The following is a 55,868-nucleotide window of genomic DNA, read 5'->3' as shown; positions in this document are numbered from 1 at the left end:
AGCAGTTCGGCGCGCTGTTCGACGAGGGATCGTTGCCGCTGCCGACAGATTTGATCGAGGTCTCGCTGCAGCATGGGCTGGCGAGTTATGCAGAGGTGAATCAGGGCAGCACGGACAAGGTGATTCTGCTGCCTTGATCGACATGAACGGCGCGGGCGTCCTCGTCGTATCACATACCTGTAGGAGTGAGCTTGCTCGCGATGGCGTCTGTTCTGACACCCCTGGGTGACTGGTCTGACGCTGTCGCGGGCAAGCGCGCTCCTACAGGACCGGGTGCGCTGTTCAGCGCACCGGCAAGCCTTTCGTGTACTGCGCTTCGACCCTGTCTATCGTCCCGTCTTTCTCCAGCGTATCAATCGCGGCCCTGAGCCGGCTGACCATCTGCGGATCGCAATCCTTCGAACACGCCAGATACAGGTTGGCAGTCATCACCACGCGGCTCATGACCAGCGGGCGATCAGTCAGCTGTTGCCAGATATAACGGCTCTCCGGCACCCCGTTGAACCACGCATCGACCCTTCCCTTGAGCAGCATCTGCGCGGGGTTCTCGCCGATTTTCAGCGGGTAGATCTGCGAGTCGGCGAAGCCTTCCTCGCGCAACCGGGTTTCCTGCGCGGTGCCGATGCCCACCGCGATCAGCCTGAAAGTCTTCCTGGCCTCATCGAAGCTCTCCACCCGACGATCCAGGCTGAAAAAGGCTCGGTCCATCGTCAGAATCGGCGCGATCCAGGTGTAGTTGGCTTCCCGGCTCTGATTGCGGGTCAGCGGGGCGATCAGCAGGTCCTTGCCCTGGCTGACTTCCCGTTGCGCGCGGGGCCAGGGAGGTGAAAGCGCATTGGCCGAGTACCCTGCCGATGCCATGGCTTTAAGGGCGATATCGCCGACGATGCCATGTTTATCGCCCACGGTCAGCATGGTCAGGGGAGGGGCTTCAGGGACATACAGGTCAACCGATGGCGCGGCACAGGTAATCGACGACCACGCCAGGAGCGCCCGAATCGCGACGCGGGTACAGCAGGAAATCCGTTTCATGGCAGCCAGGCAAAGTGGTATCAGGTCTTGTTGTGTTCATTAGTGTAGCGCCCGCTCATTTCCCAGCCGCATTCGAGCAGCATGTCGATCCAGTCCTCGTAGGAATCGTCGACATCGAGCAGGTTCATGAACTGATCCTCGATATGGCAGCGGAACGTCTGTTCCTCGACGTTCCACTCCACATCGCGGATACGCCAGGCGCGCTGGTCCGGCAACTGAATGTTCAGGCCGTGGAACGGGACGAACGGCAACTCGACCTCATACAGAAGCTTGGACCACTCTGAGGAGATCTCGGGGGTCTGGTGGGTCCAGACATATTTGATCAATCGGACGTTATGCACGGTAGGGCCTTCTCTCGTGTTGCGGGTTGCGGGTCGGATCGCCGGCTCAAGATGGCGAAACCCCGTCAGACATGCCTATACGTTACTCGATGGTGACGTACTCGGGGAGGGGGCGTGGCCCCCAATCTGTCGGCATCGCTGCAAACACAGGCGATGCGCGCTGCCCAAGACTCAGACAAGCCTGCCTTGCAAGGTTCCCTGCGACGGTTTGCGTGTATTCTTGGCCCCGCGTTGTCAGCCAGCTTCGTTATCGAGAGTGCCTGCATGCTGCACAAAAACCTCATTCGCCGCCTCGACCTGATTACCCTGAAACTCTTCGTTGCGGTGTATGAAGAAGGCACGCTCACCCGCGCCGCAGCCCGCGAGGCCATTGCCGTGTCGGCGGCGAGCAAGCGCCTGATGGAGCTGGAAGAGGTGTTGGGCATCGGCCTGTTCCTGCGCAACGCCAAGGGCATGACCCTGACGGCTGCCGGCGAGACGTTGCTGCACCACGCCCGGCGCATGCTCTCGGACCTCGAGAAAATGGGGCTTGAGCTCGACGAGCACCTGCAAGGCATGCGCGGCTACGTGCGCATGTTGGCGAACCTTTCGGCGATCATCCAGTTCCTGCCCGAAGACCTGCACGATTTCACCACCCACCACGAACGGGTCAAGGTTGACCTCGAAGAGCGGCCCAGCACCGGCGTGGTCCAGGGCCTGATCGACGGCGTGGCCGACATCGGCATCTGTTCCGAAGACACCGACGTGCAAGGCCTGTACAGCGTGCCCTACCGCCGGGACCAACTGGTGGTGGTGATGCGGGCCGACCATCCGCTGGCGAGCCTGAAACAGGTGGCCTTCGAAGACACCCTGGGCAGCGACTACATCGGCTTGCACGCCGCCAGCTCGATCAACATGCGCACCCATACCGCCGCCCGATCTCACGGCAGGCCGTTGCGCGTGCGTATCCATGTGCCGGGATTCGACGCCATGTGCCGGATGGTCCAGGCCAATATGGGCATCGGCGTGCTGCCGCGCAAGGCGTTCGAATTGCTGGGCGTGCCACTGGGTCTGACGGCCGTGTCCCTGAGCGACTCGTGGGCGCAACGCACGTTGATTCTAGTGGTGCGGGACAAGGATGCGCTTTCACCGGTCAGCACCCTGCTGTTCGAGCATCTCCAGCGCCACGCGACCTAGCGTTCGCGTTTCGCGAACGACACTTGCCAACAAACGGTTGGATTTGCCGAACGCCGGTCCTCTAGTCTTGGTTCAAATTCCAAGAAACACTTGAGGTATCCGCTATGACAGGCCCCCTGAACGGTGTGCGCGTGATTGAAATCGGCACACTGATCGCCGCGCCCTTCGCTGCACGCCTGATGGGCGAGTTCGGCGCCGAGGTGATCAAGATCGAATCGATGGGGCAGGGCGATCCTCTTCGTAAATGGCGAAAGCTGCATGAAGGCACTTCGCTGTGGTGGTACCTGCAGTCGCGCAACAAGAAATCCCTTTCGCTGAACCTCAAGTCACCTGAAGGCATCGCCATCGTCAAACGCCTGGCCGAGAGCGCTGACGTGCTGATTGAAAACCTGCGTCCGGGCGCTCTTGAAAAGCTGGGCCTGGGCTGGGATGTCCTGCATGCCCTGAATCCAAAACTGACGCTGGTACGTATCTCCGGCTACGGCCAGTCCGGCCCTTATCGCGACCGTCCCGGCTTTGGCGCCATCGGCGAGGCCATGGGCGGCATTCGCTACACCACCGGCACCCCCGGTTCGCCACCGGCGCGAGTGGGCGTCAGCCTGGGTGACTCGCTGGCGTCGATGCACGCAGTCATGGGTGCGCTGATGTCGCTGCTGCGGGTGAAAACCGGGCAGGGCGACGGGCAGATCGTCGATGTATCGCTGGTCGAAAGCGTGTTCAACCTGATGGAAAGCCTGGTGCCGGAGTACGACATGCTCGGCCACGTTCGCGAGCGCACCGGTGGCGCCCTGCCGGGCATCGCGCCGTCAAACACCTACCCGACTGGCGACGGTGCCTATGTGGTGATCGCCGGCAACAGCGACCCGATCTTCAAGCGCCTGATGCACGCCATCGGCCGCCCTGACCTGGCCGAAGCGCCGGAATTCGCGCAGAACGATGGCCGCGCCGCACAGAGCGACATGCTCGATGCCACCATCAGCGCCTGGTCGTCCAGCCTGCCGATCGATGAAGTGTTGCAGGTGCTGGAGCAGGCCGAAGTGCCGTCCGGGCGCATCTATAACGTGGCCGACATAGTGGCGGACCCGCACTATCAGGCCCGCGAGATGATTCTGGATGCGCAGCTGCCGGGCGGCGCCAGCGTCAAGATGCCGGGCATCGTGCCCAAACTCTCAGAAACGCCGGGCTCGGTGAACTGGCAAGGGCCCGCACTGGGCCAGCACACCGACAGCGTACTGGGCGATCTGGGGCTGACCGGCGCCGATATCGCGCAACTCAAATCCCAAGGGGTGGTGCAATGATTACCGATTTTTCCGAACGCCTGATCGTTCAGGAAGTTTCCCCCAGGGACGGCTTGCAGATCGAGCCGACCTGGGTCGAGACCGCTGACAAGATCGCGTTGATCGATGAGCTTTCTCTGGCCGGTTTCAGCCGCATCGAGGCCGGTTCTTTTGTTTCGCCCAAGGCCATTCCGGCCCTGCGCGACGGTGACGAAGTGTTCCGTGGCATCCGTCGCCATCCGGGCGTGATCTACGTGGCGCTGATTCCCAACCTGCGCGGCGCGCAGCGGGCCATCGAGGCCGCTGCAGACGAACTGAACCTGGTGATGTCGGCCAGCCAGACTCATAACCTTGCGAACATGCGCATGCGTTGCGAGCAGTCGCTGGCAGCCTTTGCCGACGTGGTGTCGTTTGCGGCGGGCTCGTCGGTCAGCCTCAACGGTTCGATTGCCACCACCTTCGGCTGCCCCTTCGAAGGCAAGATCGACGAAGACCGCGTGCTGCAGATCGTCGATGCGTATCTGGAGCTGGGCATGCAGGGCATTTCCCTGGCGGACACCACCGGCATGGCCAACCCGCGTCAGGTCCATCGCCTGGTGCAGCGCGTGTTGACGCGCATTCCGGCCTCGGCGCTGACCCTGCATTTCCACAACACCCGAGGCCTTGGGCTGAGCAACGTGCTGGCTGCTTATGAGGCTGGCGCACGGCGTTTCGATGCGTCCTTGGGTGGCCTGGGTGGCTGTCCGTTCGCGCCGGGGGCTTCGGGGAATATCTGCACCGAGGACCTGGTGAACATGTGCGAGGAGATGGGCATCGAGACCGGCATCGACTTGCCGCACCTGTTGAACATGTCCCGGCGCCTGCCAGCGCTGCTGGGCCATGAAATGCCAGGGCAAGTGGCCAAGGCCGGGCGCAACTGCGACCTGCATCCCACCCCCGAGAATCTGCCGGTTTGAACCCGTAGCAGCACGGCTTGCCGGCGGGAGCGGTGTGTCAGTCGAAACATGTGTCACAGACACACCGCCCCGCCGGCAAGCCGTGCTGCTACGGGGGCCAGTGTTTAACAAAAACGAACGAACACGCCTTGCTGCGCGTTCGTCCAGACAACAAAAACAATCGGGCTCCCCCTGGGAAGTCCAACTGGAGTCACCGTTATGTCTATCTCTGTTCTGAACCCGAACAGCAGCCTCGCCGAGGTTGTGAGTGCCGAAAAGGCGTTGATCCGCAAGGTCGCGTGGCGCCTGATGCCGCTGATCATGGTCTGCTACCTGTTTGCGTTCTTCGATCGCATCAACATCAGCTTCGCCAAATTCCAGTTGCAGACCGACCTGAGCCTGAGCGACACCGCCTACGGACTAGGCGCGAGTCTGTTCGTGATCGGCTACGTGCTGTTCGAAGTGCCCAGCAACATCATGCTGTACAAGGTCGGCGCCCGGCGCTGGATCGCGCGCATCATGATTTCCTGGGGCGTGGCGACGGCCCTGATGGTGTTCGTCAACGCCGAATGGCAGTTCTATGCCCTGCGCTTCATCATCGGCGCCATGGAAGCCGGTTTCGCACCGGGCGTGCTGTTTTATCTGACACTCTGGTTCCCGCAAACCTACCGTGGCCGTATCACCTCGATTCTGTTCCTGGCCTCGGCGTTCGCCGGCCTGCTGGGCGCGCCGATCTCCGGCCTGGTACTAGGGCACATGGATGGCGTCATGCAGATGCGCGGCTGGCACTGGCTGTTCCTGCTGGGCGGCCTGCCGTGCATCGCCCTGGGTTTCGCCGTGCTGACCATCCTCAAGGACCGCATCAGCGATGCGCACTGGCTGAGCGAGTCCGAGAAGACTTATCTGGCCAGCCGCATCGCCCAACATGAACCCAACCAGCACGGCTCGCTGCTGACCGCGCTGAAAATGCCAGGCTTCCTGATGCTCGGCCTGATCTACTTCCTGATCCAGGTGGCGTCCTACGGCCTGAACTTCTGGGCTCCGCAGCTGATTCGCAGCGCCGGCGTCGAAAGCCCGGTCATGATCGGCCTGCTCACCGCCATCCCGTACATCTGCGGCGCCATCAGCATGGTTGTCATCGGCCGTCTGTCCGACGCCAGCGGCGAACGTCGCAAGTTCGTCTGCGGCCTGACCATCCTCGGCGCCATCGGGTTCTTCTGCGCCGGCATCTTCGCCCAGCACACCAGCATGCTGATCCTGTCCCTGGCCATGCTCGGTGGCGGCATCGTTGCCTCCATCCCGGCATTCTGGACCCTGCCGCCCAAATTGCTGGCCGGCGCAGGCGCAGGTGCTGCCGGGGGCATCGCCCTTATCAACACCCTGGGTCAGTTCGGCGGCATCGTCAGCCCGGTCATGGTCGGCCGCATCAAAGACATGACCGGCAGCACCACCCCGGCGCTCTACGTGATCGGTGTCACCACCGTCATCGCCGCCGCGTTGCTGCTGTGGGCCCTGCCGGAGAAGCTGCGCACGCTGGACAAGAACCAGCACTGAGTTTCGCCACAACCCACCCGCTGACGGAGCCACAGCATTCGTCGGCGGGTGGGTCGTGGCGTTTCTAACCCTCCACCAGCCGATTCGAATACATCCTGCACTCCGCCAGCAACGCCAGCAGGTTCGGGTCGCGTTCGCGGGCCTTGAGGAAGACCAGGCCGATGTGTTGCTGCATGTGGTAGCGGGCTTGCAGCGGGATCAGGCGGACGCGGTTTTCGTAGACGGCGGCGATGCGGCCGGGAAGCAGGGCGTAGCCTACGCCTGAGCTGACCATGCTCAGCAGGGTGAAGATGTCGTTGACCTGCATCGCCACCTTGGGCTCGAAGCCGGCCTGCTGGAACACCCGCATGCCGTCGCGGTGGGTGGCGAAGCCTTGGGTGAGGGTGATGAAGGTGGCTTCGCGCAGGTCGCTCAGGTCCACTTCGCTTTGCTGGGCGAACGGCGAGTCGGCGGGGGTGGCGAGAAATATGTCGTCGGAAAACAGCGGCAACTGCTCGCAATCCGGATCATTCACGCTCTCGTTGAGCGACACCAGGATCGCATCCACTTCCATGTTTTTCAGCTTGTAGAACAGATCGATGTTCGAGCCCAGGATCAGGTCGATGTTGAGTTCGCTGCGGCGGATCTTCAGGCCCATGATCAGCTGCGGCACGGTCTTGACCGTCAGCGAGTAGAGCGCCCCAAGCTTGAAGCGCGCTGCGGAGAAGCCCGCCGCCTGGCGCGTCTGTTCGACAGTGGCGAGCACTTCCTGGACGATTTTCTGCGCGCGCTCTTCCAGCACATAGGCACTTTCAAGGGGCGTCAGGTTGCGGCCTTCGTGCTTGAACAGCGGGCAGCGCAGGGCGCTCTCCAGCGAGTGGATGGCGCGGTGCACGCTCACGGTGCTGGTCTGCAACTCCGAAGCGGCCCGGGCCAGGTTGCCGGTGCGCATGAAGGCCAGGAAGATTTCCAGCTTCTTGAGGGTCAGCTCTTCGTCGATCTGCATCGTGTCTTCCGCTGCTGATTCTTGTTGTGCATGCGCTCGATTGTGCCGAAGTCGCAGGCGTCCGGCTGCATTAAATTCTCATCTTCACTGACACATGCGTTGCACTTTGGCGTCATAAGCTTGAGCCTTGAGCTTCTGAGGCGTCACTAGAGAGGTCCGTTACGGATGTATTACGGAGAAAAATTCAATGCCTGGACCCACCTGGTCGGTGCGGTGCTGGCGTCCGTCGGTGCGGTGTGGCTGCTGGTGATCGCGAGCCTTGCCGGTGACGTGTGGAAGATTGTCAGTGTGGCGGTGTATGGCGTGGCGCTGGTGCTGCTGTACAGCGCCTCGACGGTGTATCACAGCGTGCGCGGGCGGGCGAAGGTCATCATGCAAAAGGTCGATCACTTGTCGATCTATTTGCTGATTGCCGGCAGCTACACGCCGTTTTGCCTGGTCACCCTGCGCGGCCCGTGGGGCTGGACGCTGTTCGGGATTGTCTGGGGACTGGCGGTGATCGGCATGCTGCAGGAGATCAAGCCGCGTTCGGAGGCGCGGGTGATGTCGATTGTGATCTACGCAGTCATGGGCTGGATCGTGCTGGTGGCGGTCAAGCCGCTGATGGCAGCGCTGGGCACCGCCGGTTTTACCTGGCTGGCGCTGGGTGGGGTGCTGTACACGGTGGGGATTATTTTCTTTGCGTATGACAAGCGATTCCGGCATTGGCACGGGATCTGGCATCTGTTCGTGATCGCCGGGAGTCTGCTGCATTTTGTGGCGATCACGTGGTATGTGCTCTGAGCTACACAGCCACCCGTAGCAGCACGGCTTGCCGGCGGGGGCGGTGTGTCAGCCAATGATGAGTTGACTGACACACCGCTCCCGCCGGCAAGCCGTGCTGCTACGGGGCGAGGAGAATAGATAAAATTTTGGGTTGGTTCCGAAAGAAATTTTCCCTTAGAAATCCCCCCACAACTGCTGCGCGACGCTCAGGGCCACGACCGGAGCGGTTTCGGTGCGCAGCACCCGCGGGCCGAGGCGGGCGGCGTGGAAGCCGGCGTCCTGGGCCTGATCCACCTCGGCATCGTTCAAGCCGCCTTCGGGCCCGATCAAAAACGCCAGGCTTGCAGGTTTGGCATGACTGACCAACGGCTCGGCCACCGGATGCAGCACCAGTTTCAGGTCCGCTTCGGTGCTTTTGAGCCAGTCGGCAAGGGTGACCGGCGGGTTGACCACCGGCACCACCGAGCGCCCGCACTGCTCGCACGCGCTGATCGCGATCTGCTGCCAGTGGGCCTGACGCTTTTCCGCCCGCTCATCTTTTAACCGTACTTCGCAGCGTTCGCTGATGATCGGGGTGATCTGCGTGACGCCAAGTTCGGTGGCTTTCTGAATCGCCCAGTCCATGCGCTCGCCGCGAGACAGGCCCTGGCCCAGGTGGATCTGCAGGGGCGATTCCGCCATCCCCGCAAAGCTCTCGGTCACCTGCACGCGCACCTGTTTCTTGCCGACCTCGGTGAGCGTTGCGCGAAACTCCGTCCCGGAGCCGTCGAACAGCTGCACGGCATCGCCCACAGCCATGCGCAGCACCCGACCGATGTAGTGCGCCTGGGCTTCTGGCAGTTCGTGCTCGCCGATGCTCAGGGGGGCGTCGATGAAAAAGCGGGAGAGTCTCATGGTTGTTTCTCTGCAAAGGTGTTGTGTTCGGCGCAGCCCCTGTAGGAGTGAGCTTGCTCGCGATAGCGGTTGTTCAGTCAACACAACGTGGCTGACACGCCGCATCGCGAGCAAGCTCACTCCTACAGGATTAATTGATGGCCCCCAACGCGGAGCGTGGAAACCATCATCATTCGTGTGGGCTGTCAGCCCGGATCACGGAAGTCCGGGTGGAAATTCTCCCGCACCGCCACGCTGACGCTGCTGCGGGTCGCGATGTCGATGCCTTCGCTCGCCACTTCGGCCAGGAAGTCGATCTGCTCCGGGGTGATGACGTAGGGCGGCAGGAAGTACACCACGCTGCCCAGCGGACGCAGCAGCGCGCCACGGGTCAGGGCGTGTTCGAAGACTTTCAGGCCGCGTCGCTCCTGCCAGGGGTAAGCCGTCTTGCTGGCCTTGTCCTGGACCATCTCGATGGCAACGGCCATCCCGGTCTGCCGCACTTCGGCGACGTTGGGGTGATCGGCCAGGTGCGCCGTCGCGGTCTTCATGCGCTGGGCCAGCGCCTTGTTGTTCTCGATGACGTTGTCCTGCTCGAAGATGTCCAGCGTCGCCAGCGCCGCCGCACAGGCCAGCGGGTTGCCGGTGTAGCTGTGGGAGTGCAGGAAGGCGCGCAGGGTCGGGTATTCGTCGTAGAAGGCGTCGTAGACGTCATCGGTGGTGATGCACGCCGCAAGCGGCAGGTAGCCCCCGGTCAGCGCCTTGGACAGGCACAGGAAGTCAGGACGTATGCCGGCCTGCTCGCAGGCGAACATGGTGCCGGTGCGACCGAAGCCTACTGCGATTTCGTCGTGGATCAGGTGCACGCCATAGCGATCACAGGCCTCGCGCAGCAGCTTGAGGTAGATCGGATCGTACATGCGCATGCCGCCAGCGCCCTGGATCAGCGGCTCGATGATGACGGCGGCGATGGTGTCGTGATGCTCGGCCAGGGTCTGTTCCATCACCGCGAACATGGTGCTGGTGTGCTCTTCCCAGCTCACGCCTTCCGGGCGGTGATAGCAGTCGGGGCTCGGCACCTTGATGGTGTCCATCAGCAGCGCTTTGTAGGTTTCAGTGAACAGCGGTACATCGCCTACCGACATCGCCGCGACGGTTTCGCCGTGGTAGCTGTTGGTCAGGGTCACGAAGCGTTTCTTGGCCGGCTTGCCGCGATTGAGCCAGTAGTGAAAGCTCATTTTCAGCGCGACTTCGATGCAGGACGAACCGTTATCGGCGTAGAAGCACCGCGTCAGCCCTTCCGGCGTCATCGCCACCAGGCGCTCCGACAGCTCGATCACCGGCTGATGGCTGAAGCCTGCCAGGATCACGTGTTCCAGCTGATCGACCTGATCCTTGATGCGCTGGTTGATGCGCGGGTTGGCGTGGCCGAACACGTTGACCCACCAGGAACTGACCGCGTCCAGGTAACGCTTGCCCTCGAAATCTTCGAGCCACACGCCTTCGCCGCGCTTGATCGGGATCAGCGGCAGCTTTTCGTGGTCTTTCATCTGGGTGCAGGGGTGCCACAGGACTTTCAAGTCGCGTTGCATCCACTGATCGTTGAGGCCCATCTTTAATCTCCCGGTGACGACTCGCATGACGCGAGGGCAAACAATCGCGCAAGCCTATGCAATGCGCCGGACAGGGACAACCTTTAGCGTATTTTCAAACGCTTGGCTGACGCCAGAAATCGGCCCTGCGCGCAGTGCTGGCGGGCCTTTCACGGCTGGCGTATCCTTCGCGCTCTTTGAAGGCGCGAACAAGAAAATCCGCCCCTTCCCTCGTTTTATTCCGGAGTTCGCTAAATGCTTTCTGGTTGGCTGCGCGCCTGTGCGCTGGTGATGGTTGGGCTGGTCAGCGCGCACGCGCAGGCTGTGGATAAGCCGCATACGGCGATTGTCGTCGGGGGTGGCCTGGCAGGCCTGACGGCGGCTTATGAGCTGCAGAACAAGGGCTGGCAAGTCACCCTGCTGGAAGCCAAACCCGCGGTTGGCGGTCGTTCGGGCCTTGCGGGCAGCGAGTGGATCGGCAACACCAAGGCGCAACCGGTGCTCAACCAGTACCTGGAGCGCTTCAAGCTCAAACCCGTGCCTGCGCCAGAGTTCGTGCGCACACCGGGTTACCTGATCGAAGGCGAGTACTTCAGCGCCGCCGATCTTGCGACCAAACAACCAGCCACTGCCGAAGCCATCAAGCGCTACGAAGCTGCGCTGGACGACATGGCCCGTTCGATCACCGATCCCGAAAACCCGGCGGCCAACAGCACGCTGTTCGCGCTGGATCAGATCAACGTCGCCAACTGGCTGGATCGCCTGAACCTGCCGCCGACTGCGCGTCAGCTCATCAACCAGCAGATTCGTACCCGTTACGACGAGCCTTCGCGCCTCTCGCTGTTGTATTTCGCACAGCAGTCGCGGGTCAATCGCAACGTCGAGGATCGTGACCGCCGTGCAGCACGCCTGCCGGGCGGCAGTGCGGTGCTGGCTGAAGAGTTCGTCAAACAGCTGAAAGTCATCAAGACCAACTCGCCGGTATCGGCCATCAACCAGGACAAGGACGGCGTGACCGTCAAGGTCGGCGCGGTAGGCTATGAAGCCGAGTACGTGGTACTGGCCGTGCCATTGCGCGCGCTGAGCAAGATTCAGCTGACCCCGGCGCTGGACGCCCAGCATCAGGGCGCGATCAAGAGCACCAACTACGGCTGGCATGACCAGATCATGCTCAAGTTCAAGACGCCGGTGTGGGACAGCAAGGCGCGCATGTCCGGTGAAATCTACAGCAACACCGGCCTCGGCATGCTGTGGATCGAGCCTGCCCTGAAGGGCGGTGCCAACGCGGTCATCAACCTGTCCGGCGACAACGCCCGCATCATGCAGGCCTTTGGCGACAAGCAGATGGTGGACCAGGTGCTGATTCGCCTGCATGCGTTCTACCCGCAGGCCCGTGGCGCGTTTACCGGTTATGAAATCCGTCGCTCCAGCGTCGATCCTTCCACGGGCGGTGCCTACCTGGCGTTTGGTCCGGGGCAGATCAGCAAATACTGGCGCCTGTGGGAAAAGCCGCTGCAGCGCATTGCGTTCGCCGGTGAGCACACCGACGCCCTGTACCCAGGCACGCTGGAGGGCGCATTGCGCACCGGTCAGCGCGCTGCCGGGCAGGTTCAGGACCTAGCGGCCGGCAAGTCTTTCGAGCCTGTGAAAGTTGCGCCACCGAAAGCGCCTGACGCAGCACCGAAGGAAAGCGGCGGCGGCATTGGCGGCTTCTTCTCGAACATGTTTGGTGGTTCCAAGCCTGAAGCCAAACCGGCCGAGAAGGCACCAGAGCCTGCTCCAGCACCGGCCCCTGCGCCTGCACCAGCACCAGCACCAGCACCAGCACCAGTGACTCCGCCGCCTGCGCCTGCGGTCGAGCCGGCCAAGCCTGCGGTGGTTGAGCCTGCGAAAAAGGCCCCGGCCAAGAAAGAACCGGCCAAGAAGGAGCCTGTGAAAAAGGCTCCGGCCAAGCCTGCCACGACCCACAAGGCACCGGCCAAGACTGACGCCGCGAAAAAGGCGCCAGCCAAGGCTGCGACCGACAAGGCGGCTCCGGCAACGGACAGCAAGAACTGATCGCTGAGTGCTGGCAATGAGAAAGGCGCGGTTTGAGGCCGCGCCTTTTTTTTCGCCTGGCGAATAAGCCCAGCGTCTAGAGTGTTGTTATTGATGAGGTTCGGACCTGACGCCGAATCGTAGCAGCATGGCTTGCCAGCGGGGGCGGCAGTGAGATCGCTCCCGCCGGCAAGCCGTGCTGCTACGAGGGGAATGTTAGCTACGACCGTAACGTTGCGTTAATCGGCCATGGAGAAAAATATGACGGGATTTTCCCATCGTATTTTCTGATGTTTCAAAGCGAAATTTTGCGCTTTCTTTCGATAGGTAAACCGCTAGTCTTTCTCGCAGCTTCAAGGGCTGCTTTTACAGGATCTCTACCATGCAGTTACGCAACTCTTCTTCTCGCTATGGCTGGGTCAGCATTGTTCTGCACTGGGGCGTGGCGCTGACGGTTTTCGGGTTGTTCGCGCTGGGCTTGTGGATGGTCGGGCTCGGTTACTACGACACCTGGCGCAAGGCGGGTCCTGATCTGCACAAGAGCATCGGGATCACGCTGTTTCTGTTCATGCTGATCCGTGTGGTCTGGCGTTTCGTCAGCCCGCCACCGCCGCCTCCGGCCAACCATAGCCGGTTCGTGCGGGTCGCGGCGACACTGGGGCACGCGTTCCTGTATCTGGACCTGTTCCTGGTGATGTTTGCCGGATACCTGATTTCCACCGCAGAAGGTGTCGGTATCCCGGTGTTCGGACTGTTTGAAGTGCCTGCGCTGATCAGCGGACTGCCCGACCAGGCGGACGTTGCTGGCGAAGTGCACCTGTACCTGGCCTGGACCCTGGTGATCTTCGCTGTACTTCATGGCCTGGCCGCCCTCAAGCATCACTTCATCGACCGTGATGCGACGCTTATTCGTATGCTTGGCCGCAAGGCCTGACGCTTCTCAACTGAACCATAGGAAGACGACGTATGTTGAAAAAGACACTTGCTGCACTGGCCATCGGTTCCGCGCTGCTGTCGGCAGGCCAGGCAATGGCGGCTGACTACACCATCGATAAAGAAGGCCAGCACGCCTTCATCGACTTCACCATCAGCCACCTGGGCTACAGCTTCATCCACGGTACCTTCAAGGACTGGACCGGTAACTTCAGCTTCGATGCTGCCAAGCCTGAAGACAGCAAGATCAGCATCGACATCAAGACCGCCAGCGTCGACACCAACCACGCCGAGCGTAACAAGCACATCAGCAGCAAGGACTTCCTGGACGTCGCTACCTACCCTGACGCCAAGTTCGTCTCCACCAAGGTCACCAACGTTGGCAAGAACGCCGATGGCAAGACCACTGCTGACGTAGAAGGCGACCTGACCCTGCACGGCGTGACCAAGCCGGTCGTGATCAAGGCCACCTTCAACGGCGAAGGCAAGGACCCATGGGGCGGCTACCGCGCTGGCTTCAACGGCACCACTTCGATCAAGCGTTCGGATTTCGGCAAGATGATGGACCTGGGTCCAGCGTCTGACGTCGTCAACTTCGAAATCTCGTTCGAAGGCGTCAAAGCCAAGTAACACCGTTTTATACGGAAACAAAAACGCCCCGAACCAGTCGGGGCGTTTTCGTTTCTGCCTGAGGGCTTAGCCTTCGCGGTTACGCGTCAGCAAGGCCGGCTTTTCACCGCGCGGGCGGCTTGGCAGTTGGTCGAGCAGTTCGGCGGACGGGAAACGGTCAACCTTGGACTCTTTGTGCATGATCTTCGGACCAGGCTGGCCATCGCGAGGGCCGCGAACGGCTGGCTCTTGGCGCGCAGGCTGATCGTCACGGGCCGGGCGGCGGTTGCGTGGCTGATCTTCGCGACGGCCTTGGCCTGTGCGAGAACCGCCGCGTTTTTCGCCTGAACCGGTGCTGGCGCCACCACCCGAACGAGCACCACCCGAGGTGCTGCCGTTCGAAGCGCTGCCACCACGCGGGTTGCTGCGACCCTGGCCCTGACCCCGTGGAGCAGGCGCGGTGCCGGTGGCCGGAGCGCCCGGACGACGGCCGCGGCCTTGCTGGTTCTTGCCCTGGTAGGGGCTGACGTAGTCGGCGCGGTTGCCGAAGTTGTCGACTTCGTCGTCCAGGAACTCTTCCGGATCGCGATTGGCGCGTGGGGCCGGTTGTGGCTGGGCCTGACGCGCTTCGCCGGATGGCGTGCCCTGACGCGGCTTCTGCCGGCGCTGCTGGTTGCGTGCAGGACGCTCGCCTTCGGAGGCGGCTGCGGCAGCCGGTTTTTCCTTGTCCTTGCCCTTGTCTTTGCCTTTGTCCTTGCGACCGCCACCACCGCCGCCGCCGTTAGGACCGTCGCCACGCGGGCCACGACCGTTGCGCGGGTTGCGCACGTCCGGGCGTTCGCGCACTTCAGGCTTTTCCGCTTCGACCGAGTTGATGTCGAAGCCCATCAGATCGCCGTCGGCGATCTTCTGCCTGGTCATGCGCTCAATGCTCTTGAGCAGCTTCTCTTCGTCCGGCGCGACCAGCGAGATCGCCTCGCCGCTGCGGCCAGCACGGCCGGTACGACCGATGCGGTGCACGTAGTCTTCGTCGACGTTAGGCAGTTCGAAGTTGACCACGTGAGGCAGTTGGTCGATGTCCAGGCCACGGGCGGCGATGTCGGTCGCGACCATGATGCGCACGGTGCCGGCCTTGAAATCGGCCAGGGCCTTGGTGCGGGCGTTCTGGCTCTTGTTGCCGTGGATCGCGACGGCGCTCAGGCCGTGCTTGTCCAGGTACTCGGCCAGGCGGTTGGCGCCGTGCTTGGTGCGGGTGAAGACCAGCACCTGTTCCCACGCGCCCTGGGTGATCAGGTGCGCCAGCAGCGAACGCTTGTGGTTGGCCGGCAGGCGGAAGACGCGTTGTTCGATGCGCTCGACCGTGGTGTTCGGCGGCGTGACTTCGATGCGCTCCGGGTCATGCAGCAGCTTGCCTGCAAGAGCGGTGATGTCGGCCGAGAAAGTGGCCGAGAACAGCAGGTTCTGACGCTTGGCCGGGAGGCGCGCGAGGACTTTCTTCACATCGTGAACGAAGCCCATGTCGAGCATGCGGTCGGCTTCGTCCAGGACCAGGATTTCAACGTGGGACAGATCGACGCTGCCCTGGCCTGCCAGGTCCAGCAGGCGGCCGGGGCAGGCGACCAGAACGTCGACGCCACGGGACATGGCCTGCACCTGCGGGTTCATGCCGACGCCGCCGAAAATGCAGGCGCTGACGAACTTCAGGTTCTTGGCGTAGATCTTGAAGCTGTCGTGGACCTGGGCTGCAAGTTCACGGGTTGGGGTCAGGACCAGTACGCGCGGTTGGCGCGGGCCGTGACGCTGGGATTTGTCCGGGTGACCGTTGGGGAACAGGCGCTCCAGGATGGGGAGAGCGAAACCACCGGTTTTACCAGTACCTGTCTGTGCGGCGACCATCAGATCGCGGCCTTGCAACACGGCGGGGATAGCCCGCTGTTGCACTGGCGTAGGCTGGGAATAGCCAGCCGCCTCGATGGCGCTGACTAAAGCCTCGGAGAGACCGAGGGAAGCAAAGGACATGAGTAATCCTGTCTTAAGTTGGGGCAATGGGCCCGAATAGAAGTGAGGTGCTCGCGCGAAAAAGAGTTCGAAGGGCGCAGTCCCGGGGTCTGTAAGTTCAACTCGGGGCAGGGCGCGGGTGAAAGAAAATGCGCTGCTGACGTGTTCGAGAAGTCTTCTGTGAGACCGAGCATCCGGGCGTGAGCCTGGCGGGATCGCGGGAGTATAACAGAGCAATCACAACTCGCTGCGTTCGTGCTGCTCAACGGTTTTATCATGCCCGTCGGCCGTTTGCGTGGTTGCCGGGGCCGGCGGCAGCTCCCCGGTGTAACGCGCCACCAGCTCGGCATAGGCCGGCTCGCGCTTGAAACGCTTGAGTTCGGCGCCGAAGCGCTGCACCAGCAGATCCATGCCGACGTTGCGCCGCACCGCCAGGTACAGGTCCTGGCGGGCAATCACGTTGGGCACTTCGCTGATCTCGTCGCGCAGCTTGAGCTTGTCGATCATCTGTTGGCCAACCAGGCGCTCGGTCACCACCAGATCGACGCGGCCACGGGCCAGTTTGCCGAAGTTGGCCTCGTGGGTGGGCGCCGGCTCCCGGATGAACAGGGTCGAGGCGTCGAATTCCGGGCTGTACTGGTAGCCGGGGGATACCCCGACGGTCAACCCGGTCAGGTCCTCCATGCGCTCGAACCGGTGCGGACGGGCCTTGGCCTGGAACAGCACCCAGTTGATCTCGGACAGCGGCTCGTTCGGGTACAGCAGCAGGTTATCGCGTTCGGGCAGCTTGAGAATGTCCAGCACGCCGTCGGCTTCACCCTGCTCAAGCATCAACAGGCAACGCTTCCAGGGCAGGAACTGCCACTGCACGTCGATCCCCAGGCGCTTGAAGACGATGGTGGTCATCTCGTAGTCCAGCCCCGACGCCTCCTGGCCATCGACCATCACATAGGGCGCCCAGGGTTCGGTGACAAGACGCAGCCTTTCGCCCAGAGCGGTGAAGCTCAGGCAGACGAGAAGGGCGGCGCATAGCAGTCGCAGGTTCAGGGGCATGGCGCGAGAGTACGATGCTCGCCCGCCAAATAGAAGGGGCGGCGCAAGAGATCGCTCGCGCCGCCTGCGGTCGATCAGGCCGAGCGCTGCACCTTGACCAGATGCTGGTAGATGGCGGTACGCCGACGGCCAAGCAGCCTGCGCACTGCCCAGTGCTCCAGCCATTGCTGGAGCTGCGCTGGCGGGATGGGGCCCTGCATCCGTCGTTCGGCGTTGCTGAAGGCCTTTTCCCACCAGACGGCGGAGCAGGCGCGATCGAATTCGTTCGGGTACTCACAGCAGCCGTACAGCACCTCACGCACGAACTGGCGCTGCGGCTGTGGCACCGCGAGGGTCGCGCTCTTGTACACCAGGCGCTGCCAGGTACCGGGCCGCGGCAACTGTGCCGAGACATTGCCGGTGTCGTGCAGGGCCTGGGCGCTGAGCGGAGCGTGGCCATGCTTGCCCAGCCAGGCGCGAACCTTGGCGCGAAACAGCTGCTTGCGGCTCCAGTAATGGTGGATCAGGTCGGTGCACTGATCGACTTTCAGCGAGCGGTAGGCGGCAACGCCCAGGCAGAATTCCTCCAGCGTGTAGGCGCCGGGGGTGATGGGGAAGAACTCGTCCATCAATGCGATGGAGCTGTCGAGCAGCGCCATGTCCTGATGTGTGAGCCCGATCACGCCGGAGTTCACCAGCGACATTTCATCATCGGCCAGGCCACGCTGCGCCAGGGTTTCGGCCAGTGCGGTGTAGAGGATGGTGCCCTTGCAATCGGCATAGCGCAGTTGAAAGGCGTTGCACAGCAGCGTGCCTGGCTGAACCCGTTCGAACAGCGCCATGGGGCTTGCGTGGAAGAAGGTGTCGGTGTCGATCAGGATCGCTTTTTCCGACTCCTGCAGCACCATGCGCGCAACGACATGTTTGCAGCGGAAGTGATAATGGTGCGGCCCGCTCCACTGGCGGCGCATCTCGGCATCGATGGCGCGTACGCGCACCGGCAGATGACGATAGGGTTCTGGGTTGTCGCTGAAGACTTGAATGTCGAAGGGACGCTCGGTTGTATCACCGGCTTTTGCCAGGGCACTCGCAATGCTGAAGACTGCTTCCTGGTGGTAGGTGTCGGCACCGAATACCAGGTAGACCAGCTGCGGGCGGGAAGAGATGTTATTGAATGAAGTCAACTGCTTGGATATCCGTCTCGGTCAGGCACTGGCAGGCCATGTACTATCAGCCTGCCGTGCGAACATTACCCTATAGTGACCGGCATGTTCGAGACAGATTCAAACCGTTCAGCGGGGCAGTTTGAGATTGTTCCAGATCGACAGGCTAGGTTCAGTCTGGTTCATCGTATAGAAGTGCAGGCCCGGTGCGCCGCCTTGCAACAATTGCTCGCACATTTGCGTCACGACCTGTTCGCCAAACGCCTGGATGCTCGCCGAATCATCGCCGTAGGCTTCCAGTTGCTTGCGGATCCAGCGTGGGATCTCTGCGCCGCAGGCGTCGGAGAAACGTGCCAGCTTGCTGTAGTTGGTGATGGGCATGATGCCCGGCACGATCGGGATGTTCACGCCCATCTTCTGCACGCGCTCGACGAAGTAGAAGTAGCTGTCGGCGTTGAAGAAATACTGGGTGATCGCGCTGTTGGCACCGGCGTTGGCCTTACGCACGAAGTTCTTCAGGTCGTCTTCGAAGTTGCGTGCCTGTGGGTGCATTTCCGGGTAGGCGGCGACTTCGATTTCGAAATGGTTGCCGGTTTCTTCGCGGATGAACGTCACCAGATCACTGGCGTGAGGCAACTCACCGCCGGAAATGCCCATGCCCGAAGGCAGGTCGCCGCGCAGGGCGACGATGCGTTTGATGCCCGCATCCTTGTATTGCGTCAGCAGGCCGCGCAGGTCGGCCTTGCTGTCGCCGACGCACGACAAATGCGGCGCCGACGGGATATTCACTTCTTTTTCCAGCTGCAGCACGGTGTTGATCGTGCGCTCGCGCGTGGACCCACCGGCACCGTAGGTGCAGGAGAAGAAGTGTGGGTTGTAGCTGGCCAGCGTGCGGGCGACAGCCATCAGTTTTTCATGACCAGCGTCGGTCTTCGTCGGGAAGAACTCGAAGCTGTAGCGACGGTCTTGGGACATGGTCGTATCCTGGGATTTCAGAAGCCTGACGCAAAATCCTGTAGGAGTGAGCTTGCTCGCGATGGCATTCGTTCAGTCAATGCAGCATTGGCTGATAAATGGCAATCGCGAGCAAGCTCACTCCTACAGGGCTGCGTTCGTTCATGTGGGAGCGAGCTAACCTGCTCCCACATGCAAAGCGAACGTTCAGCGCTCGATCAGTAGCGGTAAGCGTGCGGCTTGAACGGACCTTCGACGCTCACGCCGATGTAGTCGGCCTGGGTCTTGGTCAGTTTGGTGACCACGCCGCCGAAGCCGCGCACCATTTCCAGGGCCACTTCTTCGTCCAGCTTTTTCGGCAGAACTTCAACGGTCAGGCGCTCGGCTTTCTGAGCCGGGCTCAGGTCAGCGTACTTCTGGTCGAACAGGAAGATCTGGGCCAGAACCTGGTTGGCGAACGAGCCGTCCATGATGCGGCTCGGGTGGCCGGTGGCGTTGCCCAGGTTCACCAGACGGCCTTCGGCCAGCAGGATCAGATAGTCGTCGTTCTGTGGGTCGAAATCGCCGCTGCCTGTGCGGTGGATCTTGTGCACTTGTGGCTTCACTTCTTCCCATGCCCAGTTCTTGCGCATGAAAGCGGTGTCGATTTCGTTGTCGAAGTGACCGATGTTGCAGACCACAGCGCGTTTTTTCAGCGCCTTGAGCATGTTCGCGTCGCAGACGTTGACGTTGCCGGTGGTGGTCACGATCAGGTCGATCTTGCCCAGCAGAGCCTTGTCGATAGTCGCTTCGGTGCCGTCGCTTTCACCGTTGATGAACGGCGAAACCAGCTCGAAACCGTCCATGCATGCCTGCATGGCGCAGATCGGGTCTACTTCGGTGACCTTCACGATCATGCCTTCCTGACGCAGGGACTGGGCCGAGCCCTTGCCCACGTCACCGTAACCGATGACCAGCGCTTGCTTGCCGGACAGCAGGTGGTCGGTGCCGCGCTTGATGGCGTCGTTCAGGCTGTGACGGCAGCCGTACTTGTTGTCGTTCTTGCTCTTGGTGACCGAGTCGTTGACGTTGATCGCAGGGATCTTCAGTTCGCCCTTGGCCAGCATGTCCAGCAGGCGGTGTACGCCAGTGGTGGTTTCTTCGGTGACGCCGTGGATCTTGTCCAGCATCGCCGGGTATTTCTTGTGCAGGATCTCGGTCAGGTCGCCGCCGTCGTCGAGGATCATGTTGGCGTCCCATGGCTGACCGTCCTTGAGGATGGTCTGCTCGATGCACCACTCGTACTCTTCTTCGGTCTCGCCTTTCCAGGCGAAGACAGGGATACCGGCAGCGGCGATGGCGGCAGCGGCCTGGTCCTGAGTCGAGAAAATGTTGCACGACGACCAGCGTACTTCGGCACCCAGGGCAACCAGGGTTTCGATCAGCACGGCAGTCTGGATGGTCATGTGGATGCAGCCGAGAATCTTCGCGCCCTTGAGCGGTTGCTCACCGGCGTATTTGCGACGCAGGCCCATCAGGGCAGGCATTTCGGACTCAGCGATGATGGTTTCGCGACGGCCCCATGCAGCCAGGGAAATGTCGGCAACCTTGAAATCGTTGAAATCGGCGGGCGTCTGTACAGCGCTCATAAGAGTCTCCATTCGTAGTGTGCGAATGGGCGCCGTTGTGCGTTTAAGGCTTGTCCGGTTCGAGACGAACCTGAACAAACAACGCCCCATCCGAGCCTGACAGGTCTGACCTGCTGCAGCGCCCCTCGGACAGGTGGCGGGAAAACGGTATCAAGTGGTGATGACCGTTTTTTGAAGCGGGGGCGATTATAACTTCTGAGCTATAAGCTGCAAGCTGCAAGCGACAAGTGAAAGCAGATCTGCTTTTACTTGCAGCTTGGGGCTTGAAGCTTGAAGCTTGGGGGCACAAACGCCACGATTTTCCAAACGCCCTGGAGCCCCCTATGAACTTCCACACTCGCAAGTGGGTGAAACCCGAAGACCTCAACCCCAACGGCACCTTGTTCGGGGGCAGCCTGCTGCGCTGGATCGACGAGGAAGCGGCGATCTACGCCATCGTTCAGTTGGGTAACCAGCGGGTGGTGACCAAGTACATTTCCGAGATCAACTTCGTCAGCGCCTCGCGCCAGGGCGACATCATCGAGTTGGGTATCACCGCGACGGAGTTTGGCCGCACCTCGATCACCCTGACCTGCCAGGTGCGCAACAAGATCACCCGCAAGAGCATCCTGACGGTGGAGAAGATGGTGTTCGTGAACCTGGGCGAAGACGGTTTGCCAGCGCCCCACGGCAAGACCGAGATCACGTACGTGAAGGACCAGTTCAAGGATGAGGCGGTGAACGAGTGATCGTCCGGTAACCCAACCGGTCCGTAGCAGCACGGCTTGCCGGCGGGGGCGTACTCAAGGTCGCTCCCGCCGGCAAGCCGTGCTGCTACGAAGAGAGTCGCATCAGGCCTTGTGTGCGGCCTTCCAGTCCCGCAGCCACTGCAAGCCTTCGCTGGTATCGCCTTTAGGGCGGTACTCGCAACCGATCCAGCCGGTGTAGCCCAGGCGGTCGATTTCTTCGAACAGCCACGGATAATTCACTTCGCCCAGATTCGGCTCATGACGGTCCGGCACGCCCGCGATCTGGATGTGGCCGACGCCTGCGAAATCACGGCGCAACTTGCTGATCACATCGCCTTCGACGATCTGGCAGTGATAGAAGTCGAACTGCACTTTCAGGTTGTCGGCACCGACTTCCTTGCACACGGCCTGGCCCTGGTCCTGGCGATTGAGGAAGAAGCCTGGCATGTCTCGGGTGTTGATCGGCTCGATCAGCACGGTCACGCCGACCTTGGCCGCTTCTTGCGCGGCATAACGCAGGTTCTCGATGTACACCGCGTGATGCTTCTGGCGCAGCTCTTCGCCTGGCAGCAGGCCGGCCATCACGTGGATGCGGTCGTTGCCCAGCACGGCAGCGTATTCCAGTGCCTTCTGGATGCCTGCGCGAAACTCTTCTTCACGACCCGGCAGCGAGGCAATCCCGCGCTCGCCCTTGGCCCAGTCACCCGGCGGTGCGTTGAACAGCGCCTGGGTCAGTTTGTTGTCGACCAGGCGTTGTTTGATCTCGGCAGCCGTGAAGTCGTACGGAAACAGGTACTCCACCGCCTCGAAACCGTCTGCCGCCGCAGCAGCGAAGCGGTCGAGGAACTCGTGTTGCGGGTACAGCATGCTGAGATTGGCAGCGAAACGAGGCATGTCTTACTCCTGTCTTCTAAGAGACAGGCGGCGTGCAATCAGGATTTGCACACCGCCTGGGGTATCAAACGAACGGCCAGAGCACCAGGGTCATCAGGAAGCCCAGCGTGCCGAGCACGGTGACCAGGAAGGTCCAGTTGCGCAGGCCGTCGCCAACGTTCAGGCCGGCCAGCTTGGTGAACATCCAGTAACCGGCGTCGTTGATGTGCGACATCGCCAGGCCGCCACCGCCCATGGCCAGGCACAGCAGGGCCATGTGGTTGGCGGAGAGGTTCATGCTGGCGATCAGCGGGCTGAGGATGCCGGCAGTGGTCACCAGTGCCACTGTGGTCGAGCCTTGCACGGCGCGCAACAGCAGCGTCAGGATAAAGCCCAGCGCCAGAACCGGCAGGCCGGTGTTACGCAACGCTTCGGAAACGACAGCACCGATGCCGGTGTCCACCAGGACCTTGCCGAACACGCCACCGGCGCCGGCAATCAGGATCACCATGGCAACGCCCGGCAGGGCCGAGCCGATCACGTCGGACACCTGGCTGCGGCTCCAGCCACGGCGCGAACCGAGGATCCAGGCACACAGCAGGGTGTCGATCAGCAGCGCAACCAGCGGCGCGCCCAGCACGGTCAGCACGCTGCGCAGGGTCGAATCCGCTGGCAGCATGGTGGTGGCCAGGGTGCCCAGCAGGATCAGGATGATCGGCAGCAGAATCAGCGCAACGATAATCCCGGCGCCCGGTGCCGGAGCCTTGGGCAATTTGGCTGCCAGGCTGCTGGCGCTTTCTTCCAGGCCCAACTCTTTGGTGTGGGTCGCTTCCTTGGTGTTGGAGTAGTCGTTGTTGGCCCACGCCACCAGGTCTTCGTTGGTGATGTGCGGACCGTAGACTTCGCTGCGGATGTCGTCGGTCATCGGGTAGGTCTTGCGGGTCATGCGACCGGCGATCACGTAACCGATCAGGCACAGCACCGCCACCATCGGGATACCGAACATCAGCACACGGCCAAGGTCAGCGCCCAGTTGCCCGGCAGCGGCGACAGCGCCCGGATGCGGCGGCAGGAACGCATGCACCGACAGCAGCGCGGCACACATCGGCAGGGCGAAGATCAGCAGCGGCTTGCGCGCCGCGCGAGCAACGCCATAGGCCAGTGGCATCAGGATGATCACGCCGACTTCGAAGAACACCGGAATGCCGACCATGAAACCGGCGACAGTCAGGGCCAGCGGCGTGCGCTTGTTGCCGAAGCGGTTGATCAGGGTCTTGGCCAGCGCCTCGGCGCCGCCGGACAGCTCGATGATTCGCCCGATCATGGCACCCAGCGCGATGATGATCGCGATGTGGCCCAGGGTCTTGCCCATGCCGCCTTCGATGGTTGCCACCAGGTCAGCCGGCTTAACGCCTGCGACCAGGGCGACGATGATGCTGACGAGCATCAGGGCCACGAACGGCTGGAATTTGTACTTGAGGACCAGCAGCAGCAACAGCGCGATGCCGGCACCTGCGATGGTCATTAGGATCAGAGGAGTCATGTTGAGTGTCGTGTCCTGTTGTTATTTTTGTCCGGCGAGCCGGGAGCCGGAGACCGCCGAAGCGGTCCCCAATCAAACGCTTTGTCAGCGGGTTACCAGTTCACACCGAACGCCTGGCGCAGATCTTCCAGCGCCGCTGCGTCCAGAGGCTCGGGTTTGGGGTTGCTCATCAGCCACAGGCGGGCGGTCTCTTCGAGCTCTTCCAGGGCAAAGGCTGCCTTGGCCACCGAGCTTTCCCAGACCACCGGCCCCAGCCGCTCGAGCATCACGCCGCGCACGCTGTTCGCCAGTTTCGCCACCTGTTCGGCGACTTTCGGCGAGCCCGGGCGCTCGTAGTTGATGAGCGGGATGTGGCCGACCTTCATCACCTGATACGGCGTGATGGGCGGAAGGATGTCGTTCTGCTGCCAGACGCCGGCCAGGGTCAGCGCCACCAGGTGCGTGGAGTGGGTGTGCACCACACCGCCAACCCTTGGGTTACGGTCGTAGACTTCGCGGTGCAGCATCAGGGTTTTCGACGGCTTGTCGCCCGACACCCATTCGCCCGCCAGGTTGACCTTGGCGATGGCTGCCGGGTCCAGGCGGCCCAGGCAGGCGTCGGTCGGGGTGATCAGCCAGCCGTCATCCAGGCGTGCACTGATGTTGCCCGCGCTGCCGACGGTATAGCCACGGCCGAACAGCAGGCGGCCGATGTCGCAGATTTCTTCGCGCAGTTTGTTTTCGGCACTCATGCAGCACCTCCGGCCAACTGCTTGAGGGCCTTGTCGAAGAAGTCACGGCCACCGAAGTTGCCGGACTTGAGCGCCAGTGCCAGCGGCTGGTCGCCACTGCTGATGGTCGCCGGAACGCCCGGATCGATCTGCGCGCCGATTTTCAGCAGGCTCACGCCCAGCGCTTGAACCACCGCGCCCGAGGTCTCGCCGCCTGCGACGACGAAGCGTTTTACGCCGGCCTTCAGCAGGCCGCTGGCGATCTTGCCCAGGGCCTCTTCAACCATCGCGCCTGCGCGCTCGACGCCCAGCTTCTGCTGCACGGCTTTGACTTCATCCGGGCTGCTGGTGGCGTAGATCAGAACCGTCTGACCGGCATCGCGGGCGAAGGCCAGGGCGTCTTCGACCACAGGCTTGCCGTCGGCCAGCGCCAGCGGATCGATCCGCAGGGCAGGGCGACCGGCTTCCAGCCAGGCAGCCACCTGGCCGTTGGTGGCGACCGATGCGCTACCGGCCAGGACCACTTCGCCGCCGTCAACCTGCGCAAGTTTTGCAGCGTCGATGTCGCGCAGCTTGCCAGCCTTGCGGAAGTTGCCCGGCAGGCCCAGCGCCAGACCCGAACCGCCAGTCAGCAGCGGCAGGTCGGCGCAGGCTTCGCCCAGGGTGTACAGGTCGGCATCGGACAGTGCGTCGGCGATGGCCATGACCACGCCGTTGGCACGCAGTTCGGCGATGCGCGCACGCACGCCTTCAACGCCCTTGGCGATGCTGTCGTAGCGCAGCAGGCCGACCTTCTTTTCGGTTTGCGATTGCAGCACGCGGACCAGGTTCGCGTCGCTCATCGGGGTCAGCGGGTGGTTCTGCATGCCGCATTCGTTGAGCAGTTGATCCTGCACGAACAGGTGGCCACGGAAGATCGTGCGACCGTTTTCCGGGAAGGCCGGGCAGGCCAGGGTGAAGTCGCTGTCCAGCGCCTGCAGCAGCGCCTCGCTGACCTGGCCGATGTTGCCTTTGGCGGTCGAGTCGAAGGTGGAGCAGTACTTGAAGAAGATCTGCTCGCAGCCGCGATCACGCAGCCACTGCAAGGCCTGCAGCGATTCCTCGACCGCTTCGGCAGCCGGGGTGGTGCGCGATTTCAGGGCGATGACGATGGCGTCGGCGTCCAGTTCGGCCAGGCTTTCAGCGCTTGGAATACCGATGCTTTGCACGGTGCGCATGCCGCCACGCACCAGCATGTTGGCAAGGTCGGTGGCGCCGGTGAAGTCGTCGGCAATGCAGCCCAAGAGAGGGCGCGGAGTCGTGTTGCTCATGTGCGATGTCCTCAGTCGTTGGCGGCTTTGGCGCCCGGCAGGGTGATGCCCGGGAAGATCTTGATCACGGCCGAATCGTCTTCGCGACCAAAACCTGCGGTCGAGGCCTGCATGAACATCTGGTGGGCAGTGGACGACAGCGGCAGCGGGAATTTGCTGGCGCGGGCGGTATCCAGTACCAGGCCCAGGTCCTTGACGAAGATGTCCACGGCCGACAGCGGCGTGTAGTCAGCCTTGAGGATGTGCGGCACGCGGTTTTCGAACATCCACGAATTACCGGCGCTGTTGGTGATGACTTCGTACAGGGCGTCGGCGTCGACACCTTCGCGCAGGCCCAAGGCCATGGCTTCGGCGCTCGCGGCGATGTGCACACCGGCCAGCAGCTGGTTGATGATTTTGACTTTCGAACCCAGGCCATGGACGTCGCCCAGGCGATAGACCTTGCCAGCCATGCCGTTGAGCACCGCGTCGGCCTTGGCGTAGGAGTCGGCAGGGCCGCTGGTCATCATGGTCATCTGGCCGGCAGCGGCTTTGGCGGCGCCACCGGAGATCGGTGCATCGAGGTACAGCAGGCCTTTTTCAGTCAGGCGCTGGCCCAGCTCGATGGCGAAGGTCGGGGCGACAGTGGCGCAACCGATGACCAGGCTGCCTTGAGCCAGAGCGGCGACGGCGCCGTTCTCACCGAAGAGTACGGTTTCGGTCTGCTCGGCGTTGACCACGACAGTGATGATGACGTCGCAGGCAGCAGCCATCGCGGCTGGAGAATCACAAGCAACGCCGCCTTCGCTGGCGAACTGCTCGGTGACGGCTGCGCGCACGTCACAGGCATGCACATTGAAGCCGCTGCGCAGCAGCGAGCGGGCGATACCAAGGCCCATGGCACCCAGGCCAATGACGCCGACGTTCTTGTTATTCATGAGTCTCTCCTCGGGTCGAGTGCCTTCGCTACCGTTGGCACTTGAACGGTGTATGTTCGGATCTGTTAAAGATAGTGAACCTGTGACCGGATAATGTGAAGTAATATTTTGAATTAACAAAAGTTAACATAGATCATTTTTCGAGCAACAAAAAAGCCCCGGTATCTGGCCCGGGGCTTTGAAGATAGTTGGCAGCCGATGTGAAATTCGTTCCGTAGCAGCACGGCTTGCCGGCGGGAGCGGCGTGTCTATGACGGATGCACTGTCTGACACACCGCTCCCGCCGGCAAGCCGTGCTGCTACGGGGAAGGGGTTGCCTCAGCGAGGGTTGTCCACAGACGCCAACAACACATCCACCCCAAGCGCACGGATGCTGTCTGCCGCCGCGCCGCCCAGGCCGTCGTCGCTGACGATCGTGTCGAACTGCTCAAGCCCCGCGACTTTGTACATGCCGAAGGTGCCGTACTTGGAACTGGTGGTCAGCAGCACGCTGCGGGAGGCGGCCTGCATCGCCGCCTGCTTGACCTCGACCTTCAAGGCAGACGGCGTGGTGGTGCCGCGTTGCAGGTCCCATGAACTGGTCGACATGAAGGCAACGTCCGTCGCCAGTTGGCGCAGGGTCGCCGCTGCCAGGCCGCCGACGCAGGAGCGGTTCGGGTGATCCAGCAGGCCGCCGGTGTGAATCACGTCCACATGGGTCGCATCGGCCAGCGCATTGACCACGCCAAAGTCGTTGGTCACCACGGTCATCCCCGACAGAGCGACGATATAGGGCACCAGCTCCAGCGTGCTGGTGCCGGCGTCCAGGTACACGGTCATTTCCGGGTGCAGCAAGGTTGCGGCCAGCCGCGCCATCGCCTGTTTGTGGGGAAGCTCGACCACGGCCTTGGACTGGTGGCTGGGCTCGCTGTGCACCTGGCTTGCGATGCGCACGCCGCCGGTGACCGAATATGCGCGCCCGCTCTGTTCCAGCAAGGCGATGTCGCGGCGGATGGTCATGTGCGAGCAGTCGAACATTTCCATCAGTTGGTGCACGCTGAGCACCTGGTGCTTGCGCAACTGACGCAGCATCAGCTCCCGGCGCTGGTCGGGAATCATGGGCGCTGCACCACTGATGGTGGTGTCTTCTTCGCTGGACATTCAGGCTCCTGATACAACGGTTCGGTGTACGGCCGATCTCGGCTGTGATGGCTGGCATCTTAGCCAATCGGCACGCCTGGTGTATTCCGTCATCGCCAACCTTTATGCTCGAAAAAGTGTCGCCTGGTGGTTGGTGTGGGCGAATAAGGAGAGTACGTGCTGGCGACAACCCTGGTCCTGATCGCAGCGTTGCTGCATGCCACCTGGAACACCCTCATCAAATTCAGCGGCGAGCGGTTGCTGGTCATCGCCAGCATGGACGTGGTCGCTTTTGTCCTCGCGGTGATCGCGCTGGGGTTCGTCACGCCGCCGCCGCTGCACATCTGGCCTTGGCTTGTGGCGTCGGCGTTGTTCGAGCTGGTTTATCGCGCCTTGCTGATCCGCGCCTATCAGGTGGGCGATCTGGGCCTGGTCTACCCGCTGATGCGAGGGTTGTCGCCGCTGGTGGTGCTGGCGCTGACTTTGATCTTCGCAGGCGAGCACCTGACGACCCAGCAGATTCTCGGCATTCTGCTGATCCCTGCCGGCATGGTCTGCCTGTTGTGGCAGGGTGGCGGCGGGGATCGTCTGCCGTGGTCGATGCTGCCGGTTGTCGGGCTGATCGGCCTGTGCATCGGATGTTACACCTGGATCGATGGCCAGGCGCTCAAGCATGGCATCGCCCCGCTGGACTATCTGGTCTGGCTGACGTTCATCAGCGCCTGGCCCTTCCCGCTGCTGGCGGTGGTCAAGAAACGTCCGGCATTCACCCTGTTCTGGCGCGAGCAGTGGAGGCTGGGCCTGGCAGTCGGTTTTTGCGTTCTGGCAAGTTATGCCCTGGTGCTCTGGGCAATGCAGCTAGGCTCAGTGGCAGAGGCGGCAGCGTTGCGCGAGGTGAGTGTGGTGCTGGTGGTGTTGTTCGGCATGCGCTATCTCAAAGAACCTTTTGGCCGGCCACGGCTCTTAGCCTGTGCGCTGGTTTTACTCGGAATGCTTCTGATGAAGCTCACTTTTTAAGGATGTGAACATGACCGTTGCCTTCTGGTGCGTGTTGATCGTGATTCTGCTGCCGATTGTGTGTGCCGGGATTGCCAAGTTCGGCGGTGGTGGATTCCGCATGAGCGACAATCACGACCCCCGTGATTTCCTCGAAAGCCTCGAAGGATTCCCGCGCCGTGCCCATGCCGCGCAGCAGAACAGCTTCGAGGCGATTCCGGGGTTCGCAGCCGGTGTGATCATTGCCCATATCGCCGGGGTCGCCCAACTGGTGACCATCGATGTATTGGGGGTGCTGTTCGTCACCACGCGCCTGCTCTACATCATTTTCTACCTGGCGGATCTGGCCGCCCTGCGCTCGCTGGTGTGGTTCATCGGGCTGGCGCTGGTGGTCGCTTTGTTCGGCGTTTCCGTCGGCACGCCTGCCTGAACATTCACTTGGGTTTTTCAGGGCGTACGCAGATACTGGCGACCCTTTTTCGCCAGTAGTCGCCATGAATTCAAAGAGCGTCGCGTTGAGAAGTTTCGGTCTGCTGCTGGTCGCAGCCTTTGCGTTGACGGCCTGCGGGGGCGTCGACCCGGATTCCCCGCTCGGCCAGCGCAAGGCAATCTTCAAGCAGATGCTCAAGACCAGCGAAGACACCGGCGGCATGCTGCGCGGGCGGCTGCCGTTCGACGGCGCAAAGTTCGCCGAGGGTGCGGTGAAGCTCGATGGCCTGGCCCACGAACCGTGGAAACACTTCCCGCCTGTTCGTGAAGCAGAACACACCAGCGCCAGGGATGCGGTGTGGGAGCGCCAGGCGCGCTTTCAGGAACTGGCCCGGGCGCTTGAGGCCCGGACCGGGGAACTGGTCATCGCGACCAGATCCTTGCAACTGACCCCGGCCAACATGATCCCGCCGATGAACAACGTCGAAGATGCCTGTGATGCCTGTCACAAGGAGTTTCGCGACCACTGACTGGCGTCAGCTTCAAGCGGCAAGCCACAAGCCGCAAGTCGTGCGCGGTGTTGGCGTGGCTTGCGGCTTGAAGCTTATGGCTTGCAGCTTTCTTACTCGTCGTCTTCATCGGGCTGGATCTGCTCCAGCTTCTGCTGTTCGTCCTGCAGCTCCTTGCGCGATTCGGCCAGTTTGTCCTTGCGCTTGTTGATCTTGTCGGCGTCGCCTTTCTTCATCGCCTTGTCCAGGTCCGATTGACGCTTGCCGACTTCCTGCTTGGCCTCCAGGACTTTCTTTTCCTGTGCCTTGATCAGGCTCGCGTCGGTGCAGTGCTCGGTGTTCTCGCTCAGGGCTTTTTCCAGGCCCGCCTGTTGATCGCTGTTCCCGGCGGCCTTGGCCTGCTCGATCTGCGCCTGGATGTCCGCGCGCTTGGCTTCGCACAAAGGCTCGGCCGCCATTGACGGCGCCGCCCATATCCCGCAGACGGTGACCATCAGCAGTGATGACAAGAATTTCATGAACGCTCCTTGAAAAAGATGCCCGGACAGACGACATGAAGTCCGGGATGAAAAGTGACTAAAACCCTTTGATACCCCGCTCGCGCAGCTTGCCACTCAGGGCCTGCACGTGCGGGTCTTGAAAAAATGCCTGCAACTGCACCGCACGTCCCGGGCCAATGCCGGGTTCGGCCTGCCATTGGGCGACGCTGCGGGCAGACAGCTCGGACCACGAACCGCCCAGCTGCGCGCCCGCGACCGGCGGCAAGCCGAGCGCTTTGAGCCAGATTTCGAAGCTTTGTTCGCCTGCGCCCTGAAAACTCTCCAACAGTCTAGCGCTGCTGCGCTCTCCCAGGCCGGGAATCTTAGCAAGCTGTGCACCGTCGAGGTGCATCCAGTCCAGCAGGCCGTTGATTTTTCCGGCCTCGATCAGCTTGTCCCAAGTGCCCGGTCCTACGCCGGTCATGGCCAGGCCCTGCTTGCCGCCGAGCCCCTTGAGTCGTTCGCGGAACTGGCTTTCACAACCAGGAACCGGCTGCCAGCAACTGAGTGCGTGATAGTCGGCGGTGTTGGGGATGGTCAACGGTGTGCGCTCAACGCTGCGGGTGACGACGCCGTCCAGGCGCGGGATCGTCAGCCCTGCAAGGCTGATGGCGACCTGATCGCCGGGGCGGATGTCCAGCGTCTCCCAGCGTTTGAATGAGCCGACGCTCACCCGGCTGACTTTTCGGTCATCCAGTGTCAGCGGTTCGAGCTCCAGCACCGGCGTGATCTTTCCGCTGCGTCCGACGTTGAAATGAACGCTTCGTACCTGCGCCAGTATTTGTGCAAGCGGATATTTCCACGCCGCAATCCAGTAGGGCGCCTTGGCCCGCCAGCGCTCCGCAGGCGGGCGCTGGCCTTCTCGAATCACGACGCCATCGGAGGCAAAGGGCAAGGCGTGGGTGTACCAGAACTCACGCCAGCTTTTAGCCTGTGCGATGCCTGATACCGGTTCGCTGAAGCGCTGGCTGTCGGTGAAGCCAAGCGCGTGCAGCCCGGCCATACGCTCGCGCATGCCCGCCGGCCCCTCCGGCCAGTCCCAGACGAACAGCCCAACCTGCGCGCCTTCCTCTTCGCTGATTGCCTTGCGCGCGAGCAGGCCAGCGACCTTGCTGCGAGCATTGGCGCTGCCGGCTTCGGCCTGCTTGTGATCGGGCAGATTCCAGTACAGCTCGCCTTGCAGCACCAGTGTCGATTCCCACGCCAACGAGGGCGGAATCGCCTGGATCTGATGAGCGTGCCCGGTCCAGTCCTGCCCGCTGACGCCGTCGCCACGGCTGATGAGCCTGGCCAGCTTGCCGTTCTCGTAGACCAGAGTGACCGCAACCCCGTCGACTTTCGGCTGAATCCACAGATCGCTCCGCCCGCTCATCCAGGCCTGCACGGCGTGTTCGTCGGGCAGCTTGTTCAAACCTGTGTGGGGGATGGGGTGCAGTATCGGGCCTGTCGCAGTCTTGAGCGGGTTTTCGTCCTTGGGTGCCTGTTGGTCAAAACACTTGCGCAGCTTGCCCAACCGCTGCACGGCCTGGTCGTAAAGCTCATCGGCCACCAGCGAGACGCCCTCGCGATGATAGGCATCGTCCCAGCGTTCGATCTGTTGCTGCAGCGAGCGGATTTCGCTCTCGGCCCGATCCCCGGGCCACTCGGGGCAGGGCTGGGCATTGGCGAAGCTGACTGAAAGGGCGATCAGCCCACCGACCATGAAGCACAGGTAACGCAGCATCGAAGCATCCTTGCCTGAACGAGTGGGCAGTCAGGCTAAGGTTTTGGCGCCAGGCTTGCCCGGCAGTCTGGTTACAGGCTTTTTCGGCTGCCGGTACTGTTGGGGCCGTTTTCGCTGCCTGGCTGTCCCTTGAGCCGATTCGGCGAGGGTGCAGAATGGGGTCTCTTATGTGTGTCAGAAAACAACAAGGAGATTCTCCGTGAACCTGTCGACACTCCTGGTCTTTATCCCTGCCTGCTTCGCCCTGAACATGGCACCCGGCCCGAACAACCTGCTGTCGATCAGCAATGCCTCACGCTACGGATTCATGCGGGCGTGCAGCGGTGGCCTTGGGCGGCTGCTGGCATTCGCGATCATGATTGCCCTGGCGGCAGTGGGGCTGGCGGCAGTGCTGCACACCTCCGAACTGCTGTTTCACGCGATCAAGATCGTTGGCGCCGCCTACCTGTTCTATCTGGCGGTGCAACTCTGGCGCGCCAATGGGGATTCGCCTGTGGATGAGGCGGCGGTCTCGGTCGGAGTAGGGCGTCTGGCGCGGCAAGAGTTTCTGGTGGCCATCGGCAATCCCAAGGCGATCCTTCTGTTTACTGCGTTCTTGCCGCAGTTCGTCGATCGTTCCGGGGTGATCACCACACAGTTCGCACAGTTGGGTGCGATGTTCCTGGCACTGGAGTGCGTTGCCATCGCCCTGTACTGCTATATGGGCGTGTATGCCCGGCGGCTGTTCGCCAAGCCCAGCGGCAAGCGGCTGTTCAACAGGATCTGCGCAGGCTTGCTGGCCAGCGCCGCCTCGTTCCTGCTGGTGGCACGCAGGGGGTGACACCCACGAAAAAGCCCCTGACGACTCTCATCGCCAGGGGCTTTTTCTTACAACAACCGCTAACCCGTATTACAGGCCTGCAGCAGCGCGCAGGGCGGCAGCGCGGTCGGTTTTCTCCCAGGTGAACGTGGAGAAGGTGTCTTCGCCCACGGTCTTGGTTTCCGGCGTGCGGCCGAAGTGGCCGTAGGCTGCGGTGTCCTGGTACATCGGGTGCAGCAGGTCGAGCATCTTGGTGATTGCGTACGGACGCAGGTCGAAGTGCTCGCGTACCAGCTGGATGATCTTGTCATCGCTGATCTTGCCGGTGCCGAAGGTGTTCAGCGAGATCGAAGTCGGTTGCGCGACGCCGATGGCGTAGGAAACCTGAATCTCGCAGCGCTCGGCCAGGCCAGCGGCAACGATGTTCTTGGCCACGTAACGACCGGCGTAGGCAGCCGAACGGTCAACCTTGGATGGATCCTTGCCGGAGAACGCGCCGCCGCCGTGACGGGCCATGCCGCCGTAGCTGTCGACGATGATCTTGCGGCCGGTCAGGCCACAGTCGCCCACCGGGCCACCGATGATGAACTGGCCAGTCGGGTTGATGTGGAACTGGGTGTCCTTGTGCAGCAGCTCGGCTGGCAGCACGTGCTTGACGATCAGTTCCATCACGCCGTCGCGCAGGTCGTTGTAAGACACATCCGGGTTGTGCTGGGTCGACAGCACGATGGCGTCGATACCGACCACGATGCCGTTCTCATAGCGGCAGGTGACCTGGGATTTGGCGTCCGGGCGCAGCCAAGGCAGCAGGCCGGATTTACGGGCTTCAGCCTGGCGCTTGACCAACTGGTGCGAGAACGCGATTGGCGCAGGCATCAGCTCTGGAGTTTCGTTGCTGGCGTAGCCGAACATCAGGCCCTGGTCGCCAGCGCCCTGATCTTCAGGCTTGGCGCGGTCAACGCCCTGGTTGATGTCAGGGGACTGCTTGCCGATGATGTTCATCACGCTGCAGGTCGCGCCGTCGAAGCCGACGTCGGAGCTGGTGTAGCCGATGCCGCTGATCACGTCGCGAACGATCTGCTCCAGATCAACCCAGGCGCTGGTGGTGACTTCGCCTGCCACGATGGCTACGCCGGTCTTGACCAGGGTTTCCACGGCCACACGGGCGTGTTTGTCTTGGGTAATGATGGCGTCCAGCACCGCATCGGAGATCTGGTCGGCGATTTTGTCCGGATGCCCTTCGGACACGGACTCGGAGGTGAAAAGGGAGTATTCGCTCATCTCGACAATTTTCCTGTGTTACCGATGGTGAGTGTCGCCAGCCGGTCGCTGAAAGTGGCGGACCTGGATCTGGAAACCATTACGTAAACCTATGTACAGACTTTCTCCGGGGACCAGCCCCGCAGCGATGGCCCAGCGGGCCAGGTCTTCCTGTTCGAAACCCAACCAGAGATCGCCACAGGCTTCCTTTGCCCAGCTCTGGTCGTGGCTGCACAACTCTGTCACCAAGAGGCTTGCGCCTGGTCGCAACAGGTTGGCCAGTTGTTTGAGTGCTTCGGCCGGCGCCGCAAAATGATGAAGCACCATATTCAAGACGACGCAGTCAGCCGAAACATTAGCGTCGGTCAATGCATCGGCCAGTTTCAGCTCGACATTATCCAGCGCCTTGCGCGTGCAGATGTCTCGCGCCAGATCGAGCATGGCCGGGCTGTTGTCCAGCCCTGTGACATGCCCGAAGCGCTGCGCAAGGTCCGGCAGGAAACCGCCGTCACCGGGCCCGACTTCAACGGCCGTGGCGCCTGCCTCGAAACTCAGTTTGTCCAGCAGCGACAGCAGGCTGTCGCGGTATTGCGGCAGTCCTGCGATCAGGTCCTGCTGGGCACGAAATTTCTCTGCGGTCCGTGCGAAAAAGTCCTGGCTGGCGTTGGCCCGTTGGCGATGGACCAGGCCGATACGGGCCTGGACATCGTCGGGAAGCGTCAGCTCATCGACCTCTTCGAGCAGTGCCGCGTGCAGCTTGCCGCCGAATAAATCGGTGTGGGGCAGGGCGCGGCGATAGAAGATCGCGTTGCCTTCCCGGCGAGTTGCCACCAGATCCGCCTGGGCCAGCACCTTGAGGTGATGACTCATGCCGGACTGGCCAATGGCGAAGATCTGCGCCAGTTCCAGCACGCCGAACGAATCGTTGGAGAGCGCGCGCAGCACGTTCAGGCGCAGCGGGTCGCCGCCGGCCTTGCACAAGGCAGCCAGTTCATCGCTTTGCTCGGGGCTGATGGCGGACGCAGGAATACTCATAGGGCTGGCAGTCTAGATACCGATCCGGGATGCTGCAAGGGCAATATCAAAAAGTTTTGATATTGGTCGATGGGTGGCGACGGGCTGACGCCGTGATTGCGCCGTTTGCGGGCGCAAGTCCCTTGCCAGTGAAGAAATATCGCCTGCAAGGCAGGAAAATCGTGCTTCGGGATGTATCTGTCATTGCCCCCAAGGCAGTGCCTGAGGGAAAATGGCCGCCTTTTTCAGATCCCACTTCTTTGCCCCAGGAGATCAGCGATGCCCAGCCGTCGTGAGCGTGCCAATGCCATTCGTGCCCTCAGCATGGATGCCGTGCAAAAGGCCAACAGCGGCCACCCAGGAGCCCCTATGGGCATGGCGGATATCGCTGAAGTCCTGTGGCGCGATTATCTGAAACACAACCCGAGCAACCCGCTGTTCGCCGACCGTGACCGGTTCATCCTATCCAACGGCCACGGCTCGATGCTGATCTACTCGCTGCTGCACCTGACCGGCTACGACCTGTCGATCGACGACCTGAAGAACTTCCGTCAACTGCACAGCCGCACCCCGGGCCACCCTGAATACGGCTACACCCCGGGCGTTGAAACCACCACCGGCCCGCTGGGCCAGGGTTTCGCCAACGCCGTCGGTTTCGCTGCCGCCGAGAAGACGCTCGCCGCACAGTTCAACCGTCCTGGCCACAGCATCGTCGACCACCACACCTACGTGTTCATGGGTGATGGCTGCATGATGGAAGGTATTTCCCACGAAGTCGCTTCGTTGGCCGGTACCCTGCGCCTGAACAAGCTGATCGCCTTCTATGACGACAACGGCATCTCCATCGATGGCGAAGTCGAAGGCTGGTTCACCGATGACACGCCAAAGCGCTTCGAATCCTACGGCTGGCTGGTGATCCGCAACGTCGACGGCCATGACGCCGACGAGATCAAGACCGCCATCGAAACCGCTCGCAAGAGCGACAAGCCGACCCTGATCTGCTGCAAGACCACCATCGGTTTCGGCTCGCCGAACAAGCAGGGCAAGGAAGAGTGCCACGGCGCTCCGCTGGGCAACGACGAAATCGCCCTGACCCGCGCTGCGCTCAAGTGGACTCACGGCCCGTTCGAAATCCCGGCCGACATCTACAAAGAGTGGGACGCCAAGGAAAAAGGCCTGGCGGCCGAGGCCGAGTGGGACCAGCGTTTCGCTGCCTACTCCGCTGCCTTCCCTGAGCTGGCCAACGAGCTGGTCCGTCGCATGAGCGGCGAGTTGCCAGCTGACTTCGCCGAGAAATCCGCTGCCTACGTGGCTGAAGTCAACGCCAAGGGCGAAACCATCGCCAGCCGTAAAGCCAGCCAGAACGCCCTGAGCGCCTTCGGCCCGTTGCTGCCCGAGTTCCTCGGCGGCTCGGCTGACCTGGCAGGCTCGAACCTGACCATCTGGAAAGGCTGCAAGTCCATCACCGGCGAAGACGCCAGCGGCAACTACCTGCACTACGGTGTGCGTGAGTTCGGCATGGGCGCGATCATGAACGGCATCGCCCTGCACGGCGGCTTCGTGCCATACGGCGCGACCTTCCTGATCTTCATGGAATACGCCCGCAACGCGGTGCGCATGTCCTCGCTGATGAAAAAGCGTGTGATCTACGTGTTCACCCACGACTCCATCGGCCTGGGCGAAGACGGCCCGACTCACCAGCCGATCGAGCAACTGACCAGCCTGCGTTCCACGCCGAACCTGGACACCTGGCGCCCGGCCGATGCCGTGGAGTCGGCAGTGGCCTGGAAACACGCCATCGAGCGCAACGACGGTCCTTCGGCCCTGATCTTCTCCCGCCAGAACCTGCCTCACCAGGCACGCGATGCGCTCCAACTGGAGAACATCAACCGTGGTGGCTACGTGCTGCGTGACTGCAACGGCGAGCCTGACCTGATCCTGATCGCTACCGGTTCCGAAGTCGGCCTGGCCGTTCAGGCGTTCGACAAGCTGACCGCCGACGGCAAGAACGTACGTGTGGTTTCCATGCCGTGCACCAGCGTCTTCGAAAGCCAGGACGCGCTGTACAAGCAGTCGGTCCTGCCGCTGGAAGTCAGTGCGCGTATCGCCATCGAGGCTGCTCACGCCGACTACTGGTACAAGTACGTCGGTCTGGAAGGCCGCGTGATCGGCATGACCACCTTCGGCGAGTCGGCCCCTGCGCCTGCGCTGTTCGAAGAGTTCGGCTTCACGCTGGAGAACGTCATCAGCACGGCTGAAGAGCTGCTGGAAGACGAGTAACAGGTCCAGTGGTCGCAATACTGTAGGAGTGAGCTTGCTCGCGATCAGCGGTGTGTCAGCGATGTATTCGGTGACAGGTATACCCAATCGCGAGCAAGCTCACTCCTACAGGTTCTTTGTGTAGTTCAAAACCCGAGAACCCCCATGCCAGAGTCACGCCCTTACAAAGTTGCCCTCAATGGTTACGGTCGGATCGGCCGCTGCGTGCTGCGCGCGCTGTGCGAGCGAGGGGCGAAGGCGGGCTTTGAAGTGGTGGCGATCAACGATCTGGCCGACATGGCCAGTCTCGAATACCTGACGCGCTTTGACTCCACACACGGCCGGTTTCCCGGCGAAGTGCGGGTCGAAGGCGATTTTCTGCACATCAACGATCACGTCATCAAAGTGTTCCGCAGCGAGACGCCGGAAGGCATCGACTGGAACGAACTGGACGTCGATCTGGTGATCGAGTGCTCGGGTGTCTATCACACCCGCGCCGACGGCGAGCGCTTCCTGGCGGCTCGCGCACCCCGTGTGCTGTTCTCCCATCCGATGGCAAGCGAGGCGGATGTCGACGCCACCATCGTGTACGGCATCAATCAGCAGAAGCTGACCGGTGACGAGCTGCTGGTGTCCGCTGCGTCCTGCACCACCAACTGCAGCGTGCCGTTGCTGGACCTGCTCAACCGCGAACTGGGCCTGGATTACATCACCATCACCACGATTCACTCGGCGATGAACGACCAGCCCGTGATTGACGCCTATCATCACGAGGATCTGCGACGCACGCGTTCGGCTTTCCAGTCGATCATCCCGGTGTCCACTGGTCTGGCGCGCGGCATCGAGCGGCTGCTCCCGGAACTTGCCGGCCGAATTCAGGCCAAAGCAGTTCGTGTGCCGACGGTGAACGTCTCATGCCTGGACATCACGATGCAGGTCAGGCGTGACACCGACGCGGTCGAGATCAACCGGATTCTGCGCGAGGCTGCCACAAGCGGCCCGCTCAAGGGCCTGCTGGCATACACCGAATTGCCGCACGCCAGTTGTGATTTCAACCACGACCCTCATTCGGCCATCATCGATGCCAGCCAGACCCGGGTTTCCGGTCCAAGGCTGGTCAACGTGCTGGCGTGGTTCGACAACGAATGGGGTTTTGCCAATCGAATGCTGGATGTCGCCGATCACTATCTGCGCAGCATCAACAAACAACAGTAATAAACACAGGAACACCTCATGACCGTGTTGAAGATGACCGACCTCGATCTGCAAGGTAAGCGCGTACTGATCCGCGAAGACCTCAACGTTCCGGTCAAGGATGGTGTCGTCACCAGCGACGCACGCATCCTGGCATCGCTTCCGACCATCAAGCTGGCGCTGGAGAAAGGCGCGGCTGTCATGGTCTGCTCGCACCTGGGTCGCCCGACCGAAGGCGAGTTCTCGGCCGAGAACAGCCTCAAGCCGGTGGCCGACTACCTGAGCAAGGCCCTGGGTCGCGAAGTGCCGCTCATCGCCGAGTATCTGGACGGCGTCGAGGTCAAGGCCGGCGACATCGTGCTGTTCGAAAACGTGCGCTTCAACAAGGGCGAGAAAAAGAACGCCGACGAGCTGGCGCAGAAGTACGCCGCTCTCTGCGACGTCTTCGTGATGGACGCTTTCGGCACTGCTCACCGCGCCGAGGGCTCGACCCACGGCGTGGCAAAATTTGCCAAGGTCGCGGCTGCAGGCCCGCTGCTGGCCGCCGAGCTGGAAGCACTGGGCAAGGCCCTGGGCAACCCGGCCAAGCCAATGGCCGCCATCGTTGCCGGCTCCAAGGTTTCCACCAAGCTGGACGTGCTCAACAGCCTGAGCGAGAAGTGCGACCAGTTGATCGTCGGTGGCGGCATCGCCAACACCTTCCTGGCCGCTGCTGGCCACAAGGTCGGCAAGTCGCTGTACGAGCCAGACCTGCTGGACACCGCCCGCGCCATCGCCGCCAAGGTCAGCGTGCCGCTGCCGGTTGACGTTGTGGTTGCCAAGGCATTCGCCCAGGATGCAGAAGCCACTGTCAAACTGATCGCCGACGTGGCCGACGACGACATGATTCTGGACATCGGTCCGAAAACCGCCGGACACTTCGCCGACTTGTTGAAATCTTCCAGGACTATCCTGTGGAACGGCCCGGTCGGCGTGTTCGAATTCGACCAGTTCGGCAATGGCACCAAAGTGCTGGCCCAGGCGATTGCCGACAGCTCGGCATTCTCCATCGCCGGTGGCGGCGATACTCTGGCAGCCATCGACAAATACGCTGTGGGCGAGAAAATCTCCTACATCTCCACCGGTGGCGGCGCGTTCCTCGAGTTCGTCGAGGGCAAGGTATTGCCTGCCGTGGAAGTTCTGGAACAACGCGCCAAGGCCTGAATATCAGGCCGTGGTGAAGGGGAATGACATGGTCAAGCCATTACCGCTGTTAATCATGGCGGGTTTGCTGGTCGGCTGCGCAAGCAAGCCTGAAGCCCAGACGGCGCTCAACGGCGCGCCGGAACAGCTTCAGGTCAGCTGCTATCAGGCTGGCTGGCAGGCTGAAACCGTACCGATCGTTTACAAGCGTGGCGGTCCTGAAGTCTGGGAAAAGTACGATTTCATGCCCGCCGTGGGACCTGTAGCCTGTCGCTGAATCTGAACTGACGGCGCCAGGGTGCATCTGAAACAGAACGGCCCCAGACTTACCGGGCGTTGACGCGAGTCGCGTCCGGCAGGGGATCCAGGAGTGGTAATGAAAGGCTTGATTGCCCTTGCGACACTGATGCTGCTGGGCGGTTGTGCCAGCATGAAGGCTTCCGAACCGGCCGCTGCCTGGACCCACTGGGTCTGTGACAGCAAGGCCGAGGTTTACTGGCGCTACGCCGACCCTGCGAAGAAAGAGGTCGATGTACGCCTGAACCAGAGCGAGCAGGTGTTCCGCTTGCAGGCAGCGCCCGGTGCTTCCGGCGCGCTTTACAGCAACGGCGTACTGGCGTTCGACAACAAAGGCAGCGAAGGCCTGGTCTACTGGGACGCTACCAACGATTTGATCGGTCGCGGCTGCAAGGCGCCATAAGGCACCTGGCGGTTCGAACGATGCAACACCGGGCGCCGCCTTTGCCGCGCGCCCCTATAATTTGAAGAGCTGCCGTTACGGCAGGCACACGCGATTAACGACCCTACCGGGAGAGAGACAGACAATGGCACTTATCAGCATGCGCCAGATGTTGGACCACGCAGCCGAATTCGGTTATGGCGTTCCGGCATTCAACGTGAACAACCTGGAACAGATGCGCGCCATTATGGAAGCGGCCGACAAGACCGATTCCCCGGTGATCGTTCAGGCTTCGGCCGGTGCGCGTAAATACGCAGGCGCCCCGTTCCTGCGTCACCTGATCCTGGCGGCAATCGAAGAATTCCCGCACATCCCGGTGGTCATGCACCAGGACCACGGCACCAGCCCTGACATCTGCCAGCGCTCCATGCAACTGGGCTTCAGCTCGGTGATGATGGACGGCTCGCTGGGCGTCGACGGCAAGACCCCGACCACCTACGAATACAACGTTGACGTGACCCAGCGCGTAGTCGCCATGGCCCACGCCTGCGGCGTTTCGGTAGAAGGTGAGCTGGGTGTTCTGGGCTCGCTGGAAACCGGCATGGCCGGCGAAGAAGACGGCGTTGGCGCCGAAGGCGTGCTGGATCACAGCCAGATGCTGACCGACCCTGAAGAAGCCGCTGACTTCGTGAAGAAGACCAACGTTGATGCCCTGGCCATCGCCATCGGCACCAGCCACGGTGCTTACAAGTTCACCAAGCCGCCTACCGGCGACATCTTGGCGATCGAGCGCATCAAGGAAATCCACAAACGCATTCCGAACACCCACCTGGTGATGCACGGTTCTTCGTCCGTTCCTCAGGAATGGCTGAAAATCATCAACGAGTTCGGCGGCGACATCAAGGAAACCTACGGCGTGCCGGTCGAGGAAATCGTTGAAGGCATCAAGCACGGCGTGCGCAAGGTCAACATCGACACTGACCTGCGTCTGGCGTCCACCGGTGCCATCCGCGAATTCATGGCCAAGAACCCGAGCGAGTTCGACCCGCGTAAATACCTGGCCAAGACCGTTTCGGCCATGCGCGACGTCTGCATCGCCCGTTACGAAGCCTTCGGCACCGCAGGCAACGCTTCGAAGATCAAACCGATCTCCCTGGAGCGCATGTTCGAGCGTTATGCCAAAGGCGAGTTGAACGCCAAGGTCAACTGATCATTATTTGATCGGTTCATCGGCAAGAAAGAGCCCGCAGCGATGCGGGCTTTTTTGTGCCCGGGATCTGGCCATTGAATGTGCCCTCGCTGTTACCTGGACAAGTGGGAGTGAGCTCAAAACCACACTCCGTGAATTGCCCGGCCACGTTTTGCACGTTGTTGCGAACGGGGGCAGGACTAGGATGGGGATCACTACAAAAACAAAACCCGACCGGAGAACACCTGATGAAGCCTTTGATTGGACTTATGCTCGGTGATGTCACTGGCATCGGCCCGGAGCTGGTGGTCAAGCTGTTGTCGACACCCCAGGCGCGTGAGCGGGCTGACGTGGTGATCATCGGCGACGAGCGTGTCCTGAAGCTGGGGATGCGCGATGCGGGCCTGACAATTCCCTACACCGTCATCCCGACCTTGAGCGACGCCGACCACAGCAGCGAAGCGGTCCCCCTGCTGGATCTGCACAACGTCGACCCTTCGTTGTTCGAGCGTGGTCAGGTCAACGCCGAATCTGGCCGCCTGACCGGCGAAACCCTCAAAGTGATGACTGACCTTGCACTGGCTGGCGAACTGGATGGCATCTGCTTCGCACCGCTGAACAAGGCAGGCCTGCATCGCGGCGGCTGGAATTATCACGACGAGCATCAGATGTTCGCCGCCTGGACCGATCATGTCGGCTACTTCGGCGAAGTGAACATCATCCCGCAGTTTTCCACCTTTCGTGTCACATCCCATGTTGCCTTGCGCAAAGCCGTCGATATGGTCCAGCCGGATCGCATCGAAGGCGCACTGCAACTGGCTCACGACACCTTGAAGGCGCTCGGCAATCCCACCCCGCGCATTGGCGTTGCCGCGCTCAACCCGCACAACGGCGAGAACGGCCTGTTCGGAGACGAAGAGATCACGATCATCCGCCCGACCCTGGAAAAGCTGCGCGCCAGGGGCTTGGCCAGCGAGGGGCCATTCCCCTCCGACACCGTGTTCATCAAGGCGCGCAACGGCGATTTCGACGCGGTGGTGATCATGTACCACGACCAGGGCCAGATCGCGACCAAGCTGCTCGGCTTCTCCCAAGGCGTGACCCTGACCGGCGGTTTGAAAACGGTCTACGCGACCCCCGCCCATGGCGTGGCCTACGACATCGTCGGCACCGGCAAGGCGGACGTGGGCGCGATGGCCGCAGCCTTTCGCGTGGCCACGGACAACGCCGCCGCCCGCAAGCTCAAGCGCGAGGTGGCCACCGCATAAGGACAGGGAATTCACCCGGTTGGTAAAGGACGTTCGTACTCAAGAATAAAACCGATAAAGAGGCTGGCGATATGTTCGAGAATTTCACCAAAACCACCGTCAAAACCAGCGGCGCCGAGATCGTCACGGTTGTGGGCGGCGAAGGCCCACCCCTGTTGCTGATGCACGGCAACCCGTTCAATCACCTGTCCTGGCACAAGATCGCACCGCGCCTGGCCAGGGATTTCACCGTCGTCTGCACCGACCTGCGCGGCTACGGCGACAGCTCCAAACCCGAAGGCGGGGGCGATCATTCCGATTACTCGTTCCGCGCCATGGCGCAGGATCAGGTCGAGGTCATGCAGTCGCTGGGCTTCGAGCAGTTTAACGCCGCAGGCCACGACCGCGGCGCCCGCGTGTTGCATCGCATGTGCCTGGATCACCCGGAAAAGGTGCTCAAAGCGGGCTTTGTCGACATGCTGCCGCAGCATCACTTGCTCAACAACGTTACCCGGCAGTGGGGCAAGTTTTCCTGGCACTGGTTCTTCATGGCTCAGGATTACCCGACGCCTGAGCGGATGATGGACATGGACCCCGAGTTCTTCATCCTGCGCAAACTCTCCAAAACCGCGCAGGGCACCAGCTTCTTCGGTCCCGAGGCGCTGGCCGATTACATTCGCTGCATCAAGAACCCGGCCACCACTCACGCCATGTGCGAAGACTACCGGGCAACCTTCGGGATCGATCTGGACATGGACACCGCCGACTTCGACGCAGGGCGCAAGGTCCACACGCCATCGTTGATTGTGTGGGGTGAGAAGGGCGGCGTGGGTCGCAACCACAACGCCGCAGAAGTCTGGGGCCGTTACGCGACCAACATCGTGCAGACGGCCACCGTGCCCTCAGGTCATTACCTGCAGGAAGAATGCCCCGACGAGACCTACGAGGTGTTGCAGGGCTTCTTCAAGTAAGTCGCAGTCGTATGCAGTAGCGACGCGAGCGGTCTGACCCACGCCGGGAGGACCGCTCGTTCCACGATAAAGACAAGAACAGGTGGAAAAAATGTTACCGACTCATGCGCAAAAGCGCAGGGCGACACTGACCTTCGTGTTGCTTTGCGTGATGGCTTTCATCATGTACGTCGACCGCACCAACCTGGCGGTCGCCGCTCCCACCATCAGCAAGGAACTGGGCTTCAGCAACACCAACCTGGGCATGATGTTCTCGGCCTTCGCGGTGGCCTACAGCTGCTTCATGATCCCCGGCGGCTGGCTCAGCGACCGAATCGGCTCCCGCAAGGCGATGCTGCTGTATGGCGTGATCTGGTCAGTGGCGACCATTGCCACAGGCCTGGTCAGCGGGTTAATCGTGCTGGTCATCGCCCGATTCGTGGTAGGCGTAGGCGAAGCGCCGATCTATCCAACCGCTGCACGGATGATCGCGCGGGCCATTCCGATCACCCAGCGCGGCACCGCCCAAGGCGTGATGCATGCGTCAGGACGGCTGGCCAATGCCCTGGCGCCGCTGATCGTGACCTTCCTGATCCTGCAGTTCTCCTGGCGCGCGGCCTTCATCATCCTGGGCGTGCTGACCCTGATCTACATGTTCGCCATGTATTTCATTCTCGGCGAGTCGAAGAAGCAGGTCGAGGCCGTCGTCATGGAGCCCGTTCGGGCACCGGCGCCGGTGCACTGGCCGACGATGCTGCGCAAGGTCTGGCCGGCTGCTGCGACCTGTTTCTGTCATGGCTGGGTGTTGTGGTTCTTTCTGAACTGGATTCCGTCGTTTTTCACACAGCGTTACGGCATGGATCTGTCGAAAACTGCGCTGTTTTCCACATTCGTGCTGTTAGGCGGGACCGTCGGAACAGCCGTCGGCGGGATGCTCTCGGACTGGCGCTTCAAAGTGACGGGCAACAAGCTGCGCTCGCGCAGGGACTTGATCATCTTTGGCTTTCTGGCGTCGATCATCGGGCTCATCCCGCTCATGTTCACGCAAAACATCTACATCTGCGCAGCGGGCTTGAGCTTTTCGTTCTTCTGCTCGGAACTGGCGGACTCGCCGCTGTGGGTGATCGGCACCGAGGTGTCCCATGAGCATTCCGCGACATCAAGCGCCTGCACCTTTTTCGGCATGGCAGTGGCGGGGGCGGTGTCGCCGGTGGTGATCGGCTGGCTATTGGATGTGACGGGGACCAACTGGATGGCGGCGTTTTCGGCTTCGATCGTGGTGGTGTTGCTGGGGCCGGGGCTGGCGATGTTCATCAAGCTGGATGACGAGCCGGGCGTCAGTGTGGTGCCCGCTGTGCCTGGGAAGCGCGTGGCTGCGTAGCTGGCCTGTAGCAGTCCGGCTTGCCGGCGGGGACGCCCTCATGTTCGCTCCCGCCGGCAAGCCGTGCTGCTACTTTTTCGGCAAACCGATGGTGCGACCGGTGTAGGTCGGGGCCGGTTGGTCGTGCTGCGCTTCAGCGAGCACCCGTAGGGCTTCCAGTGAATGCTCGCTGAATGGTGCGGATTTCGGGCCTGCCGCCAGATCGACGTGCAGCAGCATCTGGTCGCTGGCCGCCAGTTCTTCATCGCCGCCTGCCTTGTACAGGCTGTGATAGAGCTGAACCCGTTTGAGGTCATGGGCGACGATCTGCGTACGGACCTCGACCTCTTCGCCGAGCTTCACCTCGTGCAGGTAATTGATGTGTGCTTCCAGGGTGAACAGCGAGTTGCCGCTGGCGTCCCGGTCGTCGCTGGCCAGGCCGATTCGGTCCATGAAAGCGTCGGTGGCATAGCTGAAGATCAGCAGATAGAACGCATCGCGCAGATGGCCGTTGTAGTCCACCCAGTCCTGGAGGATCGGGGTTTTGTAGGTGGTCAGAGCGGGCATGCAAATCTCCTTGTCGAAATCAGGCCCCTAGCAGCACGGCTTGCCGGCGGGAGCGGTGTATCAGGCGACTCCTTCGTCACAGACACACCGCTCCCGCCGGCAAGCCGTGCTGCTACGGTCGTAAACCTTCACGGGACAGTGATCAGTCCTCGAACGCCATGCCATGCTTCTGCTTGGTCTTCTTCACCGCCTCCAGCACCGCCAGCAGGCAGTCATCGCGATAGCGTTCCAGCGCCGCGATGCTGTGGGTGCCGAGCTGTTCGCTGGTGCCCTCGACCACGTCGTCGATCAGTTTGTTTGTCAGTTCAGGCGCTGGCAGGTAGGTCCACGGCAATTGCAGCGCCGGCCCGAATTGCGCCATGAAGTGACGCATGCCCGCATCGCCGCCCGCCAGGGTGTAGGTCAGGAAGGTGCCCATGAACGACCAGCGCAGGCCTGCGCCGAAGCGGATTGCATCGTCGATTTCGCCGGTGGTCGCCACGCCATCGTTGACCAGGTGCAGCGCCTCGCGCCACAGCGCTTCGAGCAGACGGTCGGCGATGAACCCCGGCACTTCCTTGCGCACGTGCAGGGCGCGCATGCCCAGCGATTCGTAAACCTTGATCGCCGCCTGCACGGCTTCTGGGGCAGTATTCTTGCCGCCAACCACTTCCACCAGCGGCAGCAGGTACACCGGGTTGAACGGGTGGCCCACCACGCAGCGTTCGGGATGCGTGGCGCTTTCGTAGAATTCAGAAGGCAGCAGGCCCGAGGTGCTGGAGCCGATCAAGGCGTTGGGCTTGGCCGCAGCGCTGATCTTGCTGTGCAGGTCGAGCTTGAGCTCCAGCCGCTCAGGGGCGCTTTCCTGAATGAAGTCAGCGTCACGTACGCATTCTTCGATGGTCGCCACGAAACGCAGGCGATCCTGCGAAGCGCCTGCTGCCAGGCCTTTCTGTTCCAGCGCCGGCCATGCCTTGGCGACACGCTGACGCAGTGCGGCTTCTGCTCCCGGCGCCGGGTCCCAGGCGATCACATCCAGGCCGTTGGCCAGGGCACGGGAAACCCAGCCGCTGCCGATGACACCGCTGCCCAGCGCAGCGAAGGTTTTGATTTCGGTGATGAAGGTCATGGTGACTACTCGAAAATGGGTTCACAGAGGACCTGTAGGAGTGAGCTTGCTCGCGATAGCGGCCTGTCAGATACACATACGCCGACTGACGTATTGCTATCGCGAGCAAGCTCACTCCTACAGGAGAGGATTTATGGCGGGATCAACCGCGACGTTTGAGCCCCATCTTCACGCGGCCTTCAGCCGGGGTCATGACCCGTGCGCCCATGCGGCTGAGGATTTCGCTGGCGCGCTCGACCAGCGCGCCGTTGCTCGCCAGCACGCCCTTGTCCAGCCAGATGTTGTCTTCCAGGCCGACCCGCACGTTGCCGCCCAGTAGCACCGCCTGCGCCGCCATCGGCATTTGCATGCGGCCGATGCCGAAACCGGCCCAGACCACGTCCGCCGGCAGGTTGTCGACCATGGCCTTCATCGTGGTGGTGTCCGCCGGAGCGCCCCACGGGATGCCCAGGCACAGCTGGAACAACGGGTTGTCCAGCAGACCTTCTTTCATCATCTGCTTGGCGAACCACAGGTGGCCGGTGTCGAAGATCTCAAGCTCGGCCTTCACGCCCAGTTCCTGAATGCGCTTGGCACCTGCACGCAGTTGCGCCGGGGTCGATACGTAAATGGTGTCGCCGTCGCCGAAGTTCAGGGTGCCGCAGTCCAGCGTGCAGATTTCCGGCAGCAGCGCTTCGACGTGGGCCAGGCGAGCCAGCGGGCCCACCAGATCGGTATTCGGGCCGAAGTCGGTCGGACGCTCGCCCGGGCCGATTTCAAGGTCGCCACCCATGCCTGCGGTCAGGTTGACGATGATGTCGATGTCGGCCTCGCGGATGCGGTCCATGGTTTCGCGGTACAGCTCGACGTCACGGCTGAACTTGCCGGTCTGCGGATCACGCACATGGCAATGCACCACAGTGGCGCCCGCCTTGGCGGCCTCGACGGCGGCGGCAGCGATCTGTTTCGGGGTGATCGGGACCAGATGGCTCTTCCCGGTCGTGTCGCCAGCACCGGTGAGTGCGCAGGTGATGATGACGTCGTGATTCATGTGTGAGGTTCCTTGCAGGCCAGGGCGTGTGAGAGGCGGGTTTTTGCCACCCGCTTTTGAGGTGCAAAGCTACGCAGGCCAAAGCCCCTCAAAACGCACAGCGGCGACAAGCTCTTGCACGGTAGCGACCTGTGCTGTTGCCTCGTTGTCTGAACAGGCGTATCTGGTATGAACACGATCCCTGTAGGAGTGAGCTTGCTCGCGATAGCGATTCTCCGGGCACATGTCCGCTCGCTGATATGCCGCTATCGCGAGCAAGCTCACTCCTACAGGTTATGTGTCGTTCGCCAGATATTTCGCAGCCCCGCCAAATCCCCAAGGAACGCGCCAACGATGTCCCAGGATTTCTACTTTCTGCTCATGCCCGGCTTCTCCATGATGGGCTTCGTCTCGGCGCTGGAGCCGTTGCGTGTGGCCAATCGTTTCGGCGGCGAGCTGTATCGCTGGCATGTGCTGAGCATCGACGGCGGGCCGGTGATTGCCAGCAACGGCATGTCGGTCAACGCCGATGCGGCGCTGGAACCGCTGAAGAAGGGCGCGACGCTGTGCGTCATGGGCAGTGTGGACCCGCTCAAGTTCTACACCTCGACCCTTGAGCACTGGCTGCGAAGGCTCGATCTTGAGGGCGTGACCCTGGGCGCCATCGACACCGGCAGCTTCGTGCTGGCCGAAGCCGGGTTGCTGGAGGGCTATCGCCTGACCCTGCACTGGGAGGCGCTGGACGCGTTCAAGGAAACCTACCCGACATTGCAGGCGACCCAGGAACTGTTCGAAATCGATCGCCGCCGCATCAGTTCGGCAGGGGGCACGGCGTCCATCGACCTGATGCTCGACCTCATCGGCCAGGCCCACGGCCCGGATCTGGCCATCAAGGTGTCCGAACAGTTCGTGCTCGGCCGCATCCGCCAGCGCAAGGACCACCAGCGCATGCAGATCGCCACGCGCTACGGCATCAACAACAAGAAGCTGGTGCAGGTGATCGGCGTGATGGAACAGCACACCGAGCCGCCCCTGAGCACGCTGGAGCTGGCAGAAGGCATCCAGGTGACACGCCGTCAGTTGGAGCGCCTGTTTCGTTTGCACCTGAACGACACACCCAGCAACTTCTACCTCGGCCTGCGCCTGGAAAAAGCCCGCCAACTGCTGCGCCAGAGCGACATGAGCGTGCTGGAAGTCAGCATCGCCTGCGGTTTCGAATCGCCGTCATACTTCACCCGCAGCTACAAGGCGCGGTTTGTGGTCTGCCCCAGGGAAGATCGTGGGCGGGTGGCGCGGGAGCCGAAGGTGGTTTGATTCCCGATTATGGTCAATTATACTCGCGACTATAAATTATGGTCCTGGCAATAATCGGGTATAAATCATGGCAAAGCGCACTGGCTTTGTATTCAGACGCGACAGCCTCGCGCTTACCATCGCGCAGGGGCTGATCGGCGAAGGCTTGCACGATTACTCCTCCGGGCTGTTTCTTGCGGCGCCCCGGCGGACCGGAAAAAGCACGTTTTTGCGCGAGGACCTGGTGCCTCAATGCATCAAGCAGGACTGGCTGCCGGTGTATGTCGACCTGTGGGCTGACCGGGAAAAAGACCCCGCCGACCTCATCAGTGCCGCGATTGCGGCCGCGCTGGTGCCTTTTGAGAAAGGCGTCCGCAAGCTCGCCAAGTCAGCGGGTATCGAAAAGCTCAATTTCCTGCGCACCTTGTCCTGGGATTTCAGCAAACCGCAGTTGCCTGTCGGCTCCACCCTGACCCAGGCTCTGGAGTTGCTGCACAGCGCTGCGCAGAAAATGATCGTGCTGATCATTGACGAGGCCCAGCACGCGCTGACCAGTGAGGCGGGCGTCAATGCGATGTTCGCGCTGAAGGCTGCACGCGATGAGCTCAACCAAGGGGTGGAGCGGGGTATTGGCGGATTACGGCTGGTCCTCACAGGCTCCAACCGCGACAAGCTGGCGCATCTGGTATTGAACAAGAACCAGCCGTTCTATGGGTCGAGCATCACGCCGTTTCCCTTGCTGGGTAAGGACTTCACCAAGGCTTACACCGCTCATTTGAACAGCCATCTGGCGCAAGACAACCAGTTTTCTGCAGCCGATATCGATGCCGCGTTCGACCTGGTCGGGCGCCGCCCGGAAATGCTGCGCTCGATTATCGGCGATGTCGCCCTTGAACTGGGGGAGGCGGAAAACCTCGGCGAGTTGCTGCGTAACAGTGCGCAATCTCTGCGCGCAGGTGTCTGGGAGGAATTCGAGAGTGCCTACAACGCGTTGACGCCCCCACAGCGCGGGGTGCTGGAGGTCATGGCTGATCGCGCGCATGACAACCAGCCCTTTGCGCCGTTCTCCGATGCAACGGTGTTGGCGGTAGGCAAGGCGCTGGAGACGTTGGGCAGCGAGGTGGTGCCCGGGACGCAGACCATTCAGGCGGCAATTGATTCGTTGCGTGACAAAGAGCTGGTCTGGAAATCCAGTCGCGGCGCCTATGCGCTGGAAGACAAGGCCTTTGGCGAATGGCTGAGGCAGCGCAGAGGCCCGTAGCAGCACGGCTTGCCGGCGGGGGCGGTGTGTCAGTCACTCATGGGTTGACTGATTCACCGCTCCCGCCGGCAAGCCGTGCTGCTACAGGTTTATTTCACGCCTTTCATCAACGCCGCGCACGCCGCCTTGTATGCATCATGCTGATACTTGTTCAGCGAGGCGGGCGGTTCGATGTTGTGTTTCTTGGCCTGGGCCGTGAGGGTCTGGGGTGACAGCAGCACCACTTCGCAGTCTTCCAGCAGTTGAAAGACCGTTTCGATCTTGAAGGTGGTCGGGCCGCCGGCGAACTCGCCTTTCTTGCTGCGCTTCTTGATGGCGATGTGGGTGATGGCGTTTTCGCGCACGAAGGTCGCGATCTGCCGGGCGAACGCCTTGACGTTGTCCGCTTCGTCATCGTCTTCCAGGGCGATCTTCTTGATGGCCAGGGGCAGCGATTCAAGCGCGCCGGATGCGCGAGTGGCGACAGCGAAGATGGCTTCGCTGCCTTTGATGTCTACGCCGCAGATATTCATGTGCTGACCTTGAGCCTGTAAAAGGCGTCAGGGTATCTCATTCAGACTGCGCGATGCTTTCCAGGTACTCGGAGCGCTCGTCGCTCATGCGCGCCAGGCAGTCATTCTGGCCGATATTGAATTCCTTGGTGCCGGGCTTGGCCGGGAAGACTTCCACGGCGCAGTCGGCGTCGCGCAGTTTCTTCCAGGCGTCCTGGGCGGTCTTGAGCTTGCCGGCGAATTCGTCCGATTGCGCCTTGTTCGCGCCAAACTGCACGTTCACCCGCTCCAGCAGGTTCTGGAAGTTCTCGTCCAGCAGCTTGACCGCGGTGTCGCGGCTGTACACCGAACATTCCAGGGTCTGTTTGTCTTCGTCCACGCCGTCGCAAGGGGTCGCGTCCGGGTTGGCCGCTGCGTGAGCGCCTGTCGCGAATAGAGCCAGAGCCAGAAAAATCGTCTTCATTGGGGTTTCCCGATTCAGTGATGCGGGGAATTCTCGCCCAAGCGCGCGGCAAAGAACAGTTATCAAACGCAGGTGGCAGACGCCCGCAGTCGTCGTTTGTCGTTTCTTGACGCTTTCGGCAATTCCCTTGTCGTTTTTGCATCCGGCTCATCCGACCCGCAGGCATATGCTGGCCCCAAAGCGCCGGCAGACGTTTCGGCGCACGAACAACCTATAGGGGACAGCCTGATGAGCCCAGCCGAATTGCACGCCGACAGCATCGTTATCGACGGTCTGATTATCGCCAAATGGAACCGTGAGCTGTTCGAAGACATGCGCAAAGGCGGCCTGACCATGGCCAACTGCACCGTGTCGGTTTGGGAAGGGTTTCAGCAGACCGTCAACAGCATCGCCTCCAGCCAGAAACTGATTCGCGAAAACAGCGACCTGGTCATGCAGGTTCGCAACACCGCCGACATCCGCAAGGCCAAGGAGCTGGGCAAGACCGGTATCCTCTTCGGCTTCCAGAACGCCCATGCCTACGAAGACCAGATCGGCTACGTCGAGATCTTCAAGCAGCTGGGCGTGGGCATCGTGCAGATGTGCTACAACACCCAGAACCTGGTCGGCACCGGTTGCTACGAGCGTGACGGCGGCCTGTCGGGCTTCGGTCGTGAAATCGTCGCGGAAATGAACCGCGTTGGCGTCATGTGCGACCTGTCCCACGTCGGTTCCAAGACGTCCGAAGAAGTGATCCTCGAATCCAAGAAGCCAGTGACCTACTCGCACTGCCTGCCTTCGGGTCTCAAGGAACACCCACGCAACAAATCCGACGCTGAACTGAAATTCATCGCCGACCACGGCGGTTTCGTCGGCGTGACCATGTTCGCGCCGTTCCTGGCCAAGGGTATCGATTCGACCATCGACGACTACGCCGAAGCCATCGAATACGTGATGAACATCGTCGGCGAAGACGCCATCGGTATCGGCACCGACTTCACCCAGGGCCACGGCCAGGACTTCTTCGAGTACCTGACCCACGACAAGGGCTACGCCCGCCGCCTGACCAGCTTCGGCAAGATCATCAACCCGCTGGGCATCCGCACCGTCGGCGAATTCCCGAACCTGACCGAAACCCTGCTCAAACGCGGCCATTCGGAGCGCGTTGTACGCAAGATCATGGGCGAAAACTGGGTTCGCGTATTAGCGGATGTCTGGGGCGAATAAGCCCTAGATCACACACTTTTCCCTCTCCCGTCCGTGGAGGGGGCATCCAACAAAATTTTCTGGAGTTAAGTTTCCATGGCCAAGATCGCCCCGCAATTGCCTATCGAAGTCGACAGCGAGACCGGTGTCTGGACTTCCGACGCCCTGCCAATGCTGTACGTGCCGCGTCATTTCTTCGTCAACAACCACATGGGCATCGAGGAAGTTCTGGGGGCTGACGCCTACGCCGAGATTCTCTACAAGGCCGGTTACAAGTCCGCCTGGCACTGGTGCGAGAAGGAAGCCGAGTGCCATGGCCTGGAAGGCGTCGCGGTGTTCGAGCACTACATGAACCGTCTGTCCCAGCGTGGCTGGGGTCTGTTCAAGATCCAGGAAATTGACCTGGATAAAGGCACCTGCAGCGTGAAGCTGGAGCACTCGGCCTTCGTTTATGTGTACGGCAAGGTCGGTCGCAAGGTCGACTACATGTTCACTGGCTGGTTCGCCGGTGCCATGGACCAGATTCTCGCTGCCAAAGGCAGCTCCGTTCGCACGGTGGCCGAGCAGGTCTACGGCGGATCGGAAGAGGGCCACGAAGATGGCCTGTTCGTCGTAAAACCGTTGTAAGCCGAGGACCGTGAGATGGCTTTCGAAGCAATGTTTCAGCCTATACAAATCGGCAAACTGACAATCCGCAACCGCGTCCTCAGTACCGCACACGCCGAGGTCTATGCCACTGACGGTGGCATGACCACCGACCGGTATGTGAAGTATTACGAGGAGAAAGCCAAAGGCGGCATCGGCCTGGCCATTTGTGGCGGCTCCTCCAGCGTGGCCATCGACAGCCCGCAAAGCTGGTGGAAGTCGGTCAACCTGGCCACCGACAACATCATCCCGCATTTCCAGAATCTGGCCGACGCCATGCACAAGCACGGCGCCAAGATCATGATTCAGATTACCCACATGGGCCGACGCTCCCGCTGGGACGGCGACCATTGGCCGACCCTGATGTCGCCATCGGGCATCCGCGAGCCTGTGCACCGCGCCACCTGCAAGACCATCGAGCCGGAAGAGATCTGGCGCGTGATCGGCAACTACGCAAGCGCAGCCGCCCGTGCCAAGGCCGGTGGCCTGGACGGCGTGGAACTGTCGGCCGTGCACCAGCACATGATCGACCAGTTCTGGAGTCCGCGCGTCAACAAGCGTACTGACGAATGGGGCGGCAGCTTCGAGAACCGCATGCGCTTCGGCCTGGAAGTGATCAAGGCTGTGCGCAAGGAGGTCGGTCCTGACTTCTGCGTGGGGCTGCGTATCTGCGGTGACGAATTCCACCCGGACGGTCTCAGCCATGAAGACATGAAAGAGATCGCCAAGTATTACGACCAGACCGGCATGATCGATTTCATCGGTGTGGTGGGCTCGGGTTGCGACACGCACAACACCCTGGCCAACGTTATCCCCAACATGAGTTATCCACCGGAGCCGTTCCTGCATCTGGCGGCCGGTATCAAGGAAGTGGTCAAGGCCCCGGTTCTGCACGCGCAGAACATCAAGGACCCGAACCAGGCGACCCGTATCCTGGAAGGCGGTTACGTCGACATGGTCGGCATGACCCGCGCGCACATCGCCGACCCGCACCTGATCGCCAAGATCAAGATGGGCCAGGTTGACCAGATTCGTCAGTGCGTCGGTGCCAACTACTGCATCGACCGCCAGTACCAGGGGCTGGACGTGCTCTGCATCCAGAATGCCGCGACTTCCCGTGAATACATGGGCGTGCCGCACATCATCGAGAAAACCACCGGCGTCAAACGCAAAGTGGTGATCGTCGGTGCCGGCCCTGCGGGGATGGAAGCTGCACGTGTTTCCGCTGAACGTGGCCACGACGTGACCCTGTTCGAGAAGAAGGACGCCATCGGCGGCCAGATCACCACGGCCTCGAAAGCGCCGCAGCGTGATCAGATTGCCGGTATCACCCGCTGGTATCAGCTGGAGTTGGCTCGCCTTAAGGTCGATCTGCGCCTGGGCACTGCGGCTGACATCGCGACCATCAGGGACCTGCGTCCGGATGTGGTGGTGCTGGCGGTGGGCGGTCATCCGTTCATCGAGCAGAACGAGCACTGGGGCGCGGCAGAAGGCCTGGTGGTCAGCAGCTGGGACGTGCTGGACGGCAAGGTTGCACCGGCCAAGAACGTGCTGGTCTACGACACCATTTGCGAGTTCACCGGGATGTCCGTGGCCGACTTCATGGCGGACAAGGGCAGCCAGGTCGAGATCGTCACCGATGACATTAAACCGGGCGTGGCCATGGGCGGTACGTCGTTCCCGACTTACTACCGCAGCATGTACCCGAAAGAAATCATCATGACCGGCGACATGATGCTGGAGAAGGTCTACCGCGAAGGCGACAAGCTGGTGGCGGTGCTGGAAAACGAATACACCGGCGCCAAAGAGGAGCGGGTGATCGACCAGGTGGTCATCGAGAACGGCGTGCGTCCTGACGAAGAGCTGTACTACGGCCTTAAGGACGGTTCGCGCAACAAGGGCCAGATCGACATCGATGCCCTGTTCGCGATCAAGCCTCAGCCGTCGTTGAGCCAGTCTGGCGACGGCTACCTGCTGTTCCGCATCGGCGACTGCGTGGCGCAGCGTAATACCCACGCCGCGATCTACGACGCACTCAGACTGTGTAAAGACTTCTGACGGCTTGCACATAACCCTGTGGGAGCGAGCTTGCTCGCGAAGGCGGCAGGTCAGTCAACGAAGCGGTGACTGGCAGAATGCTTTCGTGAGCAAGCTCACTCCCACAGGGACCGAGTAAGGCATTTCGACCTGCAAGACCCTCTGGTCTTTGGGAGCTCCACATGCTCAACACCCTTCTTCCAATCCTGCTGTTCGCAGCCCTGGGCCTCGCGGTTCTGGGCGCTTTGCGGCGGGTCGCCATGTGGCGCAACGGGCGCGCCTCCAAGGTCGATCTGCTCGGCGGCCTGCTGGCCATGCCAAAGCGCTACATGGTCGATCTGCACCACGTGGTGGCACGTGACAAATACATCGCCAACACCCACGTGGCCACGGCCG

55 protein-coding genes and 1 riboswitch (2 of these 56 cut by a window edge) are annotated in these 55,868 nt (G+C 61.8%); of the genes, 30 read left to right on the top strand and 25 right to left on the bottom strand.

Translation table 11 applies throughout. From position 1 onward, the window contains the following. Positions 1 to 137, top strand: the 3' end of a protein-coding gene (locus tag NPS29_RS07165) for a quinone oxidoreductase family protein (protein ID WP_274131632.1). It extends 823 nt beyond the left edge of the window; 137 of the gene's 960 nt are visible here — the last part of the coding sequence; its start codon lies off the left edge, out of view; its stop codon occupies positions 135 to 137. 145 nt (positions 138 to 282) lie between these two features. Here the strand turns inward: NPS29_RS07165 and NPS29_RS07160 are convergent, their stop codons facing one another. Further along, positions 283 to 1,032: a substrate-binding periplasmic protein gene (locus NPS29_RS07160; protein ID WP_274131631.1), complete on the bottom strand. Its 750-nt coding sequence runs from the start codon at positions 1,030 to 1,032 to the stop codon at positions 283 to 285. Positions 1,033 to 1,052: 20 nt separating this feature from the next. Beyond that, a complete protein-coding gene (locus tag NPS29_RS07155; protein ID WP_274131630.1) occupies positions 1,053 to 1,373 on the bottom strand; it encodes a hypothetical protein in 321 nt (106 codons plus the stop codon). 264 nt (positions 1,374 to 1,637) lie between these two features. On the opposite strand from NPS29_RS07155, the gene NPS29_RS07150 reads away from it, so the two are divergent. The 4 genes from NPS29_RS07150 to NPS29_RS07135 all read left to right on the top strand — a co-directional run bounded on the left by NPS29_RS07150 (position 1,638) and on the right by NPS29_RS07135 (position 6,315). Then, a complete protein-coding gene (locus NPS29_RS07150; RefSeq protein WP_274131629.1) occupies positions 1,638 to 2,549 on the top strand; it encodes a LysR family transcriptional regulator in 912 nt (303 codons plus the stop codon). A gap of 104 nt (positions 2,550 to 2,653) precedes the next feature. Next, on the top strand, positions 2,654 to 3,847 hold the full coding sequence (locus NPS29_RS07145) for a CaiB/BaiF CoA transferase family protein (RefSeq protein WP_274131628.1): 1,194 nt from the start codon (positions 2,654 to 2,656) through the stop codon (positions 3,845 to 3,847). Next, positions 3,844 to 4,782 (top strand): hydroxymethylglutaryl-CoA lyase, encoded by a 939-nt coding sequence (locus tag NPS29_RS07140; RefSeq protein WP_274131627.1) that lies wholly within the window; start codon positions 3,844 to 3,846, stop codon positions 4,780 to 4,782. Before NPS29_RS07145 ends, NPS29_RS07140 begins: the two co-directional genes overlap by 4 nt. A 198-nt stretch (positions 4,783 to 4,980) precedes the next feature. Then, on the top strand, positions 4,981 to 6,315 hold the full coding sequence (locus tag NPS29_RS07135) for an MFS transporter (protein ID WP_274131626.1): 1,335 nt from the start codon (positions 4,981 to 4,983) through the stop codon (positions 6,313 to 6,315). Positions 6,316 to 6,379: 64 nt separating this feature from the next. On the opposite strand, the gene NPS29_RS07130 is transcribed toward NPS29_RS07135, so the two are convergent. Further along, positions 6,380 to 7,300 carry a LysR family transcriptional regulator gene (locus tag NPS29_RS07130; protein WP_274131625.1) on the bottom strand — a complete coding sequence of 307 codons (921 nt, stop codon included), beginning with the start codon at positions 7,298 to 7,300 and terminating at the stop codon, positions 6,380 to 6,382. 165 nt (positions 7,301 to 7,465) lie between these two features. On the opposite strand from NPS29_RS07130, the gene trhA reads away from it, so the two are divergent. Continuing rightward, on the top strand, positions 7,466 to 8,083 hold the full coding sequence (gene trhA / locus NPS29_RS07125) for a PAQR family membrane homeostasis protein TrhA (protein ID WP_274131624.1): 618 nt from the start codon (positions 7,466 to 7,468) through the stop codon (positions 8,081 to 8,083). A 156-nt stretch (positions 8,084 to 8,239) separates the two neighbouring features. On the opposite strand, the gene NPS29_RS07120 is transcribed toward trhA, so the two are convergent. Then, complete coding sequence (locus NPS29_RS07120; RefSeq protein ID WP_274131623.1) at positions 8,240 to 8,959, bottom strand: 16S rRNA (uracil(1498)-N(3))-methyltransferase; 720 nt, start codon at positions 8,957 to 8,959, stop codon at positions 8,240 to 8,242. Positions 8,960 to 9,144: 185 nt separating this feature from the next. Further along, complete coding sequence (locus tag NPS29_RS07115) at positions 9,145 to 10,551, bottom strand: adenosylmethionine--8-amino-7-oxononanoate transaminase (protein ID WP_274131622.1); 1,407 nt, start codon at positions 10,549 to 10,551, stop codon at positions 9,145 to 9,147. 234 nt (positions 10,552 to 10,785) lie between these two features. Between NPS29_RS07115 and NPS29_RS07110 the strand changes: the two genes are divergently transcribed. From NPS29_RS07110 to NPS29_RS07100, 3 genes are all read left to right on the top strand, one after another. After that, positions 10,786 to 12,588 (top strand): flavin monoamine oxidase family protein, encoded by a 1,803-nt coding sequence (locus NPS29_RS07110; protein WP_274131621.1) that lies wholly within the window; start codon positions 10,786 to 10,788, stop codon positions 12,586 to 12,588. Between the two features lie 361 nt (positions 12,589 to 12,949). Next, positions 12,950 to 13,501 carry a cytochrome b gene (locus NPS29_RS07105; RefSeq protein WP_274131620.1) on the top strand — a complete coding sequence of 184 codons (552 nt, stop codon included), beginning with the start codon at positions 12,950 to 12,952 and terminating at the stop codon, positions 13,499 to 13,501. Positions 13,502 to 13,533: 32 nt separating this feature from the next. After that, complete coding sequence (locus tag NPS29_RS07100; RefSeq protein ID WP_274131619.1) at positions 13,534 to 14,130, top strand: YceI family protein; 597 nt, start codon at positions 13,534 to 13,536, stop codon at positions 14,128 to 14,130. Between the two features lie 66 nt (positions 14,131 to 14,196). Here NPS29_RS07100 and NPS29_RS07095 read toward each other — a convergent pair whose 3' ends face one another. The 5 genes from NPS29_RS07095 to ahcY all read right to left on the bottom strand — a co-directional run bounded on the left by NPS29_RS07095 (position 14,197) and on the right by ahcY (position 20,884). After that, a complete protein-coding gene (locus NPS29_RS07095) occupies positions 14,197 to 16,128 on the bottom strand; it encodes a DEAD/DEAH box helicase (RefSeq protein WP_274131618.1) in 1,932 nt (643 codons plus the stop codon). Positions 16,129 to 16,344: 216 nt separating this feature from the next. After that, positions 16,345 to 17,160, bottom strand: a complete 816-nt coding sequence (locus NPS29_RS07090; protein ID WP_274131617.1) for a substrate-binding periplasmic protein — start codon at positions 17,158 to 17,160, stop codon at positions 16,345 to 16,347. Between the two features lie 74 nt (positions 17,161 to 17,234). Beyond that, the gene (locus NPS29_RS07085) at positions 17,235 to 18,323 is read right to left on the bottom strand and encodes a hypothetical protein (RefSeq protein ID WP_274131616.1); all 1,089 of its coding nucleotides are present in this window, start codon (positions 18,321 to 18,323) and stop codon (positions 17,235 to 17,237) included. Between the two features lie 108 nt (positions 18,324 to 18,431). Further along, positions 18,432 to 19,277 (bottom strand): methylenetetrahydrofolate reductase [NAD(P)H], encoded by an 846-nt coding sequence (gene metF / locus NPS29_RS07080; protein ID WP_274131615.1) that lies wholly within the window; start codon positions 19,275 to 19,277, stop codon positions 18,432 to 18,434. Between the two features lie 197 nt (positions 19,278 to 19,474). Then, entirely contained in the window at positions 19,475 to 20,884 is a 1,410-nt protein-coding gene (gene ahcY / locus NPS29_RS07075) for an adenosylhomocysteinase (protein WP_274131614.1), read from the bottom strand. 20 nt (positions 20,885 to 20,904) lie between these two features. Continuing rightward, positions 20,905 to 21,017, bottom strand: a riboswitch (S-adenosyl-L-homocysteine riboswitch). A gap of 190 nt (positions 21,018 to 21,207) precedes the next feature. Between ahcY and NPS29_RS07070 the strand changes: the two genes are divergently transcribed. After that, positions 21,208 to 21,612, top strand: a complete 405-nt coding sequence (locus NPS29_RS07070) for an acyl-CoA thioesterase (protein WP_274131613.1) — start codon at positions 21,208 to 21,210, stop codon at positions 21,610 to 21,612. A gap of 102 nt (positions 21,613 to 21,714) precedes the next feature. Here the strand turns inward: NPS29_RS07070 and otnI are convergent, their stop codons facing one another. From otnI to NPS29_RS07040, 6 genes are all read right to left on the bottom strand, one after another. Continuing rightward, entirely contained in the window at positions 21,715 to 22,506 is a 792-nt protein-coding gene (otnI, locus tag NPS29_RS07065; protein ID WP_274131612.1) for a 2-oxo-tetronate isomerase, read from the bottom strand. Positions 22,507 to 22,570: 64 nt separating this feature from the next. Next, on the bottom strand, positions 22,571 to 24,028 hold the full coding sequence (locus tag NPS29_RS07060) for an SLC13 family permease (RefSeq protein WP_274131611.1): 1,458 nt from the start codon (positions 24,026 to 24,028) through the stop codon (positions 22,571 to 22,573). A gap of 92 nt (positions 24,029 to 24,120) precedes the next feature. Further along, the gene (locus tag NPS29_RS07055) at positions 24,121 to 24,759 is read right to left on the bottom strand and encodes an aldolase (RefSeq protein ID WP_274131610.1); all 639 of its coding nucleotides are present in this window, start codon (positions 24,757 to 24,759) and stop codon (positions 24,121 to 24,123) included. After that, positions 24,756 to 26,048: a 3-oxo-tetronate kinase gene (gene otnK, locus NPS29_RS07050; RefSeq protein WP_274131608.1), complete on the bottom strand. Its 1,293-nt coding sequence runs from the start codon at positions 26,046 to 26,048 to the stop codon at positions 24,756 to 24,758. Before otnK ends, NPS29_RS07055 begins: the two co-directional genes overlap by 4 nt. An 11-nt stretch (positions 26,049 to 26,059) precedes the next feature. Continuing rightward, on the bottom strand, positions 26,060 to 27,019 hold the full coding sequence (gene ltnD, locus NPS29_RS07045; RefSeq protein WP_274131668.1) for an L-threonate dehydrogenase: 960 nt from the start codon (positions 27,017 to 27,019) through the stop codon (positions 26,060 to 26,062). Positions 27,020 to 27,283: 264 nt separating this feature from the next. Then, the gene (locus tag NPS29_RS07040) at positions 27,284 to 28,105 is read right to left on the bottom strand and encodes a DeoR/GlpR family DNA-binding transcription regulator (protein WP_274131607.1); all 822 of its coding nucleotides are present in this window, start codon (positions 28,103 to 28,105) and stop codon (positions 27,284 to 27,286) included. 156 nt (positions 28,106 to 28,261) lie between these two features. Here NPS29_RS07040 and NPS29_RS07035 point away from each other — a divergent pair, with 156 nt between their 5' ends. The 3 genes from NPS29_RS07035 to NPS29_RS07025 all read left to right on the top strand — a co-directional run bounded on the left by NPS29_RS07035 (position 28,262) and on the right by NPS29_RS07025 (position 30,039). After that, complete coding sequence (locus NPS29_RS07035) at positions 28,262 to 29,101, top strand: DMT family transporter (RefSeq protein ID WP_274131606.1); 840 nt, start codon at positions 28,262 to 28,264, stop codon at positions 29,099 to 29,101. Between the two features lie 10 nt (positions 29,102 to 29,111). Continuing rightward, positions 29,112 to 29,510, top strand: a complete 399-nt coding sequence (locus NPS29_RS07030; protein WP_274131605.1) for an MAPEG family protein — start codon at positions 29,112 to 29,114, stop codon at positions 29,508 to 29,510. Between the two features lie 64 nt (positions 29,511 to 29,574). After that, positions 29,575 to 30,039, top strand: a complete 465-nt coding sequence (locus NPS29_RS07025) for a c-type cytochrome (RefSeq protein ID WP_274131603.1) — start codon at positions 29,575 to 29,577, stop codon at positions 30,037 to 30,039. 92 nt (positions 30,040 to 30,131) lie between these two features. On the opposite strand, the gene NPS29_RS07020 is transcribed toward NPS29_RS07025, so the two are convergent. Together NPS29_RS07020 and ligB are read right to left on the bottom strand one after the other, a co-directional pair. Next, complete coding sequence (locus NPS29_RS07020; RefSeq protein ID WP_274131602.1) at positions 30,132 to 30,536, bottom strand: DUF1090 domain-containing protein; 405 nt, start codon at positions 30,534 to 30,536, stop codon at positions 30,132 to 30,134. Positions 30,537 to 30,594: 58 nt separating this feature from the next. Then, the gene (gene ligB / locus NPS29_RS07015; RefSeq protein WP_425312455.1) at positions 30,595 to 32,280 is read right to left on the bottom strand and encodes an NAD-dependent DNA ligase LigB; all 1,686 of its coding nucleotides are present in this window, start codon (positions 32,278 to 32,280) and stop codon (positions 30,595 to 30,597) included. A 199-nt stretch (positions 32,281 to 32,479) separates the two neighbouring features. Here ligB and NPS29_RS07010 point away from each other — a divergent pair, with 199 nt between their 5' ends. After that, complete coding sequence (locus NPS29_RS07010) at positions 32,480 to 33,100, top strand: LysE family translocator (RefSeq protein ID WP_274131601.1); 621 nt, start codon at positions 32,480 to 32,482, stop codon at positions 33,098 to 33,100. Positions 33,101 to 33,169: 69 nt separating this feature from the next. On the opposite strand, the gene metK is transcribed toward NPS29_RS07010, so the two are convergent. Continuing rightward, positions 33,170 to 34,360, bottom strand: coding sequence for a methionine adenosyltransferase (gene metK, locus NPS29_RS07005; RefSeq protein ID WP_274131600.1), 1,191 nt, complete (start codon positions 34,358 to 34,360; stop codon positions 33,170 to 33,172). An 18-nt stretch (positions 34,361 to 34,378) separates the two neighbouring features. Next, the gene (locus NPS29_RS07000) at positions 34,379 to 35,374 is read right to left on the bottom strand and encodes an ArsR/SmtB family transcription factor (RefSeq protein WP_274131599.1); all 996 of its coding nucleotides are present in this window, start codon (positions 35,372 to 35,374) and stop codon (positions 34,379 to 34,381) included. Positions 35,375 to 35,403: 29 nt separating this feature from the next. Between NPS29_RS07000 and NPS29_RS06995 the strand changes: the two genes are divergently transcribed. From NPS29_RS06995 to NPS29_RS06950, 10 genes are all read left to right on the top strand, one after another. After that, a complete protein-coding gene (locus tag NPS29_RS06995; RefSeq protein ID WP_274131598.1) occupies positions 35,404 to 35,649 on the top strand; it encodes a hypothetical protein in 246 nt (81 codons plus the stop codon). Continuing rightward, on the top strand, positions 35,633 to 37,633 hold the full coding sequence (gene tkt, locus NPS29_RS06990) for a transketolase (protein ID WP_274131597.1): 2,001 nt from the start codon (positions 35,633 to 35,635) through the stop codon (positions 37,631 to 37,633). The genes NPS29_RS06995 and tkt overlap by 17 nt, the downstream gene beginning before the upstream one ends. Positions 37,634 to 37,777: 144 nt before the next feature. Next, a complete protein-coding gene (epd, locus tag NPS29_RS06985; RefSeq protein ID WP_274131596.1) occupies positions 37,778 to 38,827 on the top strand; it encodes an erythrose-4-phosphate dehydrogenase in 1,050 nt (349 codons plus the stop codon). A gap of 18 nt (positions 38,828 to 38,845) precedes the next feature. Further along, on the top strand, positions 38,846 to 40,009 hold the full coding sequence (locus NPS29_RS06980) for a phosphoglycerate kinase (protein WP_274131595.1): 1,164 nt from the start codon (positions 38,846 to 38,848) through the stop codon (positions 40,007 to 40,009). Positions 40,010 to 40,037: 28 nt separating this feature from the next. Next, positions 40,038 to 40,265, top strand: coding sequence for a hypothetical protein (locus NPS29_RS06975; protein ID WP_274131594.1), 228 nt, complete (start codon positions 40,038 to 40,040; stop codon positions 40,263 to 40,265). Between the two features lie 99 nt (positions 40,266 to 40,364). Beyond that, positions 40,365 to 40,688 carry an MliC family protein gene (locus NPS29_RS06970; RefSeq protein WP_274131593.1) on the top strand — a complete coding sequence of 108 codons (324 nt, stop codon included), beginning with the start codon at positions 40,365 to 40,367 and terminating at the stop codon, positions 40,686 to 40,688. A 124-nt stretch (positions 40,689 to 40,812) separates the two neighbouring features. Next, on the top strand, positions 40,813 to 41,877 hold the full coding sequence (fba, locus tag NPS29_RS06965) for a class II fructose-bisphosphate aldolase (protein ID WP_274131592.1): 1,065 nt from the start codon (positions 40,813 to 40,815) through the stop codon (positions 41,875 to 41,877). Positions 41,878 to 42,104: 227 nt separating this feature from the next. After that, positions 42,105 to 43,124 carry a PdxA family dehydrogenase gene (locus NPS29_RS06960; RefSeq protein ID WP_274131591.1) on the top strand — a complete coding sequence of 340 codons (1,020 nt, stop codon included), beginning with the start codon at positions 42,105 to 42,107 and terminating at the stop codon, positions 43,122 to 43,124. Between the two features lie 71 nt (positions 43,125 to 43,195). Then, a complete protein-coding gene (locus tag NPS29_RS06955) occupies positions 43,196 to 44,074 on the top strand; it encodes an alpha/beta fold hydrolase (RefSeq protein WP_274131590.1) in 879 nt (292 codons plus the stop codon). 91 nt (positions 44,075 to 44,165) lie between these two features. Next, entirely contained in the window at positions 44,166 to 45,434 is a 1,269-nt protein-coding gene (locus NPS29_RS06950; protein WP_274131589.1) for an MFS transporter, read from the top strand. 69 nt (positions 45,435 to 45,503) lie between these two features. Here the strand turns inward: NPS29_RS06950 and NPS29_RS06945 are convergent, their stop codons facing one another. From NPS29_RS06945 to NPS29_RS06935, 3 genes are all read right to left on the bottom strand, one after another. Next, positions 45,504 to 45,980, bottom strand: a complete 477-nt coding sequence (locus tag NPS29_RS06945; RefSeq protein WP_274131588.1) for a thioesterase family protein — start codon at positions 45,978 to 45,980, stop codon at positions 45,504 to 45,506. Positions 45,981 to 46,122: 142 nt separating this feature from the next. After that, positions 46,123 to 47,088: an L-carnitine dehydrogenase gene (locus NPS29_RS06940; RefSeq protein ID WP_274131587.1), complete on the bottom strand. Its 966-nt coding sequence runs from the start codon at positions 47,086 to 47,088 to the stop codon at positions 46,123 to 46,125. A gap of 142 nt (positions 47,089 to 47,230) precedes the next feature. Then, the gene (locus NPS29_RS06935) at positions 47,231 to 48,118 is read right to left on the bottom strand and encodes a 3-keto-5-aminohexanoate cleavage protein (protein ID WP_274131586.1); all 888 of its coding nucleotides are present in this window, start codon (positions 48,116 to 48,118) and stop codon (positions 47,231 to 47,233) included. 333 nt (positions 48,119 to 48,451) lie between these two features. Here NPS29_RS06935 and NPS29_RS06930 point away from each other — a divergent pair, with 333 nt between their 5' ends. Both NPS29_RS06930 and NPS29_RS06925 read left to right on the top strand, forming a co-directional pair. Then, the gene (locus tag NPS29_RS06930; RefSeq protein WP_274131585.1) at positions 48,452 to 49,411 is read left to right on the top strand and encodes a GlxA family transcriptional regulator; all 960 of its coding nucleotides are present in this window, start codon (positions 48,452 to 48,454) and stop codon (positions 49,409 to 49,411) included. Between the two features lie 67 nt (positions 49,412 to 49,478). Further along, entirely contained in the window at positions 49,479 to 50,651 is a 1,173-nt protein-coding gene (locus NPS29_RS06925; RefSeq protein WP_274131584.1) for a hypothetical protein, read from the top strand. Between the two features lie 89 nt (positions 50,652 to 50,740). On the opposite strand, the gene NPS29_RS06920 is transcribed toward NPS29_RS06925, so the two are convergent. After that, positions 50,741 to 51,163: a DUF3010 family protein gene (locus tag NPS29_RS06920; protein ID WP_274131583.1), complete on the bottom strand. Its 423-nt coding sequence runs from the start codon at positions 51,161 to 51,163 to the stop codon at positions 50,741 to 50,743. 37 nt (positions 51,164 to 51,200) lie between these two features. Next, a complete protein-coding gene (locus NPS29_RS06915; protein ID WP_274131582.1) occupies positions 51,201 to 51,605 on the bottom strand; it encodes a lysozyme inhibitor LprI family protein in 405 nt (134 codons plus the stop codon). A 228-nt stretch (positions 51,606 to 51,833) separates the two neighbouring features. Between NPS29_RS06915 and NPS29_RS06910 the strand changes: the two genes are divergently transcribed. From NPS29_RS06910 to dgcB, 4 genes are all read left to right on the top strand, one after another. Further along, positions 51,834 to 52,811 (top strand): dipeptidase, encoded by a 978-nt coding sequence (locus NPS29_RS06910; protein WP_274131581.1) that lies wholly within the window; start codon positions 51,834 to 51,836, stop codon positions 52,809 to 52,811. A 75-nt stretch (positions 52,812 to 52,886) separates the two neighbouring features. Next, a complete protein-coding gene (locus NPS29_RS06905; protein WP_274131580.1) occupies positions 52,887 to 53,417 on the top strand; it encodes a DUF5943 domain-containing protein in 531 nt (176 codons plus the stop codon). 15 nt (positions 53,418 to 53,432) lie between these two features. Beyond that, a complete protein-coding gene (gene dgcA, locus NPS29_RS06900) occupies positions 53,433 to 55,493 on the top strand; it encodes a dimethylglycine demethylation protein DgcA (protein ID WP_274131579.1) in 2,061 nt (686 codons plus the stop codon). A gap of 161 nt (positions 55,494 to 55,654) precedes the next feature. Next, a protein-coding gene (gene dgcB / locus NPS29_RS06895; protein ID WP_274131578.1) for a dimethylglycine demethylation protein DgcB crosses the window boundary here: on the top strand, positions 55,655 to 55,868 show its start. Its footprint extends 1,733 nt past the window's final position; the window shows 214 of its 1,947 coding nt (coding positions 1–214); the start codon lies at positions 55,655 to 55,657; the stop codon falls past the right edge of the window.

The sequence above is a fragment of the Pseudomonas putida genome (genome assembly GCF_028682175.1).
Classification (GTDB): Bacteria; Pseudomonadota; Gammaproteobacteria; order Pseudomonadales; family Pseudomonadaceae; genus Aquipseudomonas; species Aquipseudomonas putida_AD.
The sequence above is the reverse complement of the archived record's forward strand: the minus strand, read 5'-3'. Positions and strand labels throughout refer to the sequence as shown.

Excerpts from the sequence above, each read along its gene's own strand:
- NPS29_RS07160 (WP_274131631.1), bottom strand. The coding sequence starts at position 1,032 with ATGAAACGGATTTCCTGCTGTACCCGCGTCGCGATTCGGGCGCTCCTG.
- NPS29_RS07150 (WP_274131629.1), top strand. The coding sequence starts at position 1,638 with ATGCTGCACAAAAACCTCATTCGCCGCCTCGACCTGATTACCCTGAAA.
- NPS29_RS07145 (WP_274131628.1), top strand. The coding sequence starts at position 2,654 with ATGACAGGCCCCCTGAACGGTGTGCGCGTGATTGAAATCGGCACACTG.
- NPS29_RS07140 (WP_274131627.1), top strand. The coding sequence starts at position 3,844 with ATGATTACCGATTTTTCCGAACGCCTGATCGTTCAGGAAGTTTCCCCC.
- NPS29_RS07135 (WP_274131626.1), top strand. The coding sequence starts at position 4,981 with ATGTCTATCTCTGTTCTGAACCCGAACAGCAGCCTCGCCGAGGTTGTG.
- NPS29_RS07130 (WP_274131625.1), bottom strand. The coding sequence starts at position 7,300 with ATGCAGATCGACGAAGAGCTGACCCTCAAGAAGCTGGAAATCTTCCTG.
- trhA (WP_274131624.1), top strand. The coding sequence starts at position 7,466 with ATGTATTACGGAGAAAAATTCAATGCCTGGACCCACCTGGTCGGTGCG.
- NPS29_RS07120 (WP_274131623.1), bottom strand. The coding sequence starts at position 8,959 with ATGAGACTCTCCCGCTTTTTCATCGACGCCCCCCTGAGCATCGGCGAG.
- NPS29_RS07115 (WP_274131622.1), bottom strand. The coding sequence starts at position 10,551 with ATGGGCCTCAACGATCAGTGGATGCAACGCGACTTGAAAGTCCTGTGG.
- NPS29_RS07110 (WP_274131621.1), top strand. The coding sequence starts at position 10,786 with ATGCTTTCTGGTTGGCTGCGCGCCTGTGCGCTGGTGATGGTTGGGCTG.
- NPS29_RS07105 (WP_274131620.1), top strand. The coding sequence starts at position 12,950 with ATGCAGTTACGCAACTCTTCTTCTCGCTATGGCTGGGTCAGCATTGTT.
- NPS29_RS07100 (WP_274131619.1), top strand. The coding sequence starts at position 13,534 with ATGTTGAAAAAGACACTTGCTGCACTGGCCATCGGTTCCGCGCTGCTG.
- NPS29_RS07095 (WP_274131618.1), bottom strand. The coding sequence starts at position 16,128 with ATGTCCTTTGCTTCCCTCGGTCTCTCCGAGGCTTTAGTCAGCGCCATC.
- NPS29_RS07090 (WP_274131617.1), bottom strand. The coding sequence starts at position 17,160 with ATGCCCCTGAACCTGCGACTGCTATGCGCCGCCCTTCTCGTCTGCCTG.
- metF (WP_274131615.1), bottom strand. The coding sequence starts at position 19,277 with ATGTCCCAAGACCGTCGCTACAGCTTCGAGTTCTTCCCGACGAAGACC.
- ahcY (WP_274131614.1), bottom strand. The coding sequence starts at position 20,884 with ATGAGCGCTGTACAGACGCCCGCCGATTTCAACGATTTCAAGGTTGCC.
- NPS29_RS07070 (WP_274131613.1), top strand. The coding sequence starts at position 21,208 with ATGAACTTCCACACTCGCAAGTGGGTGAAACCCGAAGACCTCAACCCC.
- otnI (WP_274131612.1), bottom strand. The coding sequence starts at position 22,506 with ATGCCTCGTTTCGCTGCCAATCTCAGCATGCTGTACCCGCAACACGAG.
- NPS29_RS07060 (WP_274131611.1), bottom strand. The coding sequence starts at position 24,028 with ATGACTCCTCTGATCCTAATGACCATCGCAGGTGCCGGCATCGCGCTG.
- NPS29_RS07055 (WP_274131610.1), bottom strand. The coding sequence starts at position 24,759 with ATGAGTGCCGAAAACAAACTGCGCGAAGAAATCTGCGACATCGGCCGC.
- otnK (WP_274131608.1), bottom strand. The coding sequence starts at position 26,048 with ATGAGCAACACGACTCCGCGCCCTCTCTTGGGCTGCATTGCCGACGAC.
- NPS29_RS07040 (WP_274131607.1), bottom strand. The coding sequence starts at position 28,105 with ATGTCCAGCGAAGAAGACACCACCATCAGTGGTGCAGCGCCCATGATT.
- NPS29_RS07030 (WP_274131605.1), top strand. The coding sequence starts at position 29,112 with ATGACCGTTGCCTTCTGGTGCGTGTTGATCGTGATTCTGCTGCCGATT.
- NPS29_RS07025 (WP_274131603.1), top strand. The coding sequence starts at position 29,575 with ATGAATTCAAAGAGCGTCGCGTTGAGAAGTTTCGGTCTGCTGCTGGTC.
- NPS29_RS07020 (WP_274131602.1), bottom strand. The coding sequence starts at position 30,536 with ATGAAATTCTTGTCATCACTGCTGATGGTCACCGTCTGCGGGATATGG.
- ligB (WP_425312455.1), bottom strand. The coding sequence starts at position 32,280 with ATGCTGCGTTACCTGTGCTTCATGGTCGGTGGGCTGATCGCCCTTTCA.
- metK (WP_274131600.1), bottom strand. The coding sequence starts at position 34,360 with ATGAGCGAATACTCCCTTTTCACCTCCGAGTCCGTGTCCGAAGGGCAT.
- NPS29_RS07000 (WP_274131599.1), bottom strand. The coding sequence starts at position 35,374 with ATGAGTATTCCTGCGTCCGCCATCAGCCCCGAGCAAAGCGATGAACTG.
- NPS29_RS06995 (WP_274131598.1), top strand. The coding sequence starts at position 35,404 with ATGCTGCAAGGGCAATATCAAAAAGTTTTGATATTGGTCGATGGGTGG.
- tkt (WP_274131597.1), top strand. The coding sequence starts at position 35,633 with ATGCCCAGCCGTCGTGAGCGTGCCAATGCCATTCGTGCCCTCAGCATG.
- epd (WP_274131596.1), top strand. The coding sequence starts at position 37,778 with ATGCCAGAGTCACGCCCTTACAAAGTTGCCCTCAATGGTTACGGTCGG.
- NPS29_RS06980 (WP_274131595.1), top strand. The coding sequence starts at position 38,846 with ATGACCGTGTTGAAGATGACCGACCTCGATCTGCAAGGTAAGCGCGTA.
- NPS29_RS06975 (WP_274131594.1), top strand. The coding sequence starts at position 40,038 with ATGGTCAAGCCATTACCGCTGTTAATCATGGCGGGTTTGCTGGTCGGC.
- NPS29_RS06970 (WP_274131593.1), top strand. The coding sequence starts at position 40,365 with ATGAAAGGCTTGATTGCCCTTGCGACACTGATGCTGCTGGGCGGTTGT.
- fba (WP_274131592.1), top strand. The coding sequence starts at position 40,813 with ATGGCACTTATCAGCATGCGCCAGATGTTGGACCACGCAGCCGAATTC.
- NPS29_RS06960 (WP_274131591.1), top strand. The coding sequence starts at position 42,105 with ATGAAGCCTTTGATTGGACTTATGCTCGGTGATGTCACTGGCATCGGC.
- NPS29_RS06955 (WP_274131590.1), top strand. The coding sequence starts at position 43,196 with ATGTTCGAGAATTTCACCAAAACCACCGTCAAAACCAGCGGCGCCGAG.
- NPS29_RS06950 (WP_274131589.1), top strand. The coding sequence starts at position 44,166 with ATGTTACCGACTCATGCGCAAAAGCGCAGGGCGACACTGACCTTCGTG.
- NPS29_RS06945 (WP_274131588.1), bottom strand. The coding sequence starts at position 45,980 with ATGCCCGCTCTGACCACCTACAAAACCCCGATCCTCCAGGACTGGGTG.
- NPS29_RS06940 (WP_274131587.1), bottom strand. The coding sequence starts at position 47,088 with ATGACCTTCATCACCGAAATCAAAACCTTCGCTGCGCTGGGCAGCGGT.
- NPS29_RS06935 (WP_274131586.1), bottom strand. The coding sequence starts at position 48,118 with ATGAATCACGACGTCATCATCACCTGCGCACTCACCGGTGCTGGCGAC.
- NPS29_RS06930 (WP_274131585.1), top strand. The coding sequence starts at position 48,452 with ATGTCCCAGGATTTCTACTTTCTGCTCATGCCCGGCTTCTCCATGATG.
- NPS29_RS06925 (WP_274131584.1), top strand. The coding sequence starts at position 49,479 with ATGGCAAAGCGCACTGGCTTTGTATTCAGACGCGACAGCCTCGCGCTT.
- NPS29_RS06920 (WP_274131583.1), bottom strand. The coding sequence starts at position 51,163 with ATGAATATCTGCGGCGTAGACATCAAAGGCAGCGAAGCCATCTTCGCT.
- NPS29_RS06915 (WP_274131582.1), bottom strand. The coding sequence starts at position 51,605 with ATGAAGACGATTTTTCTGGCTCTGGCTCTATTCGCGACAGGCGCTCAC.
- NPS29_RS06910 (WP_274131581.1), top strand. The coding sequence starts at position 51,834 with ATGAGCCCAGCCGAATTGCACGCCGACAGCATCGTTATCGACGGTCTG.
- NPS29_RS06905 (WP_274131580.1), top strand. The coding sequence starts at position 52,887 with ATGGCCAAGATCGCCCCGCAATTGCCTATCGAAGTCGACAGCGAGACC.
- dgcA (WP_274131579.1), top strand. The coding sequence starts at position 53,433 with ATGGCTTTCGAAGCAATGTTTCAGCCTATACAAATCGGCAAACTGACA.